This window comes from Collinsella sp. CLA-ER-H4, from assembly GCF_040092395.1.
Taxonomy (GTDB): Bacteria; Actinomycetota; Coriobacteriia; order Coriobacteriales; family Coriobacteriaceae; genus Collinsella.
The window spans coordinates 1-57,671 of sequence record NZ_JBBNLQ010000008.1 but is presented as its reverse complement, the minus strand read 5'-3'; the positions used below and the strand labels follow the sequence as shown (position 1 = coordinate 57,671).

Annotated in this window: 48 protein-coding genes and 2 tRNA genes (1 of these 50 running past the window's edge); 5 read left to right on the top strand and 45 right to left on the bottom strand. The window is 59.1% G+C overall.

From position 1 onward, the window contains the following. The 25 genes from smc to AAAX34_RS06540 all read right to left on the bottom strand — a co-directional run. Window positions 1-2,446: the 5' portion of a chromosome segregation protein SMC gene (gene smc / locus AAAX34_RS06660; protein ID WP_349110530.1), read on the bottom strand. 1,091 nt of this gene lie to the left of the window's left edge; 2,446 of the gene's 3,537 nt are visible here — the first part of the coding sequence; the start codon lies at window positions 2,444-2,446; the stop codon falls past the left edge of the window. Window positions 2,447-2,456: 10 nt separating this feature from the next. After that, window positions 2,457-3,182, bottom strand: a complete 726-nt coding sequence (gene rnc, locus AAAX34_RS06655; protein WP_349110528.1) for a ribonuclease III — start codon at window positions 3,180-3,182, stop codon at window positions 2,457-2,459. A gap of 3 nt (window positions 3,183-3,185) precedes the next feature. Further along, window positions 3,186-3,428, bottom strand: a complete 243-nt coding sequence (locus tag AAAX34_RS06650) for an acyl carrier protein (protein ID WP_055309519.1) — start codon at window positions 3,426-3,428, stop codon at window positions 3,186-3,188. A 114-nt stretch (window positions 3,429-3,542) separates the two neighbouring features. Continuing rightward, window positions 3,543-4,562: a phosphate acyltransferase PlsX gene (gene plsX, locus AAAX34_RS06645; RefSeq protein WP_055309520.1), complete on the bottom strand. Its 1,020-nt coding sequence runs from the start codon at window positions 4,560-4,562 to the stop codon at window positions 3,543-3,545. Window positions 4,563-4,649: 87 nt separating this feature from the next. Next, on the bottom strand, window positions 4,650-4,829 hold the full coding sequence (gene rpmF, locus AAAX34_RS06640; protein ID WP_022094017.1) for a 50S ribosomal protein L32: 180 nt from the start codon (window positions 4,827-4,829) through the stop codon (window positions 4,650-4,652). 64 nt (window positions 4,830-4,893) lie between these two features. Continuing rightward, entirely contained in the window at window positions 4,894-5,448 is a 555-nt protein-coding gene (locus AAAX34_RS06635) for a DUF177 domain-containing protein (RefSeq protein WP_349110526.1), read from the bottom strand. Next, window positions 5,448-5,945, bottom strand: a complete 498-nt coding sequence (locus AAAX34_RS06630) for an ATPase (protein WP_040358176.1) — start codon at window positions 5,943-5,945, stop codon at window positions 5,448-5,450. The genes AAAX34_RS06635 and AAAX34_RS06630 overlap by 1 nt, the downstream gene beginning before the upstream one ends. A gap of 68 nt (window positions 5,946-6,013) precedes the next feature. Next, window positions 6,014-6,511: a pantetheine-phosphate adenylyltransferase gene (gene coaD / locus AAAX34_RS06625; RefSeq protein ID WP_117820276.1), complete on the bottom strand. Its 498-nt coding sequence runs from the start codon at window positions 6,509-6,511 to the stop codon at window positions 6,014-6,016. Continuing rightward, window positions 6,504-7,148: a 16S rRNA (guanine(966)-N(2))-methyltransferase RsmD gene (rsmD, locus tag AAAX34_RS06620; RefSeq protein ID WP_349110524.1), complete on the bottom strand. Its 645-nt coding sequence runs from the start codon at window positions 7,146-7,148 to the stop codon at window positions 6,504-6,506. The genes coaD and rsmD overlap by 8 nt, the downstream gene beginning before the upstream one ends. Beyond that, window positions 7,145-9,322, bottom strand: a complete 2,178-nt coding sequence (gene recG / locus AAAX34_RS06615; protein WP_349110523.1) for an ATP-dependent DNA helicase RecG — start codon at window positions 9,320-9,322, stop codon at window positions 7,145-7,147. The genes rsmD and recG overlap by 4 nt, the downstream gene beginning before the upstream one ends. A gap of 9 nt (window positions 9,323-9,331) precedes the next feature. Continuing rightward, entirely contained in the window at window positions 9,332-10,993 is a 1,662-nt protein-coding gene (locus tag AAAX34_RS06610; protein ID WP_349110522.1) for a DAK2 domain-containing protein, read from the bottom strand. 27 nt (window positions 10,994-11,020) lie between these two features. After that, a complete protein-coding gene (locus AAAX34_RS06605) occupies window positions 11,021-11,410 on the bottom strand; it encodes an Asp23/Gls24 family envelope stress response protein (RefSeq protein ID WP_187361832.1) in 390 nt (129 codons plus the stop codon). A gap of 161 nt (window positions 11,411-11,571) precedes the next feature. Next, window positions 11,572-11,646: transfer RNA gene (locus AAAX34_RS06600), tRNA-Asn, on the bottom strand. A gap of 34 nt (window positions 11,647-11,680) precedes the next feature. Further along, window positions 11,681-11,755 (bottom strand) — tRNA-Asn (locus AAAX34_RS06595). Window positions 11,756-11,949: 194 nt separating this feature from the next. Continuing rightward, entirely contained in the window at window positions 11,950-13,299 is a 1,350-nt protein-coding gene (gene rpoD / locus AAAX34_RS06590; RefSeq protein WP_148345866.1) for an RNA polymerase sigma factor RpoD, read from the bottom strand. A gap of 110 nt (window positions 13,300-13,409) precedes the next feature. After that, a complete protein-coding gene (gene dnaG, locus AAAX34_RS06585; RefSeq protein ID WP_349110521.1) occupies window positions 13,410-15,518 on the bottom strand; it encodes a DNA primase in 2,109 nt (702 codons plus the stop codon). Continuing rightward, on the bottom strand, window positions 15,511-16,518 hold the full coding sequence (gene ribF, locus AAAX34_RS06580) for a riboflavin biosynthesis protein RibF (protein ID WP_349110519.1): 1,008 nt from the start codon (window positions 16,516-16,518) through the stop codon (window positions 15,511-15,513). Before ribF ends, dnaG begins: the two co-directional genes overlap by 8 nt. Then, a complete protein-coding gene (gene truB / locus AAAX34_RS06575; protein WP_349110518.1) occupies window positions 16,515-17,447 on the bottom strand; it encodes a tRNA pseudouridine(55) synthase TruB in 933 nt (310 codons plus the stop codon). The genes ribF and truB overlap by 4 nt, the downstream gene beginning before the upstream one ends. A 15-nt stretch (window positions 17,448-17,462) precedes the next feature. Then, window positions 17,463-18,506: a DHH family phosphoesterase gene (locus tag AAAX34_RS06570; protein ID WP_349110516.1), complete on the bottom strand. Its 1,044-nt coding sequence runs from the start codon at window positions 18,504-18,506 to the stop codon at window positions 17,463-17,465. Beyond that, complete coding sequence (gene rbfA, locus AAAX34_RS06565) at window positions 18,499-18,909, bottom strand: 30S ribosome-binding factor RbfA (RefSeq protein WP_349110514.1); 411 nt, start codon at window positions 18,907-18,909, stop codon at window positions 18,499-18,501. The genes AAAX34_RS06570 and rbfA overlap by 8 nt, the downstream gene beginning before the upstream one ends. A gap of 11 nt (window positions 18,910-18,920) precedes the next feature. Next, a complete protein-coding gene (gene infB / locus AAAX34_RS06560; protein ID WP_349110513.1) occupies window positions 18,921-21,635 on the bottom strand; it encodes a translation initiation factor IF-2 in 2,715 nt (904 codons plus the stop codon). A 91-nt stretch (window positions 21,636-21,726) separates the two neighbouring features. Then, a complete protein-coding gene (gene nusA / locus AAAX34_RS06555) occupies window positions 21,727-22,974 on the bottom strand; it encodes a transcription termination factor NusA (protein WP_349110511.1) in 1,248 nt (415 codons plus the stop codon). A 1-nt stretch (window position 22,975) separates the two neighbouring features. Next, window positions 22,976-23,470: a ribosome maturation factor RimP gene (gene rimP, locus AAAX34_RS06550; protein WP_349110509.1), complete on the bottom strand. Its 495-nt coding sequence runs from the start codon at window positions 23,468-23,470 to the stop codon at window positions 22,976-22,978. A 258-nt stretch (window positions 23,471-23,728) separates the two neighbouring features. Continuing rightward, the gene (gene leuS, locus AAAX34_RS06545) at window positions 23,729-26,305 is read right to left on the bottom strand and encodes a leucine--tRNA ligase (RefSeq protein ID WP_349110507.1); all 2,577 of its coding nucleotides are present in this window, start codon (window positions 26,303-26,305) and stop codon (window positions 23,729-23,731) included. 259 nt (window positions 26,306-26,564) lie between these two features. Then, a complete protein-coding gene (locus AAAX34_RS06540) occupies window positions 26,565-28,076 on the bottom strand; it encodes an IMP dehydrogenase (RefSeq protein ID WP_006234046.1) in 1,512 nt (503 codons plus the stop codon). Between the two features lie 193 nt (window positions 28,077-28,269). Here AAAX34_RS06540 and AAAX34_RS06535 point away from each other — a divergent pair, with 193 nt between their 5' ends. Further along, complete coding sequence (locus AAAX34_RS06535; RefSeq protein ID WP_349110505.1) at window positions 28,270-28,617, top strand: LysR family transcriptional regulator; 348 nt, start codon at window positions 28,270-28,272, stop codon at window positions 28,615-28,617. 224 nt (window positions 28,618-28,841) lie between these two features. Here AAAX34_RS06535 and AAAX34_RS06530 read toward each other — a convergent pair whose 3' ends face one another. From AAAX34_RS06530 to AAAX34_RS06445, 18 genes are all read right to left on the bottom strand, one after another. Beyond that, window positions 28,842-29,834: a PLP-dependent transferase gene (locus AAAX34_RS06530; RefSeq protein WP_349110504.1), complete on the bottom strand. Its 993-nt coding sequence runs from the start codon at window positions 29,832-29,834 to the stop codon at window positions 28,842-28,844. A 97-nt stretch (window positions 29,835-29,931) separates the two neighbouring features. Continuing rightward, a complete protein-coding gene (locus AAAX34_RS06525) occupies window positions 29,932-31,464 on the bottom strand; it encodes a glycoside hydrolase family 32 protein (protein ID WP_349110502.1) in 1,533 nt (510 codons plus the stop codon). Window positions 31,465-31,571: 107 nt separating this feature from the next. Beyond that, window positions 31,572-32,972 (bottom strand): PTS transporter subunit EIIC, encoded by a 1,401-nt coding sequence (locus AAAX34_RS06520; RefSeq protein WP_349110500.1) that lies wholly within the window; start codon window positions 32,970-32,972, stop codon window positions 31,572-31,574. A 183-nt stretch (window positions 32,973-33,155) separates the two neighbouring features. Further along, window positions 33,156-34,127 (bottom strand): LacI family DNA-binding transcriptional regulator, encoded by a 972-nt coding sequence (locus AAAX34_RS06515; protein ID WP_349110553.1) that lies wholly within the window; start codon window positions 34,125-34,127, stop codon window positions 33,156-33,158. Between the two features lie 247 nt (window positions 34,128-34,374). Beyond that, window positions 34,375-35,040, bottom strand: a complete 666-nt coding sequence (locus tag AAAX34_RS06510) for a DUF4956 domain-containing protein (protein ID WP_349110498.1) — start codon at window positions 35,038-35,040, stop codon at window positions 34,375-34,377. Between the two features lie 3 nt (window positions 35,041-35,043). Next, window positions 35,044-35,835: a polyphosphate polymerase domain-containing protein gene (locus tag AAAX34_RS06505; protein WP_271748281.1), complete on the bottom strand. Its 792-nt coding sequence runs from the start codon at window positions 35,833-35,835 to the stop codon at window positions 35,044-35,046. After that, window positions 35,822-37,591, bottom strand: a complete 1,770-nt coding sequence (locus AAAX34_RS06500) for a CotH kinase family protein (RefSeq protein ID WP_349110496.1) — start codon at window positions 37,589-37,591, stop codon at window positions 35,822-35,824. Before AAAX34_RS06500 ends, AAAX34_RS06505 begins: the two co-directional genes overlap by 14 nt. Then, window positions 37,581-39,125, bottom strand: a complete 1,545-nt coding sequence (gene pelG / locus AAAX34_RS06495; protein WP_349110495.1) for an exopolysaccharide Pel transporter PelG — start codon at window positions 39,123-39,125, stop codon at window positions 37,581-37,583. The genes AAAX34_RS06500 and pelG overlap by 11 nt, the downstream gene beginning before the upstream one ends. A 3-nt stretch (window positions 39,126-39,128) precedes the next feature. Then, complete coding sequence (gene pelF / locus AAAX34_RS06490) at window positions 39,129-40,556, bottom strand: GT4 family glycosyltransferase PelF (protein ID WP_349110494.1); 1,428 nt, start codon at window positions 40,554-40,556, stop codon at window positions 39,129-39,131. Beyond that, entirely contained in the window at window positions 40,553-42,433 is a 1,881-nt protein-coding gene (locus AAAX34_RS06485; protein ID WP_349110493.1) for a DUF2194 domain-containing protein, read from the bottom strand. The genes pelF and AAAX34_RS06485 overlap by 4 nt, the downstream gene beginning before the upstream one ends. Beyond that, on the bottom strand, window positions 42,430-43,335 hold the full coding sequence (locus AAAX34_RS06480) for a tetratricopeptide repeat protein (protein WP_349110491.1): 906 nt from the start codon (window positions 43,333-43,335) through the stop codon (window positions 42,430-42,432). The genes AAAX34_RS06485 and AAAX34_RS06480 overlap by 4 nt, the downstream gene beginning before the upstream one ends. Next, on the bottom strand, window positions 43,332-45,470 hold the full coding sequence (locus tag AAAX34_RS06475) for a DUF4118 domain-containing protein (protein ID WP_349110489.1): 2,139 nt from the start codon (window positions 45,468-45,470) through the stop codon (window positions 43,332-43,334). Before AAAX34_RS06475 ends, AAAX34_RS06480 begins: the two co-directional genes overlap by 4 nt. Before the next feature lie 128 nt (window positions 45,471-45,598). Next, on the bottom strand, window positions 45,599-46,024 hold the full coding sequence (locus AAAX34_RS06470) for a hypothetical protein (RefSeq protein ID WP_349110487.1): 426 nt from the start codon (window positions 46,022-46,024) through the stop codon (window positions 45,599-45,601). Continuing rightward, window positions 46,025-46,537, bottom strand: a complete 513-nt coding sequence (locus tag AAAX34_RS06465; RefSeq protein WP_158572191.1) for a type II TA system antitoxin MqsA family protein — start codon at window positions 46,535-46,537, stop codon at window positions 46,025-46,027. 10 nt (window positions 46,538-46,547) lie between these two features. Beyond that, complete coding sequence (locus AAAX34_RS06460) at window positions 46,548-46,895, bottom strand: type II toxin-antitoxin system MqsR family toxin (protein ID WP_118377552.1); 348 nt, start codon at window positions 46,893-46,895, stop codon at window positions 46,548-46,550. Between the two features lie 586 nt (window positions 46,896-47,481). Next, window positions 47,482-47,796, bottom strand: a complete 315-nt coding sequence (locus tag AAAX34_RS06455) for a hypothetical protein (protein WP_118377551.1) — start codon at window positions 47,794-47,796, stop codon at window positions 47,482-47,484. A gap of 126 nt (window positions 47,797-47,922) precedes the next feature. Then, window positions 47,923-48,507: a hypothetical protein gene (locus tag AAAX34_RS06450; RefSeq protein ID WP_147352079.1), complete on the bottom strand. Its 585-nt coding sequence runs from the start codon at window positions 48,505-48,507 to the stop codon at window positions 47,923-47,925. Window positions 48,508-48,840: 333 nt separating this feature from the next. Further along, window positions 48,841-48,969 (bottom strand): hypothetical protein, encoded by a 129-nt coding sequence (locus AAAX34_RS06445; RefSeq protein ID WP_255413762.1) that lies wholly within the window; start codon window positions 48,967-48,969, stop codon window positions 48,841-48,843. Window positions 48,970-49,102: 133 nt separating this feature from the next. On the opposite strand from AAAX34_RS06445, the gene AAAX34_RS06440 reads away from it, so the two are divergent. The 3 genes from AAAX34_RS06440 (at window position 49,103) to AAAX34_RS06430 (ending at window position 55,091) form a co-directional block, all read left to right on the top strand. After that, window positions 49,103-50,134, top strand: a complete 1,032-nt coding sequence (locus AAAX34_RS06440) for an ATP-binding protein (protein ID WP_349110485.1) — start codon at window positions 49,103-49,105, stop codon at window positions 50,132-50,134. A 3-nt stretch (window positions 50,135-50,137) separates the two neighbouring features. After that, window positions 50,138-52,378, top strand: a complete 2,241-nt coding sequence (locus tag AAAX34_RS06435; RefSeq protein ID WP_349110483.1) for a S8 family peptidase — start codon at window positions 50,138-50,140, stop codon at window positions 52,376-52,378. 172 nt (window positions 52,379-52,550) lie between these two features. Then, window positions 52,551-55,091: a DEAD/DEAH box helicase family protein gene (locus AAAX34_RS06430; RefSeq protein ID WP_349110482.1), complete on the top strand. Its 2,541-nt coding sequence runs from the start codon at window positions 52,551-52,553 to the stop codon at window positions 55,089-55,091. A 327-nt stretch (window positions 55,092-55,418) separates the two neighbouring features. Here AAAX34_RS06430 and AAAX34_RS06425 read toward each other — a convergent pair whose 3' ends face one another. Both AAAX34_RS06425 and AAAX34_RS06420 read right to left on the bottom strand, forming a co-directional pair. Then, complete coding sequence (locus tag AAAX34_RS06425; RefSeq protein WP_199585323.1) at window positions 55,419-55,574, bottom strand: ATP-binding protein; 156 nt, start codon at window positions 55,572-55,574, stop codon at window positions 55,419-55,421. A 47-nt stretch (window positions 55,575-55,621) separates the two neighbouring features. Continuing rightward, window positions 55,622-55,831 carry a hypothetical protein gene (locus tag AAAX34_RS06420; RefSeq protein WP_229026363.1) on the bottom strand — a complete coding sequence of 70 codons (210 nt, stop codon included), beginning with the start codon at window positions 55,829-55,831 and terminating at the stop codon, window positions 55,622-55,624. Window positions 55,832-56,053: 222 nt separating this feature from the next. Between AAAX34_RS06420 and AAAX34_RS06415 the strand changes: the two genes are divergently transcribed. Then, window positions 56,054-57,671, top strand: a 1,618-nt coding sequence (locus AAAX34_RS06415) for a transglutaminase domain-containing protein (protein ID WP_349110481.1), incomplete at its 3' end; no start/stop codon positions are given.

Sequence of the window (57,671 nt, the reverse complement as noted above, 5' to 3'; positions counted from 1 at the left end):
GTTCGCTCGTCTGGGCTAGGCGAACCTTGGCGTCGGCGAGCTTGCCGGCAGCCTCGGAATCGTCACGGCGAACGCGGTCGAGTTCGTCGTTAGCCTCGGCAATCTGCAAGCCCAGATCGCTTGCCTGCGCACGGGCCTCGTCACGCGAACGGGTGAGCTCGTCCACGCGCGGGCGCGCAGAGCGAACGGCCTCGGAGGCCTGCTCGCGGCGCTTGGAGATGCGCACGCGCTCGACCTCGGCATTGTTGGCGCTTTGCTCCAGACGGCCGATCTCGGAAAGCAGCGAGCGGCGCTCGCCCTCAAGGCGGGCAATCTCACCGGCGGCATCGCCCTCGGCGGCACGCGCTTCCTCAACGGCCGCATTGGCCTCAACGACCTGGCCTGACACATGTTCAAACACAGCGGCCAAATCGGGCTCAAGCCCCTCCAGCTCGCGGATACGGCGCTTGCGCTCCAAGGCACCCGACGCCTCGCCGGCATCGAGGCCCACGCGCACCAGGCCGCCACAGCTTACGCGAGCGCCATCGGGAGTCACGTAGGTCACACCGTCAACGACAGGCGCGGCCAGCGCGGTAGCCAAGTCATCGACCATGTAATAGCCGCCGAGCAGCGCCTCGACGACGGGACCGTAGCCTGCGCGCACGGAAAGGCGATCGACCAGACGGGTACCGGCAGCGCCCTCAGCGGCGGTAGAGCCGCTCACGCCGCGCGCCACCAGCAGCGCCTCGCCCGAGGCCTTCTTCTGGTCCAGAGCGGCACGACCGGCACGCTCAAGCGCGGACGTATCGTCGAACAGCAGGGCATCGATATCGCCGGCGAGCAATTGCTCAACCAGGCCCTCAAGCTCGCGCGGGGCCTCGAGCACGTCGCCCAGACGACCCGAGACATCGTCGCCCAGCGCACCCACCAGCCGGCTCACGAGCGGCGAGCTGTCGGCCATGCGGGCATCGAGTTTCTTATGACTGGCAAGCTCCGAGCGCACCTCGGATAACTTGTTGCGCGCCTCGCTCTCGCGGGCACGCAGGTCCTTCAGGGCCGCGCGTGCCGCCTCGGTGGCCTCACGCGCATCAACCTGAGCCTGGCGCGCTTCCTCAAGAGCGCCCTCAAGCTCCTCGGCGCGGTCGCGACGGCTCTCGAGCGAGGCCGTGACCTCCTCGAGCTGTTCATCGATCTGCTCCAGGCGCGAGGCATACATGTTGTCCTCGACCTCGGCATTGCTCAAGGAATCCTTCACCTTAGCGAGCTCGAGCGCGGCGTTATCGGCCACGCGCTGCACATCACGTTGTTCACGCGTAAGCTGCGAAATCTGATTGTCGAGCGCCACGCGCCGCTCGTGGAGCTCGGCGGCGGCAGGACCAGCGGCGTCAACGTCCTCCTGGGCCTGCATGTGCGCACCGGTCACTTCCTCAAGCTGCGCACGCGCGTCCTCGAGCTCCTCGACCACGCGACGTCGCTGATGCTCGGAGCTCGAAATCTGCCCGCGCATGTCAGACAGGCGCGACACCATGTTGTGGCCCTTTTCCTCGAGCAGGCGCATGTCGGAGTTAATGCGGCCGACCACATCTTGCATATGACGGCGCTGCTCGCCCAAATCGCCCACAAACAGGCCCTTTTCCTCGAGCATGACCTGGAGTTTCTCGAGCTCGCGTTCCTTTTCGCCCAAGCGGTACTGCGCAAGCTCAAGCTCGGCAGCGCCCTCCTTGGAGCGGCTCTCCAGGTCGTTCCACTGCGACTGCAGCGAACGCAGCTCATCGACGGCCAGCATCTGCGTAAGCTCGTTCGCGCGCGAGGACAGCTCTTTGTACTTGCGCGCGCGATCGACCTGACGCTCCAACGGTCGCAGCTGACGGGCGATTTCCTTATTGATGTCGCGGGCACGCGTCAGGTGCTCGTCCATCGACTTAATCTTTTTGAGCGCACGCTCCTTGCGGCGCTTGTGCTTGGAGATGCCGGCGGCCTCCTCGATAAGGGCGCGGCGCTCCTCGGGGCGGCTCTGCAAGATGGCGTCGAGTTTGCCCTGGCTGATAATGGAATGTGTATCCTTGCCCAGGCCCGAATCGTGCAGGATGTCTTGAATGTCCATCAGGCGGCACGGACTCGAGTTGATGAGGTACTCGCTTTCGCCCGAGCGATACATGCGACGGGTGATGGCGACCTCGTCAAAATCGACAGGCAGCATATGGTCCGAGTTATCGAGCACCAGCGTGACCTCGGCAACACCCACCGGCTTGCGCGCCGACGAGCCCGAGAAGATGACATCCTCCATGGCCTGGCCGCGCAGCTGCTTGGCGCTCTGCTCGCCCAGGACCCACAGAATCGAGTCGGAGATGTTCGATTTTCCCGAGCCGTTGGGACCGACGATGACGGTCAGGCCCGGCTCAAACGTCATATGGGCACGGTCGGCAAACGACTTGAACCCTTTGAGCGTGAGGGACTTGAGATACACGGTTCCTCGCTTAAACAGGCTTCTTGTTGAGAATCACGCCGTTGGTGGTGTAGCCCATGCGGTCAAGTGCCTCAAGAGCAGCGGCTCCCTCGGCTTCCTTCTTTGAGGAGCCGGAGCCGCGACCCTGACGAATACCATCGATCAACACCACGGCGGTAAAGGTGGGCGCATGTGCCGGGCCCTCGGAGCCAACGAGCTTGTACGCCGGGGGTTCGTGACCGTCGGCTTGCACGCACTCCTGCAAAAACGACTTGGGGTTCGCAGGATGCTCGGCACGCTCGGAAGCCAAATGCGGCTTAAGCGTACGGTGAATGAACTCTGCCGCGGCATCCCAGCCGGCATCCAGGTACAACGCGCCCACGAGCGACTCATAGACGTTCTCGAGGGCCGAATGCAGGCCGCGCGCACCGGTACCGGTCTCGGAGGCACCAAAGATGATGATGTCGTCGATGCCCAGCTCGTGAGAAACCTCGGACAGCGTAGCGCCCGAGACAAGCGACACCTTCAGGCGCGTGAGCTTGCCCTCGTCAAACTCCGGATAGGACTCAAACAGGGAGCGTGCGACCACAGCGCCCAAAATGGAATCGCCCAAGAACTCAAGGCGCTCATAGCTGGCAGAAACCGGCTGGCCCTCGACTGCCGAAGGATGCGTAAGGGCCGCGCGCAGCAGCACCTTATTATTGAACTCGTGGCCCAGAATTTCCTGGCCGCGCGTAAGTCGTTCAGACAAAGCCAAGACCTAGGCCTCCCTGGCGTTTTCGATAGCGTCGACGGCGTCGGCGACAGAGTTGAGCGAGAGCAGAGTCTCGTCATCGATCTCGAGGTTAAACTCGTCCTCGATAGCCGTAACCAGCTGCAGGCGCTCGAGCGAGTTGGCATCGAGGTCGTCAAAGGTGGTCTCATCGCTAATTTCGGCAACATCGACGCCCAGAACGTCAGCAGCGACCTCGGCGATCTTGTCGAAGATTTCGGAGCGGTCCATAGCGCTTCCTCTCATAGTGCATGAATACCAAAAGAATGGTACCGCCCGGGCGGTACCAAGACACGGTTCTGATTCTACCCCACGACGCACGCCCCGAGACGCATAACGCCGCTGTTATAAAACGATGCCGTCCATGGAGTTGGCGACATTCTCGACCAGCCCGGCGCGCACGGCTTCGGCCGCCGCGAGCGTACCGTTTTTAACAGCCTCGACCGATGTGGCGCCATGGCCGATCAGGACCACGCCGCGCAGGCCCAAAAGAATCGCGCCACCCTTGGCGTCGCCCGAAAGCTTGGCCTTTATCTCGCGCATCTGCTTTTTGATGAGTAGCGCGGCAATCTTGGTGCCAAGCGAAGACATAAAGGCACCCTTGAGTTCCTGCAGCAAAAACTTGGCAGCGCCCTCGGTGGCCTTGAGCGCAATATTGCCCGACATGCCATCGGCAACGACGACATCGAAGTTACCTGAGGTGATGTCCGTTCCCTCGCAGTTACCAACAAAGCCGGGAACGGCGGCTTTCATGGCCGGGAAGCAGGCCTTGGTAAAGTTGGAGCCCTTCTCGTCCTCGGTGCCGTTAGCAAGCAGGCCCACGCGGGGATGCTCGATGCCCAGGACGACGCGAGCATAGGCGCTACCCATCTGAGCAAAACGCACCATGTCATCGACCTCGACATCGGGGTTGGCGCCCATATCGCACAGCACCGTCAGACCGCCGGCACGATTGGGCAGCGCATTGGTCAGACAGGGGCGCACCGGCTGCTTCTTGCCTTCGGCCTGATACCTAAACGGCGTCACATAGGCGGTGGCAGCGGCGGTCATGGCACCGGTGGAACCGGCGGAGAAGAACGCATCCGCGTTGCCCTTCTTAATGGCGCGACACGACAGCACGATCGACGACTTGCGTTTAGTCATCACGGCGCGAATGGGATCGTCATCCATGGCGATAACGTCGGGTGCCTCCAGGGCCTCGACGCGCGCATGGGAGGCGGCAAAGGGGTTGACGATTTCGGCGGGGCCAGCTGCCAAGACCTCGATATCGGGATCGGCAGCAAGTGCAGCCTCGATACCATCGAGAACAACCTGAGGTTTCTCGTCTCCACCCACAACGTCTACACAAACGCGAACGTTACTCATATACATGCTCCTTATACAAAAATGGCCGACTCATTGAGCCGGCCATTGTGGTTCCATTTGGAACGGCATCGCATCCAGAGTATACCGTTACTCGGTAACGATAACCTCGCGGTCCTTGTAGAAACCGCAGCTGGGGCACACGTGGTGCGGAAGCTTGACAGCGCCGCAACGGGGGCACGTGGACTGAGCCGCAGCCGAGATCTTCATGTTGGCGGAACGACGGGTGTGAGTGCGGATACGACCCTGCTTTTGTTTAGGTACGGGCATAGTGACCTTCCTTATGAACTATCCAGTGTGGCGATTACGCGCAAGTAGCGATACTACCACAGTTTTACTCATCAAGCTTGAGATTCTTCAATGCTGCAAATGGATTTTCCGTGGCTTCGGCCCATTCGGCCTCGGCTTGGGCAGCACAATCACATTGCTCCACGTTGAGATTGCAACCGCAAGTGGGGCACAGACCGCGACAATCGGGCTTGCAGAGCACCACAAACGGCGTGTCCATAACGACCGCGTCATTGATGGGCTCGCCCAGATCGACGAGACGGTCCTCACCCAGGAGCTCGTAGCCGTCCTCGTAGGCCTCGGGATCCTCGGGCTCCTCAAAGAGATAGAACTCCTCGATCTCGCCGGCGATATCAAACGAGGCGGGCTCCAGGCAACGGTCGCACTCGCCGGTGGCGTGCGCGCGGACCATGCCCGTGAGCAAGACACCGGTACCGGCATTGGTAAAGACAACGTCGTAGTCGATGCCGTCCTGAAGCTTGTACTCCTTCTCGCCCACCGTGTAGGTGGCGACATCGACCTTACCGGTCAGCGGATACGAATCTCCAGGAAACTCGAGCTGCTCGGAAAGATCGACGATAACGCTCGGGAACTCAGCCATTACCACTGACCATTCTGTTGGGCAGCACCCTCGTTGAGCTGCTGACGGCAACGGGTAACGGTGCCGGTCAGGCTCTTGAGGTTCTCCTCCAGGTGCGTAAAGACCTGCTCTGCGTAGTCCTCGGCAGCATAACGCGTCTCGCGCTCGTACTGCTGGGCACGATCGCGGATGTCGTCGGCCTGCTGCTGCGCAAGGCGGACGATCTCCTGCTCACCGGCAATGGTGAGGGCCTGCTGCTGAGCGTCGGCGATAATGGAATCGGCCTGGGCGGCGGCGGAAGCCATAAGCTCCTCGCGCTCCTTAAGGATACGGCGGGACTTCTGCCACTCCTCGGGATAGCTCATGCGGATCTCGTCGAGGATGTTGAAGAACACGTCGGCGTCGATGACCTTGAACTGAGCGTTCTTGCCGAAAGGCGGCTTGGCTTCCTCGATCAGCCCTTCGAGCTCATCGACCAAGCTGACGATCCTATCGCCAGGAAAATTCTCGCCCGGCATCCGGTCTCCTTTCATAGGTAACATATCATCGTGCTAGTTTACCACATGCCACCAGGCAATAAGAAACGTCACGAAAAGCGATGTTTGAGCGCTTCGACCACGTTGGGCGGGACAAACGTCGATACGTCACTACCGAGCGAGGCGATCTGGCGAACGACCGAGCTTGAGATATAGCCGTACTGCGGCGCGCTCATGACAAAGATGGACTCCAGCTCGTTATCCAAGCGATAGTTGAGGTCGGCCTGCTGCAGCTCGTACTCAAAGTCGGTCATGGCGCGCAGGCCCTTGACCACGGCCCCCGCCCCCTGCTCACGAGCGAAGTCGACCAAGAGGCCGGTAAAGGGCAGGACCTCAACGCCGTCGATATCACCGAGCGCCTCGCGGGCCAGCGCCACGCGCTCATCGAGCGTAAACGTGGTGCCCACACCGTTTTTACCCTGCGACTCGGCAACAGCGACGATCACGCTGGGAAAGATGCGGCGGGCGCGGCGGATCACATCGATATGGCCAAACGTGATGGGATCGAAGGTGCCCGGGACGATCACGCGATTGATGGTGTCACTCATGGGCGTCCTCCGGGGATACTGCCTCGTCATTTTCGTTAGCATCAGTGCCGCCGTCCTTGCTATCGCCGGCCCAGCGCAGCAGGTCGACCGAGGTGATGCCGTAGCGCTTCTCGCGCACGGTCTCAAAGCCTGCCGGATGCGCGCCCGCATCGGCGGCGGCATGCTCAAACAAGGCGTAAGCGCCAGACGCAAGCAGACCTTGCTGAGCCAGGTTCTGCAGCAGCTCCTCGACCGGCTCGGCACCAAAAGCATAGGGCGGGTCGAGCAGGACCAGATCAAAGGGGCCGCCCGGTACACGACCGCGCGAGGCACTCGCCAGCATGTCGCCCGTGATCACGCGCCAACGCGCACGGTCACGGCAGAGCGACTCGATATTCTTGGTAATGAGCCGCGCGGCGTTGCGATCGATCTCAAACGTCGTGAGCGAGCGGGCCCCACGAGAGAGCATCTCTAACCCTAAGGCACCGGAGCCGCCAAAGGCGTCCAGCACGCGGACCTCGTCCAGATCGAAGTCGAATGCCGACATGATCATAGATGCGCACGACTCGCGCACGCGATCAGTCGTGGGGCGGGTGACATCGCGACCACGGGGCTCCTCGATCTTACGACCGCGCCATTCGCCGCCGATGATTCTCATCCTCCGCTGACCTCCTTAAAGATATGTCGATAACGCATGGCGACCGCGTCGCGCAAGGGACGCGTCGCCACAGAATCAAGGTTGCAAGCATACCGCAAGAGCTCGACCGCGTCCAAATGGGCCCATTCGATAAGGTCCTCATCGGCGTCCAGGTCCACAAAGCGCAGGGTCACACCGCCATGCTGGCGGTACCCCAGGATTTCGCCCTCGTGGCGCAAACGCAGGTCCATCTGGGCAAGCGTAAAACCATCCGAAGTTTTTTCGAGCGATTGCAGGCGATCTTGTGCTGCCGACGCGCCGCCGTTGCCCTTGGAGTGCGTCATGACCAGGCACGTGCCCGACACGCTGCCGCGGCCCACGCGACCGCGCAGCTGGTGCAGGGCAGCCAAACCAAAGCGCTCGCCGTTCTCGATGACCATGACGGTGGCGTTAGGCACGTCGACGCCCACCTCGACCACCGTAGTCGAGACGAGCACGTCGATCTCGCCACGCTTGAAGGCATCGATCACGCGGTCCTTCTCCCCCGCTGGCATGCGACCGTGAAGGCGCTCGACGGCAAGACCCGGCAACGCCAGACGCAAGCGATCGAGCTCGGTCGCCGTATCGTGCAGCGGCACGGGGACCGTCACGCGGCCCTCGTCGTCGCGGGCGATACCGGGCACGTCCTCCAGTTCATCGGCTGAATCACTCGGCTCCACAAGTGGGCAAATCACGTACGCCTGCTGGCCCTTTGCATGCGCCTCGCGGATGGCGCCATAGGCGAGGTCGCGGCTCGACTCGGTGAGCACGCGTGTCGTCACGCCAGCGCCAGGAACGGGCCGATGGCGGATGATGCTCGTGTCCAGATCGCCGTAGACCGAAAGCGCCAGCGTACGCGGGATCGGCGTCGCCGTCATAACGAGAAGATCGGCACCCGGGCCCTTGGCGCGCAGGGCGTTACGTTGGCCCACACCAAACCGGTGCTGTTCATCGATGACCACGAGCGACAGATGCTTGAACGCAACGTTATCTGAAAGCACCGCGTGGGTGCCAAAGAGCACGTCGAGCTCGCCCGATTCCAGCTGGGCATGAATGCGCTCGCGCTCTGCGGCCGGCGTGGCACCCGTCAGGAGCGCCCAGGACATGCCAGCCTGCGAGAGCAGAGGGCCGGTCTTATCGGCATATTGGCGCGCCAGCACGCCCGTGGGCGCCATAACGCAGGCCTGCGTGCCGCTATCGGTAGCCACAGCCAGCGCGCAGGCGGCAACGGCAGTCTTACCGGTACCGACATCGCCCAGCAGCAGGCGGTTCATCACGCGCCCGCCATCGCACATATCGCGCAGGATATCTTGGAACGCGGCCTCCTGCTCGTCGCTCAACGAAAACGGCAGGACCTGCTTGAGCGCGGCCAGGTGCTCGCCCGCGGTGTGGACATAGGGCACCACATCGACCAAGCCGCCGTCGTTGCGCAGACGCAGCGCCAGCTGCAGGTAGAGGCACTCCTCGTAGGCAAGCCGTGCGCGCGCGATATCGCGCTCTGCCATGCTCGAGGGAAAGTGGATCGATCGAAGCGCGCGGGCACTGCTCATCAGGCGGCGCTTGACGCGCAAGCTTGCGGGAATCGGGTCGAAGGGATTGCCGACGACCTCGAGCGCGCCGCTTACGATGCGGCGCATCCACGCCTGGCTCACGCCGTCACTCACATAATGGACCGGCAAAATGGTACCCGCAGCACGCCCTTCCTCGAGCTTTTCAAAGTGCGGAGAGGCCATCTGCTTAAAACCGTAGGCAAACTCAACCTTGCCCATCACGGCCAGGCGGTCGCCCTGCTTAAGCTGCTGGGCAATCCAGGGCTGGCGGAAAAAGGCGACCTGCAGCACGCCCGTCTCGTCAACGAGTGAGACCTCGGTCACCTGCATGCGCGGACGCGGCTGTTTTTGGACGATACGGTCGACCGTGGCGATGATGGTGCACACAGTACCGATGGGCGCCATCTCGATAGACCAAGAACGGGTAAAGTCCAGGTATCGATGAGGGATATGGAGAAGGAGGTCCCCCACCGTCCGAATTCCCAGACGGCGAAGGGCCTCCTCACGTTTACCCGAAACATATTTGAGTCGCGCGATATCCTCGTCGAGCGCATTGCTCTGGGCAAAGCGCTCCGAGACGCGCGGCACGGAGCACAGCTCGGACATAGGCAGAGCCTACTCGATCGAGAAGATCACGGGATAGAGCGGCTGCTCGCCACGATGGGCGTCGATCTCCAGATCGGGCTGAGCCTCCTCGATGGCGTCGACGATCTCCTGGAAGGCCTCGTCGAATAGCTCCTCGCCGGCCAGAATCGTCAGCGCGTCGCCTTCCTCTTCCTCCTGCATGCGGTTGATGCAGTCGAGCGTGACCTGCTTCACGTCGGAACCGACCACGTCGATGGAGCCGGCGATGATGCCCATGACGTCACCGGAGTGAATCGGAGAGCCGTCGGAGGCGCTGGAGTCGCGCACGGCGCGGGTGACCTCGCCATCGCGGACCTCGCTGATGGCGTCAACCATGGCGGCAACGGCGTCCTCGAGCTCAGAATCGGGCAGGACGGCGAACAGCGCGGAGAACGCCTGCGGGACGGTCTTGGTGGGAACGACGGCGACCTTCTTGTCGGTGCAGGCAGAGGCTGCGGCCTCGGCAGCCATGCGGATGTTGCCGTTATTGGGCAGGATGATGACCGAGGTCGCGTTGACCTGGTCGACGGCGCCCAACAGGTCGGCGGTCGAGGGGTTCATGGTCTGGCCACCCGAGACGATCACGTCAACGCCGAGGGACTTGAGGATGTCGGCCTCACCGGAACCGGCGGCAACGGCGACAAAGCCCAGGGCCTTCGCGGGCTCGGCGGCCTTCTCCTGATCCTCGTGGATCTTAGCGGTACGGTCGTGGGCCTCCATCTCCATGTTGTGGATAAAGACCTCATAGATCTGACCAAGCTGCAGCATGTGCTCGAGCACCAGGTTGGGGGTGTTGGAGTGCACGTGGATCTTGTAGTCGGGATAGGCACCCACGAGCAACTCGCAGTCGCCCATGGAGCCCAGGAACTTAAGGCACTCGTCCTCGTCAAACGGGGCATCGGCCTTAAAGAGGAACTCGTTGCAGTAGCGGAACTCCGAGCCCTCCCAGTCATCGTTGGCCTCGATCTCAACGCGACCGAGGGCCGCATCGCGGGCAGAGCCGGCAGAATCAAACGTGGCGGAGAAATCCTCGACAACGGTGCTACGGCCGAGCGCAGCGGCAACAAAGTTCTCCAGGAAGATGGCAAAGCCAAAGGCGCCGGAGTCGACCACGCCGTTCTCCTTCAGAACCGGCAGCAGGTCGGGCGTGCGGGCGACAGACTGGTAGGCCTCGACAACGATGGCATCGAGCGCGTCCTCGGCCGAGAACTTCTTCTTTTCGCACTCGTCGGCCTTGGTCGAGACATCGCGCAGTACAGTGAGGATCGTGCCCTCGATGGGCTTGCGGACGGCCTGGAAGGCGACCTTGACGGCACGACGGAACGCATAAGCGATGTTGGCGGAGGTGATGGGCTCATCGGCAGAGACGAGGCCCTCGGCCACGCCGCGCAGAATCTGCGACGTGATGACGCCGGAGTTACCGCGGGCGCCCATGAGGGAGCCGTGAGTGATGGCGCCGGCGATGGCCTCCATGTCGGCATCGGCGGGAAGGGCGGAGAGCTCCTTGGTCACCGAGGCGAGCGTGAGCGACATGTTGGTGCCGGTATCACCGTCGGGTACGGGGAAGACGTTGAGCTTGTTGATCTCCTCGGCCTTGTCGGAAACGGCAGCCGCAGCGATCGGAAAACAGGTGCGAATGGTCTTTGCAATCATGAGTGGTGAAATCTCCGTGTTCGGATGCTAGTTCAGACGGCTCTTGAGCGCGTCGATGTGAATGCCGATCTTAAGGCTGGCGGGATCGATCTGGGCGATCTCCTGCAGGGTGAAGGCAACGGAGCTCGAAAGATTGTGGCAGACAGACTTCATGTTGACGCCGTTCTCGAGCACGACGTGAAGATCGACCGTAAGGCCGTTCTCGTCGGCGGAGACAAGCACGCCCTTGCGGAGGCGCTGACCGGCAAGCAGGCGCACGCTCTCGGCGCCCTGGAGCTGCTCAGCCATACCGACGACGCCATAGCACGTCATCGCGGCATAACCGGCAATATCGGCAATAACGTCGTTCGAGACGCTCAGGCTGCCGTTAATGGTCTCAGACACAAGAATCTCCTTATCTGGTGCTCGCGGCACCATCTCGTGGGAGCAATCATTGCAATATTCTACAACGACCGCGCCATGTTGAGGTGGTGGGTCGCGGGATTACATCCTCGACACGAAATGTTGATATGGCAACGTTCGCGCCAGGCGATCGCGGCATGAAAAAACCCGCCGCATTAGCGACGGGTTTTACAACCTGGCTCCCCGGGTAGGACTCGAACCTACAACAGCGCGGTTAACAGCCGCGTGCTCTACCATTGAGCTACCGAGGAATTTAAAAGCCCAACGGAAAGGGCTGGAAAATTCTGGCTCCCCGGGTAGGACTCGAACCTACAACAGCGCGGTTAACAGCCGCGTGCTCTACCATTGAGCTACCGAGGAATAGGTGCGTGCTCTCAAGCAACGAAGTTTATTATACGGACGAATCAGCTCAGGGCAAGAACTTTTTTAAGAATTTTTCCGACCCAGTCATTGTCGTTGGGGACGTTCTTAAACGACTAGTCATTCAAGAACGTCCCCAATGACTACATGAAAGCGCCCCCAAGCGGATGTGCTTGAGGGCGCTTCTTGCTTGACTAGCTCTCGATATAGTCCTTCAGCTTGCTGCTACGGCTGGGATGGCGGAGCTTGGCCAGCGTCTTGGACTCGATCTGGCGGATGCGCTCGCGCGTGACGCCAAACTCACGACCGACTTCCTCGAGCGTACGGGGATGTCCGTCGACAAGGCCAAAGCGCAGCTCGATAACCTTGCGCTCACGATCGGCAAGCGAGTCGAGCACCTGGGTGAGCTGCTCCTGCAGCATGGAGAAGCTGGCGGCATCGGGCGGAACGATGGCCTGGGAGTCCTCGATGAAGTCGCCCAGCTGGGAATCCTCTTCCTCGCCGATGGGGGTCTCGAGCGACACGGGCTCCTGCGAGATCTTCTGGATCTCGCGGACGCGGTCGGCACTCATGTCCATCTCGGCACCGATCTCCTCGGGGGTCGGGTCGCGGCCCAAGTCCTGAAGGAGCTGACGCTGCACGCGGACGAGCTTGTTGATGGTCTCGACCATGTGCACGGGAATACGGATGGTACGGGCCTGGTCGGCGATAGCGCGCGTGATGGCCTGACGGATCCACCACGTGGCGTACGTGGAGAACTTAAAGCCCTTCTGATAGTCGAACTTCTCGACGGCGCGGATCAGACCGAGGTTGCCCTCCTGGATTAGGTCCAGGAACAGCATGCCGCGACCGACATAACGCTTGGCGATGGAGACGACCAGACGCAGGTTTGCACTGATGAGCGCCTGCTTGGCCTCAAGACCGACATTCTCAATACGGGTCAAACGACGCATCTCGGAACGCGTGAGCTCGAGCTCGCCCGCCTCGGCAGCCTCGAGCTTCTCGGTGGCCTCGAGACCGGCCTCGATCTTCATGGCCAGATCGACCTCTTCGGAGGCGGTCAGCAGGTCGACCTTGCCGATCTCCTTGAGGTACATACGAACCGGATCGCCGGTCAGCATCACCGTGGAGGCATCGATGCCACGCACACGGGAGCGTGAACGGGACGTGCGCACGGTGCGCTTCTTCTTGCTCTTGGAAGAACCCATCTCGGCGTCGGCCTGACGGGCCATCTTGAGCTCATGATCGTCGAGCGAGCCGGAATCGTGCTCGTCGTCATCATCGAAATCGTCGGTATCGGTATCGTTATCATCATCGTCGACGTCCATGGGGGCGTCGTCGTTACCGCTCGCGGAGATAATCTGGATGCCGCTGTTGCGCAGCGCGGAATACACCGCGGTGAGCTGCTCGTCAGAAACATCGATATCCTTCAGGGCGACCTGAATCTCGTCCTCGGTTACCGAAGTCCTGTTTGAGCCGTTGCCCATGAGCTTTGCAACGTAGGATTCCAGCCCAGTACCCGTGCTCTCAGTCTTTTTTGGCACAGATTCTCCCTTCATAGTCCACAGGACTCAATACTTTAGCACACACATTGACGTCTATACCCAAAAAGAGGACTGGATATAGGCGAGAATACGCTGGTTGACCACAACATCTAGGCTTGTTCGGTGCCTGCGGCCTCCAGGCCGATCAAACGGAACGGATCCGCCACGCCGCCGATCGACTTTTGCAGTTCGCGTTGACGCTGCGAATCCTGCGCGGCCTGCACGGTCAGCGCGCGACGGGCCTCATCATCGAGCGAACGGTCCTGGCGCAGCTTGGCCTGTGCGGCACGCATGCGGCGCTTGATGGTGTAGAGCTCGAGCGTATCGAGCATAAACACGATGTTCGTCTCGGTAGGGTGCTTGCTCGTCGCCGAGATGCGCCCGGCACTCACAAGCGTTGCCGCCTCGGGACACACCGAGCGTGCCGCATCCATGCAGGCTGCAGGATCGGTTCCCGGCGGCGTTGCCAGAACGGCCCATGCGATGGACTCGTGACGTGGGTCAACCCACTCAATGGAGCAGATGCGGTCGGCATACGTGCGGAACAAGTCGGGGTAGCTCGTGAGCATGGCCAGCAGCTCGCGCTCCCCTGCCAAGGACTTGCGCTCTAGATCGGTAAGAACCATCGGCGCCGCCGCAGCCGGTGCGCCCGAACCATCAGCCACAGGCACAGCGCCCATACCATCAGGCACATCGATTGGCGGCAGATCGTCGAAGACCTCCACGGGCGCGGCACCGTAGGCATCGAGCGGGGCGTAGTCGTACGGCTCTTCTTCGACAGGCGCGGACACCGGCGGCGTCGTGCCCGATGCCCAAGCACCGCGACCGGCATCGTGAGAACCCGACGCCTGACCGCCCGCGCTACCGGACCGCTCAGCCTGTGCCCGCCGGCGCTCATAGTTCTGCTCACGACGTCGTTCCGCATCCTCGCGCTTGGCGACATCGCGAAACACACGGCCCGAGCTCGCACGCACGGTCTCCAGATCCAAACCCAGCAGATCGGCAATCTGGATAAAGTACGTGTCGATCATATAGCTATCGCGCAGCGGATAGATGAGCGTGAGAGCGTCCTCCAGCGCCTTGGCGCGACCGCCCGGCGTGGTGATGTCGCTCGACTCCTGCAGCGAACGGTAGACAAAGTCCATAAGCGGCTCGGCAGCGTCGATGCGCGCCTGCAGCTCCTGTCCACCATGTGCCGTGATGAACTCCATAGGATCGTTGCCGTCGGGCAGCACCACGCAGCGCAGGTCCATCGAATCCTGTTCGATAAACTGAATCGCGCGACGAGCGGCCTTCTGGCCCGCGGCATCGCCGTCAAACATATACACGATGCGCTTGGCAAAGCGGGTGAGCGTCTTGACATGATGCTCCGTGAGCGCGGTGCCCAGCGTAGCGACAACGTTTTTGATCCCCGCCTCCCAGCAGGCGATACAGTCGGTATAACCCTCCACCACGATGGCGGTATCCTGCGCGACGATAAACTCCTTGGCCCAGTTAAAGCCGTAGAGGTTTCGCTTTTTATGGAACACGCTCGTCTCGGCGGTGTTGAGATACTTGGGTTGGCCGTCACCCATGATGCGACCGCCAAAGGCAATGTTGTGACCCTGCTCGTCAAAGATGGGAAACATCACGCGGTCGTAGAAGCGGTCGGCGAGCTGTCCGCGCCCACGGCTCACGGCCACGTTGGCATCGATCATCTCCTGCGGGGTAAAGCCCGCCTGAGACAGGTGCGACACCAGCATATTGCGGCCCGGCGCAAAACCCAGGCAGTAGCGGCGACAAACGTCGCCACCCATGCCGCGGCTGGCAAAGTACTCGCGCGGACGGCCGTCCTTGCCGCGCATAAGCATGGTGTGGTAGAACTGGGCCGTCTCGGCGCACAGATCGTAGATGCGGGCACGCTTGGTGCCGCGCTCGCGGCGATCTCCGGTATCATGCAGCTCAATACCCGCGCGATCGGCCAAATAACGGATTGACTCGGGAAAGCTCAGGTTCTCGCGCTTCATGATATAGGTGAAGACGTCGCCACCCTCGCCGCAACCAAAGCAGTGCCACACCTGCGTGGCGGGGATAATGTGGAAGGACGGAGTCTTTTCGCCATGAAAGGGGCAGCAGCCCCAAAACTCATGGCCGCGGGGCTTGAGCTCAACAGTTTCCTGCACGATGGCGACTAAATCGGACGCAGCACGTACCTGGTCTTTTTCCTCATCGCTAATCACGGATGCTCACCCCCTGCTCACCCAAGTTGTGACGAATATCTTCGATATTACCCTCGACGGTCGCGATCAACTCATCCAGCGAATCGAACACGCGCGACGGGCGCAGCCAGCGCGTAAACGCCAGCGAAACGGAAGCGCCGTACAGGTCGCCCGTATAACCAATTAAATTAGCCTCGAGATGCGCAGATGCCGCATCGTCAGCATACGTTGGCGGCAGGCCGACGTTCACGGCAGCGGGCCACACGGTGTCATCGACGAGTACCATGCCCTCATACACGCCATCGGCAGGCACCTGAATGCCATCGGGCACCTGAAGATTTGCCGTGGGAAAGCCCATGCCAGAACCCTCGTGACGGCCGCGAATAACACCGCCGCGCACCATATACGGGCGGCCGAGCAACTCAGCAGCCAGCTCCACATGGCCCTGTCCGAGCTCATGACGGATACGGGTGGCGCAAATGGCCTCACCGCCCTCGCAAAGCAGGTCGTGACCATACACGTCAACGCCGCGCTCGGAACCCCAGGCGCGCATCTCGGCAACACCAGATGCACCGCCACGGCCCAGCCTAAAGTCGCTGCCAACGCGAATCGAGCGAATGTCGACCAGACGCGACACCAGCGAGAGAAAATCAACATGGTCAAGCGCCGCAACCTCAGGCGTAAAGGGAACGGCCACCACCGCATCGACCCCGGTTTGAGCCAGGGCATGCAGACGGTCGGCCGTCGTCATCAATTTTTGAGCGGGCGAAGGGCTCACCACAACGTCCGGATCAGGATCGAAGGTAACCACGACCGCCTTGCAGCCATGGGCACGGGCATCACGGACAAGCGCTTCGATGAGTTCCTGGTGTCCACGGTGCACGCCATCGAACACGCCAATAGCGATCGAGGCAGCACCCAGGTGCTCACACTTATCAAACGCATCGGCAGTAACGATGCGAGCCTCGTCCGACTCGCCCGCGAAAAAGACACGCGCGAGCTCGCGAGCGGACAACATCATCGAACACCGCCGATTGCCTGCGGAAACACGTGCTCCATAACAAAGCGGCCACTCTCAATGCGGGCGAGCGCCTTGAGTCCCCCATCGAGCACCAACGCAAACGGCGCCTTCGAGGCATCGAAATCGGCAAGCGCACGCTCAACGGGAATGCGTCGGCCGCAAAGCAGGTCGTCGGCAAGATTGCCCGGCAAGTCAACTCGCGTGGCGCCCAGGGCCGCAATGGGATCCAGGGCAAAGCCAGCGGCGGACTCGGGAGAAAGCTCCTCCACCGCATGACAGGCGCCAATGGAAACAACACCGGAGGCCGTGCGGCGCAGCGCGGAAATGTGCGCGGCGCTCTCGCAGGCACGGCCCAAGTCGCGAGCGAGCGCACGAATGTAGGTGCCCTTGCTCACCGAGAACGCCACGGTCCACACACACGTATCACCCTCGCCGCCCACGGCGATCAGGTCGGCGGCATAGACCTGGACGGGGCGCGGAGGTAGGTCCACCGCATTGCCCTCGCGAGCAGACTTGTAGGCGCGAACGCCATTGACCGAGATAGCCGAAAACGCCGGCGGCACCTGCATCTGCGGACCCAACATAGCGGCCAAGTGCTCACGGGCATAGGCAGGGTCGCGGAGCTCGTTGGCAACAGCCACCGTGCGGACCGCCTCGCCCTCCGCATCATCGGTATTGGTCTCGGCACCAAACGAAATGTCGGCGACATAGCTTTTGGTATCGAGGGTTAGCATACCCAGCAGACGGGTGGCCTGGCCCACGCCCACCACCATGACACCCGATGCCATAGGGTCGAGCGTGCCGGCATGGCCGACGCGCCGCTCATGGAGAGCGCGCCGACATTGCGAGACCACATCGTGGGACGTGCAGCCCACCGGCTTATCGACGGCGAGCAGCATATTCAGTTGAGAAGGCGTACGACGAGCCATGTACCATCCAAAAAGTTAAAGCTCGACGGTCACCGAAGCGGGATCCTCCCCTACCAGCTCGGACAGCATGGGAAGTGCCACGGTGAGCGTCTCGAGAATCGTTCCGTTGTTGGAGAAACCGGCGGCAGCGGAATGTCCGCCTCCGCCAAAGGCAGCAGCGATCTCGGACACGTTGAGGTCGCCCTTGGAGCGCAGGTTGCCGCGCACCTTGGTATCGCCCTCAATGCCCTTCAGGAACAGGCAGACCTCCACGCCCATCACCGAGCGCACCACGTCAACCAGGCCGTCGCACTCATCCGAGGTGACACCACAAGCCTCAAGGTCACTCTGGTACGCGTAGCTATACGCCACGCGCCCGTGGGCCACCGTCTTAATACGGCCCATAACGATGGACTTGAGGTGCAAAAACTCAACGCGCATGCTCTGATATACCTCGAGTGCCACACGCGCCGGATCGGCACCGTGAGCAACCAGTCGCGAGGCCGCATGGAACGCAGCAGCATCGGCGTTTTGGTACTGGAAACGACCGGTGTCGGTCACCAAGCCGCACAGCAAACAAGTCGCGACGCCATCACGGGCGACAATGCCACAATTGTCCAAGAAACGGTCAATGATCATGGCGCAGGCTGCAGCTTCAACGCGCCTCAGACTGAGCTCGGCAAACTCCTCACGCGCCGGATGGTGATCAAAGCAAACCACATGCTTGGAGCGGCGAAGCACCTCGGCCGAGTTGTTGAGACGCTCGACGACCGGTACGTCCACCGAGATGAACAGGTCCGGATTGCCAGTGTACGCAGATGCCGGCACCAGGCGATCGGAGCCTTCCATAAAGCGGTAGATACGCGGAACCGGGTCATCGTCTGCCAGCAGCAGGGCAATGTCCTTGTTGGGGAAAAACTTCATGAGCGAGAGGCCCAGACCCAGCACGGAGCCCAAGGCATCGCCATCGGGAGAAGTATGTCCCGAAATCGCAATGGAGGACGCACCCTCGATGAGCTCGAGGATGCGTCGCTGAATATCTGCAGACTCGCACGAGGCGAGGTCGGCGGAATTAGTCATCTAAAGCTGCCTCCTGCGCGGCATCCGCTATCGGATAGCCGTCCTCGTCCTTTTCGATCGCAAGCGTGGCGGGAACGTTTTCCAGCGCACGCGTGATGCGCTCGACCTCATCGGTCGAGCGATCGATGCGAAAATCGAGCTCGGGCGTAACACGCCAATCGAGCGAGCGAGCCAACAGGCTGCGAATACGGCCCTTGGCGCTTGCGAGCGCCTCCATGACCTCATCGTAGCGGCTCGCATCGCACGACACGTACACACGCGCGAACGAACGGTCCACCGCGACCTCGACCGCGGTCAAAGTAACTAGGTCGAGACGCGGATCGGAAACCTCAAAGAGCAGGATATAACCAAGCTTCTCGCGAAGCTGCTCGCCCAGACGGCGGGTTGCCTGCGTTTGCTTCATAGCGCTACCCCCTACTCGGTACGGGCAACCTGGTCGATGCGGTAACCCTCGATCTGGTCGCCGGGCTTGATGTCCTGGAAGTTCTCCAGGCCAATGCCGCCCTCGGAACCGCTCTTGAGGCTCTTGGCCTCGTCCTTGTAGTGGCGCATCGAGGCGATCTTGCCGTTGAAGACCACGATACCGTCGCGCACCAGACGCACGGAATCGGTCGCGGCGATCTCGCCCTCTTCGACGCGGACACCGGCGGCGATACCGACTTTGGGCACCTTGAAGGTGTCCAGGACGGTCGCGGTACCCGTGGCGACCTCGACCTCGGTGGGCTTGAGCATGCCGATACGGGCGGCGTCGAGCTCCTCGAGGCACTTGTAGATGACGTCGTAGCAACGGATCTCGACGCCCTCGCGCTCGGCGGCGGAGCGGGCCTTACCGTCGGGACGGACGCCAAAGCCGATGATGATGGCGTTAGAGGCGTCGGCCAGGACGACGTCGGTCTCGTTGATGGCGCCAACGGCGGAGTGGATCGTGTTGATGCGAACCTCGGACTGATCCATCTTGTCGAGCGAGTCCTGAAGGGCCTCGATGGAACCCTGGACGTCGGCCTTGATGATCAGGTTGAGCTCCTTGACCTCGGCGTCGGCAATGGTCTCGAAGAGGTTCTCGAGCGTGACGTGCTTGACGCGGCTCTGCTCCTCGATACGGGCCTTGAGCGAACGCTCGTCGGCAAGGGCGCGAGCCTCGCGCTCGTCCTCGAACACGCGGAACTCGTCGCCGGCGTTGGGCACAGACTGCAGACCCAGGATCTCGACAGCGTCGGAGGGACCGGCCTCGGTGACGGCGCGACCCTTGGGGTCGAGCATGGCGCGGACGCGGCCGTAGGTAAGACCAGCGACCAGCGTATCGCCCACGTGCAGGGTACCGCGGGTCACAAGCACGGTAGCGACCGAGCCGCGGCCCTTGTCGAGCTTGGCCTCGAGGACGTTGCCGGAGGCAAAGGTGTCCGGATTGGCCTTGAGCTCGAGCACATCTGCCTGGAGCAGCACGGTCTCCAGAAGGTCGTCGATACCGATCTTCTGCTTAGCCGAGATGTTGACGAACATGTTCTGTCCGCCCCACTCCTCGGGGATGACGCCGTACTCGGTGAGTTCCTGGCGCACACGGTCGGGGTTAGCGCCGGGCTTATCGATCTTGTTGACGGCAACGACGATGGGTACGCCGGCGGCCTTGGCGTGGTTGATCGACTCGACCGTCTGGGGCATGACGCCGTCGTCGGCGGCGACGATCAGGATGACGATGTCGGTCACCTTGGCGCCACGGGCACGCATGGCCGTAAAGGTGGCGTGACCCGGGGTATCGATAAAGGTGATCTTGCGGTCGTTGATCATGACCTGCGAAGCGCCGATGGCCTGCGTAATGCCGCCCGCCTCGCCGGCAGCAACGCCGGTGTGACGGATGGCGTCGAGCAGCGACGTCTTGCCGTGGTCGACATGGCCCATGACGGTGACGACCGGGGCACGCGGCTTGAGGTCGGCGGGATCGTCGTAGAACGAGAAGGTGTTCTCCTCCTCGGGGGTGATGATCTTGATCTGGCGGCCCAGGTCGTCGGCGACGAGCTCGACGAGGTCGTCGGACATGGACTGCGTCATGGTGAGCGGCGTACCCAGCAGGAACAGGCGCTTGATGATGTCGTTGGCCGGAACGTCGAGCGCCTCGGCAAGCTCCTGGACGGTAACGCCCTGGGAGACCTTGATGGCGTCGAGGTCCTCGGGGTTCACGCCCTGGGCCAGCGCCTCCTCTATCTTGCGCTCCTCCTGAGCCTTGGCAGCCTCGCGTTCGCGCTGCTCCTTGCGCTTCTTGCGGCGACCGGTGGACTCGCGAGAGGCCTCCTCGACGGCAGCACGAGCCTCCTCGAGCACCTTCTCGCGGCTGTACTCCTCGGCCTCGCGAGCCATGCGGCTGTAGTGGTCCTCTTCGTTGTTGTGACCGCCCTTGCGCTTCTTGCCCTTGCCCTGCTTATCGGGGTTGGGGAAGTCCATACCGGCAGCGACGTTGTTGCTGGCGTTGGTGCGATGGCTGTGCGGACGGCTCTCAGAGGCGTTGCGCTCGGAGTTGTTGTCGGAAGCGTTGCGATCGTTACGACGGCCACCGCGGCGGTCGTTGTTGCCGCCACGACGGTTACCGCGCTCGGCGGCGCGCTCGGCCTTGGCCTTGTCCTCGGCGTCCTTCTTCTCCTTGAGCACGGTCTCCTGTGCGGCGATCTGGTCGAGCAGCGAACGGAAACGCGAACCGGAGTCGGAAGCGGGAACGGCGCGGCGCTGGGCCTCGCGGGCAGCCTCCTCCTTCTCGCGGGCAAGGCGCTCCTGCTCGGCCTTCTTCTTGGCCTCAGCCTCGGCACGGGCGGCCTCCTCGGCAGCCTGAGCTGCGGCAAACTGGCGGCGCTCCTCCTCGCGTGCCTTCTCGGCGGCGATGCGCTCGCGCTCGGCCTCGGCGGCGCGTGCGGCCTCCTCGGCGGCAGCTGCCTGCTCCTCGGCCTGCTTGGCAGCCTCGACTTCCTGGGCGCGGGCCTCGATCACCGAGGCGAGCTGCTTGCGGACCATGGCAACGTAGGCGTCCTCCAGGGTGGAGGAAGCGGACTTAGCGGGAATCTTCATATCGGCGAGATGACCCATCAGTTCCTTGGAGGTCATGCCGAACTCTTTGGCCAGGGTGGACACACGGACTTTTGCCATATGACTTCACCTACCCTTTCTGGCACCTTGGGTGCCTAGAGACTGAACGAGCGTGGGAGACGCGCCGGGACCCGCCCGGCGCGACCGCGCGCTAGATCAGGTCCTCCGCATTATCGAAGGCGTCGGTGTCGTGGACACCGCAGAAACGGGAGCCGGGACGAGCCTGGTTGCGGCACTGGATGCCGTCCTCGGACACGAACTCGCAGCGGCGGACGTTCTCGTCCTCCTCGTCACCGATCAGGTCGGCGGCGGGCTCCTCGTGAACAGGAACGTTCTTGAGGATGTCGGCGGCAAGCGTCTCGGACTTGATGTCGATGTGCCAGCCGGTCAGGCGCGCGGCGAGGCGGGCGTTCTGGCCCTCCTTGCCGATGGCGAGGGACAGTTGGTCGTCGGGCACGATGACGCCGGCGTAGGCCTTCTCCTCGTCGATGAGGACGCGGGTGACCTTGGCAGGCGACAGGGCGTTGGCGACGTAGACGGCAGGATCGGCATCCCACAGGATGACGTCGACGCGCTCGCCGCGGAGCTCGCCCACGACAGCGCGAACACGGCTGCCCTTGGGACCGACGCAGGCGCCCACGGGATCCAGACGGTCGTCGAGCGAGTGGACGGCGACCTTGGAGCGCTGGCCGGGCTCGCGGGCGATCGACTTAATCTGGACGGTGCCCTCATAGATCTCGGGCACCTCCTGCTCAAACAGACGACGCATAAGCTCGGGGTGAGTACGGGAGATAACAATCGGCGGACGGCTGTGCTCGCCGCGAACCGGCTGCAGGTTGGAGTTAGGGTCGCGAACGTCGATAATCACGGCCTTGATGTGCTGGTTGTGCAGGTAGCGCTCGCCCATCGGACGCTCGTTGCGCTCGTTCTCGTAACGGCGCTGATCGAAGTGCGGCAGCTCGGCCTCGACGCCCTCGCGAATCTTGACGATCGTGAAGTCGGGCGTGGACTGCAGCACGGTACCGCTGATGAGGTCACCGATGCGGCCGGAGAACTCCTCGTAGATCTGCTCGCGGGCGGAGTTGCGCACGATGGCATTGATCTCGGCCTTGGCGTGCTGGGCAGCGATGCGGCTCGTGTTCTTGGGGGTGACGTCGATCTCCTCGAACTCGGTGAAGTTGCCCTCCTCGTCCATGGAATCGTCGATCGGCTCCAGGCGGTAGACGTAGATCTTGCCGGTGGTGCGGTCGATGGTCACCTTGGCGCCCCACTCAAGATGCAGGATCTCGGCATAGCTCTTGGCGAGCGACTGCTCCAGGCGGTCGATCAGGTAGAGCTGGTCGATGTGCTTCTCCTGGCAAAGCTCCATCAGGGCGGACATCATGTCGGATGCTGCCATCTTACTTTCCTTCCTTCGCGGGCTTGAAGTCGTAGGTGGGCTTCAACTTGCACTTTTTAACATCAGAGAAATCGAGGGTAACGGACTCTCCGTCCTCGAGCTCGAGGGTCACGTTCATCTCGGTGGCGGCGGCAATCTTGCCGGCGTACTTGCGACGGCCCTCGGTGGCGGTGGAGGTGAGCTCGCAGTTCTCGCCCACAAAGCGTGCAAAGTCGCACGGACGGCGCAGCGGGCGCGCCATACCCGGGCTCGACACCTCGAGTGTATAGCTCGAAGAGATGGGATCGAGCTCCTCAATCACATCGCCGACCCACTTGGTGTTGGCCGTGACGTCGTTGAGCGACAGGCTCTGACCCTCGGCACCCTCGATACGTACGCGCACGCAGGGGGCCTTGGTGGCACCCACGAGCTCGACGTCGACGATGTCGATATCGTGCTGGGGAGCGACAGCCTCGAGCGCGTCGATGATCGCCTGCTCGGTCTTGGTCTTGACCATTGCGGCACCTCCATCCATACAAAAAAGAAGCGGGGCCGAAACCCCACTTCTTTCAATTACAACTTCATTTGCAAGCAAACTATACCAATAGCTGCGGAAACGTGCAAGCACAGTACGAATCTGCAGGTCAGCGTGCGCACAGCTTCTCCACAAGAATAGGACAATTGGCCGAAGGCACCTAGGCAGATACATGCAAAACGAGGGACGACCCAACCGGATCGCCCCTCGTCTTTTATGCGCCAGTTAAGCGCGCAGTGCTTACTTGACCACCAGGTTGACCAGCTTGCCGGGCACGCAGATGGCTTTGACGACCGTCTTGCCCTCGAGCCACTTGGCGACGGCGGCCTCGGCGGCAGCCTGCATATCCTCATTGGAGGCATCGCGGGCAACGTCGACGCGGCCGCGGACCTTGCCGAGCACCTGGACCACGATCTGCACCGTGTCCTCAACGGACTCGGCCAGGTCGAACTCGGGCCAGGCGGCGGTGTAGGCGTTGCCCTCGCAGCCGAGTGCCTCGTGCCACAGCTCGTCGGCCCAGAACGGACAGATGGGGGCAAGGACGCTCACGATGTCCTTGGCCACGCCGTAGCACAGCGCCTTGTCGCGGGCGGTATCCTCGGTGGCGTTGAGGTAGGCGCTCGCCGCGTTGACGAGCTCCATGACGGCCGAGATGGCGGTGTTGAACTGTCCGCGGTCAAAGTCCTCGGTGCACTTGGCGATGGTGCGGTGACGCTCGCGATAGAGCTTCATCGCAACCTCGTCGAGCGCAGACTTGTCGAAGGCCACGTTGGCGTCGCCGGACTGGACGAGCTGCCAAACGATACGCCAGGCGCGCTTGATGAAGCGGTTGGCGCCCTCAACGGCCTTGGGATCCCAGTCGAAGTCCTTCTCGGGCGGAGCGATAAACAGGATCGCCAGACGCATGGTGTCGGCACCGTAGGGCTCGATGACCGAGCTCGGGGGCACGACGTTGCCCTTGGACTTGGACATGGTGTCGCCGTTCTCGTCCTTGACCATGCCCTGGCACAGCAGGTTGGTGAAGGGCTCGTCCACGCTCAGCAGGCCAAGGTCGCGCAGGGCCTTGGTAAAGAAGCGGCTGTAGAGCAGGTGCAGAATGGCGTGCTCGATGCCGCCGATGTAGTTATCGACGGGCATCCAACGGTCGGCGGCCTCACGGGAGAAGGGCAGCTCGGTGTTGTGCGGATCGGTATAGCGCAGGTAATACCAGCTGGAGCAGGTGAAGGTGTCCATGGTATCGGTCTCGCGCTTGGCCGGGCGACCGCAGACCGGGCAGGTGGTCTCGTAGAACTCCTTGCACTCGGCGAGGGTCTCGCCGGCGCCCAGGTCCAGGTTCTCGGGCAGCGTCACCGGCAGCTGATCCTCGGGCACGGGCACGATGCCGCAGTGCTCGCAGTGGATGGCCGGGATGGGGTTGCCCCAATAGCGCTGGCGGCTGATGAGCCAGTCGCGCAGACGGAACTCGACCTTGCGACGACCGCAGCCCATGGCCTCGAGGTCGGCCACGATGGCAGCCTCACCCTCGGAGTGCTTGCCGCCGCGCATGCCAGTGTACTTGCCGGACTGGACGAGCGTGCCCTCGGCAGCGTGAGCGCAATCCCAGTCGACGGTCTCGGCATGGAAGGTATCGATGGTCTCGCCGCTGGCCTCGACGGCAGCGCGATCGTCATCGTCCAGGATGATCGGCACGATCGGCAGGTCGTACTTACGGGCAAACTCAAAGTCGCGCTGGTCGCCACAGGGAACGGCCATGACGGCACCGGTACCGTAGTCGGCAACGACATAATCGGCAACCCACACGGGGACCTTCTCGCCGTTGACGGGGTTTACCACATAGCGGCCCGTGAAGGCACCGTGCTTCTCGAGGGTGCCCTGGGCACGCTCGACGGCAGAGATATGCTTGGCGTCCTCGACGATCTTAGTGACGGCCTCCTCGTACTCCGTGCCCTCGACGAGCTCGTGCAGGCCGGCGTACTCGGGAGCCAGGACAAAGAAGGAAACGCCAAAGAGCGTATCGGCACGCGTGGTGAAGACGGTGATCTTACCCTCGTCGCCCTCAATGGGCTCGCCATCCTGGTCGCACAGGGTAAAGTCGACCTCGGCGCCCTCGGAGCGACCGATCCAGTTGGCCTGCATCTGCTTGACGCGCTCGGGCCAGCCGGGGAGCTTCTCCAGATCGTCGAGCAGCTCCTGGGAGTACTCGGTAATCTTGAAGTACCACTGCTCAAGGTCGCGCTTCTCGGGTTCGGTGCCGCAGCGCCAGCACTTACCCTCGGTGACCTGCTCGTTGGCCAGAACGGTCTTGCAGGTTGGGCACCAGTTGACCGGGTTCTTCTTACGATAGACCAGGCCCTTTTCCCACATCTTCTCAAAGATCCACTGGCCCCAGCGGTAGTAGTCGGGGCTGCAGGTCTTGACCATGCGATCCAGATCGTAGGAGAAGCCCATGCGCTTCATCGTGGCGAGCGCCTGGTCCATGTTCTTATACGTCCAGGCGGCAGCCTGCGTATTATGCTTGATGGCGGCGTTCTCGGCGGGCAGGCCAAAGGCGTCAAAGCCGATGGGATGCAGCACGTCGTAGCCGCGCATGCGGGCCTGACGGGCCATGGCATCGCCGATAGTATAGTTGCGCGCGTGGCCCATGTGCAGGTCGCCCGACGGATACGGGAACATCTCGAGCACGTACTTCTTGGGCTTGCTGTCGTCGGTGTCGACGGCAAAGAGGTTGGAGTCCTCCCAGGCCTTCATCCACCGGGACTCAATGGCCTGCGCGTCGTAGGCAGGGATCTCGTCCTTATGATCTGTGCAATCGCACATATCAGCTCCTTTAATCTTAGCTGGGGTCGGTCGGCTTAGCTTTATTCGCTACTGCGGACAGTCCTGCGCAAGACGAAGAGCACATTTAGTGCTCTTCTTTGCGTGCGGAACTTGTAGCGAACAAAGCTAAGCCGCCCGACCCTAAGGTTGACTCGACTGATAATAGCAAATACGACAAGCGAGATGCCTGCGACTTGCAGGCATCTCGCTTTATCTAAATAACGTGGTTGATACTCAACCTTTATGTGAGGCTCTAACCTTATCGATAAGAGACGGACTGTTGAGAGTCCTTCACGACTACGTCGTGGGCGCCGCCTTCGACGATGGAGGTAGAGCTGACCAGCGTCAGGCGAGCCTTTTCCTGGAGCTCGGGGATTGAGAGGGCGCCGCAGTTGCACATCGTTGACTTGACCTTGTAGAGCGTACCGCCCACGCCGTCCTTAAGGGAACCGGCGTAGGGAACGTAGGAGTCGACGCCCTCGACGAAGCTGAGCTTCGCGGCGCCGCCCAGGTCGTAGCGCTGCCAGTTGCGGGCACGCGCAGAACCCTCGCCCCAGTACTCCTTCATGTACTGGCCGTTGACGTTGACGCGCTCGGTCGGGCTCTCGTCAAAGCGGGCGAAATAGCGGCCCAGCATCATAAAGTCGGCACCCATGGCAAGGGCGAGCGTCATGTGGTAGTCGTAGACGATACCGCCGTCAGAGCACACGGGCACGTAGACACCGGTCTCCTCGTAGTACTCGTCACGGGCGCGGCAGACGTCGATCAGCGCGGTGGCCTGGCCGCGGCCGATACCCTTGGTCTCGCGGGTAATGCAGATGGAGCCGCCGCCGATACCGACCTTGATGAAGTCGGCGCCGCAATCGGCCAGGAAGCGGAAGCCCTCGGCGTCGACGACGTTACCGGCACCGACCTTGACGTCCTCGCCGTAGTTGGCGCGGATCCACTCGATAGTGCGCTTCTGCCACTCGCTGAAGCCCTCGGAGGAGTCGATGCACAGAACGTCGGCGCCAGCCTCGATGAGCAGCGGCACGCGCTCGGCATAATCGCGGGTGTTGATACCGGCGCCGACCATGTAGCGCTTGTCGTTATCGAGCAGCTCGTTGGGGTTAGTCTTGTGGCTGTCGTAGTCCTTGCGGAAGACGATGCCCATCAGGTGATCGTTGTCGTCGACAATGGGCAGGGCGTTGAGCTTGTTGTCCCAGATGACGTCGTTAGCGACCTTGAGGCTGATGTTCTTGTCGCCCACGATGAGCTGCTCACGCGGGGTCATAAACTCGGAGACCTTTGTCTGGTGATCATCGCGGCTGGGGCGATAGTCACGGCTGGTGACGATGCCCAGGAGCTTACCCTTGGGAGTGCCGTCGTCGGTGACCGGCATAGTGGAGTGACCGGTCTTCTCCTTGAGCTCGATGACCTGCTCCATGGTCATGTCGGGGGTCAGAGTGGAATCGGACTGAACGAAGCCGGCCTTGTGATCCTTGACGGCCTTGACCATAGCGGCCTCGGACTCGGCGCTCTGGGAACCGTAAATGAAGGACAGGCCACCCTCGGTAGCGAGCGCGACACCCATGTCGACGCCCGAGACGGACTGCATGATGGCGGAAACCATGGGGATGTTCAGGGTGATTGCCGGCTTCTCACCGCGCTTAAAGCGGGTTAGCGGCGTCTTAAGAGAGACGTTGTTGGGGATGCACTGCGAGGACGAGTAACCAGGGACCAGCAGATACTCCGAAAACGTGTGGGACTCACCGGGAAAGAACGTAGCCATGTTTCTCCTTTTTCCATGCGACCGGTCGGCTGCAGGCCTCGTAGGACCCAGCCCAACCTTGGGCGCCCAATACTGGGGAAGTATCTTAACGCACTTTGACTGCTACAATGCATGATTTAAGAAGAGCACACGAGGGTTTGACGCAGGCTTTGCGTTTGCCCAGCAAACACTTTAGCGGGAAGACGTGGAGCACATGGAGTACAAGACGACGGCAAAGTTGGTCATTCAAGCGTTCGACAAAGATCTGCCGGGCGTGTTTGGACACGGCTGTGTCTTGCTGCTGCAGGGTATCGCCCGCGAGCACTCGCTCAACCGCGCCGCCAAGAGCATGGGCATGGCGTATTCCAAGGCCTGGCGCATTGTAAACGAAGCCGAAGGCCAGCTGGGCTGCAAGCTCATCGAGCGCGACGGCGCCCGCGGATCCACCCTCACCCCCGCCGGCGAGCGAGCCATAGCGGTCTACGAGGAGCTGCAGGCCGACATCAACAACGTCATCGCCACCAAAGCAAACGACCTCATCGCCAGCATCAACGCAGAGTAGTCCTTTTGGGCTGAAATGTTGTCCACTGCGCCCTCGGATTGAGGCTCGCGCCACAAAACGGGCCCATCTACTACGTTTAGTTGAATACCCTCGACCATACCGGACATTATGAAATTAAAACCGCTGGTAGACAGCTTGGTAATTTTCAAAATAGGCGGGTATGGTCGACCCCTATGGCTTAAACGTAGTAAATAGGCCGTTTTCGTGGCACAGGCCCCGATTAGCTATTTGCGGAGGGCGTTGTCTAGGGTGGACGCTACGACCAGGGGGTTGTCGGTGCCGGCAAAGAGGCGGATGGTACTCCCCTGCTTGCCACGCGGAGCCGAAAGGCGCGTTGTTGCGCCGCCGGCGGGCGATGTGCGGAACTCCCCCGGCAAAGCATCGAACAGCTCGCCCGCGCTGCATTCGATAAGGTCAAATTCAACTGCCGGGCCAAAGCCGTGCTCGAGGATTCCCGTTGCAACCGCATGGTCGGGATGCGAGCTCAATCCGGGGTAGCGCACGTCGCGCACCATCTCGTTCGCAACCAAATATTCAGCCAGCGCACGGGCGCGATCGAAATGCGCCTGCATGCGGGTATCGAGCGAGTCCAGCCCACGCTCCAGCACACCGGCCTCCTCGGTAGAAAGGTCGAGTGCCAAAGCACCGCAGCCTGCAAACAATACGTGCGCGCACTCGGCAGCAGCATCTACACGATGGCGCTTGAGCTGCGAGCGCGCCACCGAAGCGGCGACCAACTTGCGCGGAGCCTTACCAGCGCACACACGGTCGAGCGCCTCAAGTGACAGCACGGCACCCAAGCGCAACGGATCGCACCCAAAGACACCAGCCACGGTGTTATCCACCACGAGCAGCGCATGAGCCTCACGCGCTGCGCGGCCTAACGCACGTAGATCGGGAACGCGCAGACCAAACCCGCCGATGGAGTTGACGAACCACCACAGGTGCGGCCCCTCGGCATCAAACGAAGCATCAAAGCCCTCGGACGCAGCAGCAAACGCCTCGGCGGACGGCGAGCCCACCAACGCGACATCGCAGCAATCAAACCCGCTCGCAAACGCATCGGCAAAGTCGTCCGCAAAGGCCACCAGGCGGTCACCGGGACGCACAATCCCCAGCTGCGACAGCGCTGCCGGCACATGCGGGGCCGCAAGCAACCGCGCCTCACGTGCGCCGGTCCTCAAAGCCCAGGCCTCTTCTAGCTGCTGTACGCCCATACGGCAACCTCCTTTCATTAACAAAAAACCCACAATGCGGGTGTTCCCCGCATCGTGGGCAACGGCTGCAGTATAGCGCCGATATGCGACGAATCGCCTAGATGTTGAGCGTGTGGTAGGTCACATTCGCGCCCAGAGCGTCAACGGTCACGCCATAGGACTCGGGATAGATGCGCGTCGAAAACACGAGAGAGCCATCGTTCACAAACACCTCGACCGACGAGACATCGCCAACAATGCGCACGTTACGAACCTCGTCGACGGGCTCCCAGCGCACGGTGCGACCACAGCCGGCAGAAGCGCGACCCTCATCGGTAAATCGCATCTCAAAGCGCGCGGGCAGCTCGCCATTGGCGGGCACAAACGCCAGCTTCAGCTCGCCATCAACGGTCGCGGTAAATGCGCCGTCGACACCGCCAACAACAACGTCAAAGCAGGTATCGCCGGCAACCTCCAACGAGCCCTCCCCCACACGCACCGAGGCATAATGGCGCTCGATCTCGCGCGCCGGCCGCTGCAGCACCACGCCGTCGGCACCGGCTGAAAGCTCACGCGGCACCGTCATGCAGTGCTGCCAGCCGCACACCACAGTGGGGTCGTTGCCATAGGTCGGCTCATCGGGCATGCCCATCCAGCCGATCAAAATGTGGCGACCATCCTCGGACGTAAACTCCTGCGGAGCATAGAAGTCAAAACCGGCGTCCCACAGACGGAACTCGCCCAGCTCATAGGCGCCGTCACCACCGGTAATGTCGCCCGTTACAGGCATGTAGCCAGCAGCGTATACGTTGCCGCGGTCCCAACGGCCGCCCTCAAGCCCCTGGGGAGAGAAGGACAGCCACTTCGCCGGCACACCACCATCCGCCTCAAGCTCCAGATACCCCGGGCACTCCCACATAAAGCCAAAGCGCTCGGACGTAGAAACACGGCTCTCAAGCTCCCAGCTCAGCATATCGGGCGAGCCATACACCAGGATCTCGCCCACATCGCGCCCGGCACCCTCGCCGTGCATGACGCAAAATCGACTATCTACATGCGGCCCATCCACGCGACGACGCGCGCCCAGCACCATGTGATAACGCCCGTCCGCGTCACGCCACACCTTGGGATCGCGCACATGGCAGGTCAAATCCTCGGGATAATCCTCGGAAGCCAGCACCACGCGCTTTTGGCTAAACGTCTGTCCATCGGCGCCCTCGACATAAACAGTATCGGCGCGGCGGCCGGTATTGATGTAGTCGTACGTGCCGTCCGCATCGGAAAGCTTAACGTTGCCCGTATAGAGCACGCGAATGCGACCGTCCTCGGCAAGCGCGGAGCCCGAATACACACCGTGGCAATCGAACGGCTCGTCGGGCAGCAGCGGAGCGCCAACATAGTCCCACGTCATAAGATCGCGGCTCGTCGCATGGCCCCAGGCCTTAACGCCGCCCTCGACATCAAACGGCGCATACTGAAAATAGGCATGGAACACGCCACCCGCCTGGCAGAGACCGTTGGGGTCGTTGAGCCAACCCGCCGGCGGCATAATATGGAAGTGCTGGCCATACACGCCATGACCGCACTCAGAGGCGGCGGCGTCAACAGCGGCAACCAACTTTGCAAGGTCGCGACCAAGTGCATTAGACATATCAAAGTCCTAACGGATCGAAAGTAACAAGGCACCAGAGATCGGCACCAGATACGGGAAACGCCCGCGAGCATACGACCCGCGGGCATCCCCTCAATCAAAAGCTCTTAGGCCTGCTCGGAAGCCTTGGGCTCGTCCTTGTACAGGACAAACGAGATAGCAAAGGAAACCAGCGCGGCGACCGCAAACATGATCGCGTACTGCACGGGCTGGGCCAGGCACAGCAGGATACCGAAGATACCGGTAACGCCCGTGCCGGAGGCAGCCAGCGAAGTGAGCGCGCAGACCAGGGCACCGCAACCGCCGCCGATGCAGCCGGCGATGAAGGGCTTAAAGAAGCGCAGGTTCACACCAAAGATGGCAGGCTCGGTAATGCCCATGAAGGCGGACAGGGCCGAAGGAAGCGCCAGACCCTTGATCTTGGCATCGCGGGTCTTAAAGGCAACGGCGAGCGCGGCACCGCCCTGGGCGATGTTGGCGGCACTGGCGATGGGCAGCCAATAGGTCACGCCATACTGAGCGAGCTGGCCCAGATCGATGGCGGTGTACATCTGGTGGATACCGGTAACGACCGTGGGGGCATAGAACAGGCCGACGATAAAGGAACCGATGCCGAAGGGCAGGGTCAGCAGGGCCTGAATCAGACCGAGGATGGCGTTCTCAGCCCACACAAAGATGGGGCCGACGGCAACGAGCGTCACGAGCACGGTCACGAACACGGAGACGAGAGGAGTCACAAAGAGGTCGAACATCTCGGGAACGATCTTGTGCAGGCGCTTCTCGAGGAAGGCCAGAATGGCACAGGCGATGACGATGGGGATCACATGGCCCTGATAGCCGACCCACTCAAAGCTGTACACGCCGGGGATGACGGTGACCATGGTCTGCACGCCCTCGGAGGCAACCGTGTAGGCGCTCTGCAGCGAGGAGTTGATGAACGCACCGCCGACGACGGCGCCCAGGTACGGGTTGGCGCCAAAGGCCTTAGCCGCGGAGTAACCGATCAGGATCTGCAGAATGCCAAATGACGTGCCCGAGACCAGGTCGGCAATCTTATAAATAAAGTTATTGGTGTCGAGCGCGATAAAGCCGTTGGAGGCCATAAAGTTGAGGGCGCTCATAATGCCCAGCAGCAGGCCCGAAGCCACGATGGCGGGGATGATGGGGACAAAGACGTCGCCGAGCACCTTAATGGCACGCATAAAGATGTTCTGCTGCTGCGCCGCGGCCTCCTTGACCTCGGCCTTGGTAGCAGCTTCGACGCCACTGAGCGCGATGAACTCCTCGTAGACCTTGTTGACGGTGCCGGTGCCAAAAATAATCTGGAGCTGGCCCTGGGCCTCAAAGACGCCCTTGGCGCCGTCGACGTTCTCGATGGCCTCCTTGTTGACCTTGGAATTATCGGCAATCACCAAGCGCAGACGCGTGGCGCAATGCGCGGCAGAGACGACGTTGTCGGCGCCACCGATATTGTCGAGCACCTCTTGGGCTGATTTGCGGTAGTCCATGACTTCCCTTTCCTCCAACGGGCGCATCAGCACCCGGCCATCTTTAACACTTACACTGTAATCGATTTCAGTTTCATATGTCTGTAATCGTTTTCATAGTAGGGTGAACGGTAGGAAATAGCCGGCGAATGGTAGTTTTGAGACAAACATAAGGGCTCAGAGGCAGGCAGACGTGCCCAAAATCTAGACATTCATAAGCTGATGGCCGAGTTTGAGCGTCTTGAGACCGCTCTCCCCCTCCACGCCATCGAGCGTGTTGAGCAACATATTGGTCGCCTCGACGCCACTGGTCAGGTAGCCATAATGCACGGTGGGAATGCCGCCCGTCAGCGCGCGCAAAAATGCGTTGTCGCCGAAGCCGCTCACGCGACGCACGCCCTCGCCCATGCCACGCACCTCGTCAAGAGCGCGCAGGGCGCCGGCAGCCATAGTGTCGGTCGCGCAGGCGATAAACGAAACATCGGGAGCGACGGAAAGCAGTTCACGCGCCGCACCATAGCCCGAGTCGAGCGTAAACGAGCCCAGGCGAATCAAGGCGGCATCGAGCGGGTTACCCGCGGCGCGCAAGCCGGCCTCAAAACCGCGACGGCGGTCATAACCGGCCGCGCGGTCCTCTTCGGTAACTCCAATGTAGGCGATCTTGCCGTCCACGCGGCCCGCAAGCGCATGGCCCAGCTCAAAGGCGGCCTCGTAATCGTCGTGATAGACACACGCCGCGCCCTCGACATGTTGGCCGATCAACACAATGGGCACGCGGCACGACTCAATCGCCCGGCGATGCTCGTCGGTGATCATGGTTGCCACCAGCACAATGCCATCGACCGGGTGGTTTTGGAATAAATCGAGGTATTCGAGCTCGCGATCAGCCGCGTTGTCGGTATTGGCAAGCAGCATCTGGTAGCCACGGCGACCGAGCACCTGGCCAATACCGGCGGTAATGCGGCTCACGGATTCGGAGTTGATCTTAGGTACGATGACGCCAATGAGCTTGGTGGAACCGGTGCGCAGCGCGCGAGCCTGGCTGGACCGCACGTATCCGGTCAGCTCGATTGCATGCTTAATGCGCTCGGCCTTGTCCGCCGAGATATATCCACCGTTGAGGTAGCGCGAGACGGCGGCGCTCGAAACGCCCGCAAGCTCGGCCACATCTTTCATCTTTACCACGAGCACCCCTGTCATTGAAATCGCTTTCACCATGATACCCGTGAAGACGGCATACGAACCAAATCGGCCCACCCAGGTCGAGCATACGCCAGCGAGCGGGCAGCTGCCGTGGCGAGGTGCCGCGAAAGAGGAGCGACGCGTACTTCATGTACGCGAGCGACGGTTTGAGCGGCAGATCGCCCGGCAGATGCGTGCGCAGCGTCGAGCGGTCCGGCGTTTGTTAAACGCCGGAACAAAGTTAGCCGTGGTACTCGCCGTTGTACTGGATGAGCGTCAGGTCCTCCACGCCATCGAGCGCGCGAATGGCGTCCGCATAGGGCATGTCAACGCCGTCCGAGAACACCTCCACGGCCATCTCAACCTTGCCACCGCGCATGGTCTTGGACTTCACCGTAAACTTGGTGCGCCCAAATGCACGCACGATATCGTCGCCGGCGGTCTGACCCGTGTAGTGGATGACCATCATGTACACGCGCGCCTTGTCCTGGTGGCTCGCAAAGCCGGCAATCATCACCACAATCACCACTGCCGTAAGCCCCACGAGCGCGTACATGCCGGCGCCTGCCGTAATGCCTGTGGTAATGGCCCAAAAAAGATACAGCAGGTCGAGCGGGTCCTTGACCGCCGTACGATAGCGGACGATTGACAGAGCACCGACCATACCGAGCGAGATGACCACGTTGGTCGAAATCGCGAGCGTGACCATGCAGGTAAGCACGCACATGCCAACGAGTGTCACGGCAAAGCTGCGCGAATATACCACGCCGGTAAAAAAGCGCTTGTAAACGTAATAGATCAGGATGCCCATGGCGAGCGCCACGAGCAGCGAAAGGCCAATCTTGGCAGGGTCGACCTGGCCAAACGCCTCCAAGACGGAGTTTTTAAAAAAGTCCCTGGTGCTCATGGTCTAAATATCCCCTCGGTTCTCAAAATCCGATTCCCAGTAATTAAATCCGCGCAGGTAGGCGGTCTTTTCGTAACACAGGCAGTACTTGGAGACCGCAGTAAGCTCGGCCGCTCCCGGCGGCACCATATCACGCACCAGCTGCGGGCAAAACTCCGTAAACTTGACCTCCATCACCAGCTTGCCGGGCTCCAGGACCGGCAGCGCGGGCAGCATCGCGTCAAAGATATCGAAGCTTCCCACCGCGGCACGCACGTTCATGTCAAACGTTATGCGCACAGTACCCTCATCCATCACCCACGGCTCGCGCTCGTAGTCCACGATGGTCCGCGGGCGCATCATGTTGCAGATGCACTCGATGTAGAACTCGCGGCAGAGCGGATAGGGGCTCCTCAGCAAAAAGCCGTAGTCGCCGGCCAGAATCTGCTCAAACTCGCCGCGCGTGAGCGGCGCGTCCTCCTTGTAGATCCAGCTGCCGTACTTCTTTTTGCGCTCGAGCTTAATCACCTTGTCGCTGCCGTTATAGATGCGCACGCGATACTTTTTGCGCATGAGAATGCCGGCGTCTTTTTCCTCGTAGGCCGAGTTGCAGTAGTCGTCAAAGTACAGGCTGCGAATGGTGTAACCGCCCGCCCGCGCATGCTTGTCCAGCTTAAACACCGGCGCCATGCGGCAGGCCAGCGCAGCGTGCTCGCCCTCGTTGATGAGGTACTTGAGCTCATGGCGATAACGCTCCTGCGTGGTGCGCACGGGAGGTGCCGCCAGGCGCTCGAGAAGCGCGCTAGCCCTCCTCATACGTGTCCTCCACGACCCTACCGCCGTCTTGCACATAAAAACACTTCATGCCGTACTGTTTGCCGCCGTCGGTCACATAGTAGTCAAACGCATCTTGCGTATAGCCGTCGGAGTTGGTGGCGCGCACGCGCACAAAATACTGGCCGGCATCGGGCGCATCGCACGTTACCTCCGGCAGCAGCACGTCCTCGGCCTTAAAGACCACGTCGCTTATGGCATAGTCGCGCGCAAGCTCCACGGTATAGCGAATATCGCGCGCCTTAAAGTCGTAGGACGCATCCCAGTTGATGCGCAGCTTACCGTTATCGATCTGTGGCACGCCAATGTAGAACGGCATGGGCTTTTTATAGCTCTCGCGAAAGCTCTTATAGTTCTCCTCGATCTCGGAAGGAATCGCCGCGGTGATCTGCTCGTATTGGTCCTTGGTGACGGGCAGATGGTCGATATCGGGCGAAGCAAAGACCAGCGATTCAGTAACCTCGCGGTAGTGCTTGATCATCTTGGTCAGGCGAGTCTCGGTCAAATACGAGCGCAAGTCCTTGACGGCACGGTCGAGTTCGCTGCGGAACGACTTGCTGCGCAACGCACGGTTAAACAGCACATTGCCCCAGTAGTTGCTCACGCCGCGCTCCCAGCTCGCGTAGTCCGAAAACCCGGTAAGAGAAAGCTCCAGCTTACGCAGCATGCCGTCGTTATCCCAATCCAAAAAGTACCAGGTATTTGAGTTGAGAGGGCTGTACAGATAGCAGTTACGGTTCTGCGTATCGCAGTCGCCCGTCAGGATCTGAAACGCCAGCCAATAGACCAGATTCTCGGTATCAAAGTAGGTATCGAGCACATCATCGATCTTTTGCGATTCATCGTTGAGCGCATCGAGCATCTCGATGAGCTTGGTGTGGTCCGAATCGCCCTTAATCTCGAGCATGCCCTCAAATTTAGCCTGGTTGTAGTCGGGATCGTCGGCGAGCTTAATGGTGTCCTCGTAGCGATGGAAATCGAAGCTGTTCACCTTATACAGATGCCCGTTCTTATCCAAGCCGTGCGCCTTAAGCGCCGTCTTGTTGAGCTGCTCCACCTGCGTAAACAGGCCGTAGTCCTCAAAGGTGTCGTTGGACTTTTCGGTCTGGTCGCACACCCACAGATGCACAAACTGTGTGCGCAGGCCCATCATCTGGGGAATGCCACGGATCAAATCGTAGGCCATCTTGTTACGAAAGCGCATGCCCTCGCCCATATGCTTGTTGAGCGCAATCGCACGCTGCTGGCGCCACGTGCCCTTGCCCTTTTTGAGCTCCACCTTGTAATTCTTTTGCGAGTTATTGCTCGATGTCTGGCCGCGCACCTGCACGGTGGCATTGGGCGCTTCCTCGCCATAGCCAATCTCGCCGGCCACCGGGCCGTCTTCGTCGCCCGTCTGCAGCAGGCCCATAACCTGATAGCGCGTCACGCCCATGTCGGCATAGTCATACACCGAGTACGTGTTGATCTCGGCCCAGCTGTGGTCGGTGTTCTCGGAGCTGTTACCGCGCGAGACCGTCAGGTACATGGTCACAATACCCGAGTCGTCGTAGACCTCGTAGAGCTCGTCCTTGTCGCGCAGGTGCTTGGACTGGTCGGAGGCCTCGGTCTTTTTAATCTTGTCCTGCTTTTTGACCTTTTTGGTCGAGGAGTCTTCCTGCACCGAGCAGCCCGAAAGCAACAGCGCACCGGCAGCCGCCTCAAACAGGCGACGGCGAGACATCATCCTATCTGTCATCAGAACCTCCCCAATGCTTGCGATACACGTGAACTACTGCGCGCTCAAACGCGCCATATGGCTCACCCTTATGGCGACCTTCCTCATAGCGCTGCTCGGCACGGTCGAGCAAGCGGCCCAGCTGTGTAAAGCGACCCGTTTTGTCGGTCGCCACAATGGGCTGCTGGCTCAGGATACGATACGGCAAGTTGGCGGTATAGGTATCGAGCCGCAGAAGCGCCACGATAAAAAACACCGCTGCACCCAACAAAAAGCCAAAGCCGTAAAACTGCTGCGGCAAAAGCAACGACACGGCAGTCGCCAGCCCGGCCACACCGGCAAACAGCCCCGATGCCATCACGGCCCCCTTGTAGTCGGTAAAGTACAGCAAGATGAGCATCACCGTATTGCCCACGGCATACAGGCCATAGCCCACGCACAGCGTGCGAAAATACCCGTGCATAAGGTTGTTAAAGCCCAACGGTAAGGCCGACAGCACCGTGGTCTCGAGCGAGATGACCGCCGCGGTCACAAACAACTGTTTGAGCGCGCAAAAGCGCAGTTCGCTGTTGAGCGTGGAGAGCATCCCCTCCTCTGCCACCACAATGTCGCCCACCACGCCGCCGTCGTTGAACAGACTGTAGTAGTCGCGGTAGCGTGGATAGAAGTTGACCTCGACCGAGACCACAAAGTTGACGGTCGTGACCAGGATCGTCAAAAACGCGATCAGCGCCGGCACATCGTAGTAGGGCGCACCATAAAACAAGCCCTTGACCTGAACGCCAATGGGACCAGCCCAAATAATCACCAGGTGCGCAAAGAGTCCCAGATTGGTTAACAGGCCCGTGAGCGCCAGCGGCATAAACTGATCGAGCCACTGCAAAAAGGGCCAGGGACTGCGGTCACTCTGCGGAAAATACCGGTACAGCAGTACCACGTCCCAGACGAGCATGACGCCGTAGCCCAGGGCAATTGACGCCAACAGCCCCTCGACCGGCGGCAGTCCCAGCGCCAGCGCGGCCAGGGCGCACAGGCACGTCACGCCAATGGCGGCCGCAAAGCTGCACAGGATGCCGCGGTAATCCTTGATGGCCGTGAGGTAACTCATGCCGTTCCAGTTGACGATCATAATGTTGAACAGCCACAGGCACAGCAGCCCCTGCAGCAGCGTAGCGCCCGAGAACAGCAAAAAGACGCCGTAGAGCACCGTGCCCGCAACGAGCATGATGGCGTTGGAGCCCCAAAACGAAGGCAGGATCTCATCCTCGCGCTCGGCAAACAACATATCAGCCAAAAAGCGCGTGACCGGCATGGAGAAAAAACTCGTGAGCAAAAGCGAGGCCAGCAGTGTGTAGGTCACCATGCACACCAGCAGATCCTGGTTGGCACGGCCCACACCCCACAGACCGCACAGCACCAAGATACCCACCTGGAGCAGCACGCCCAGCAGCATCGGGCCCGTGCACACAATGCCGGCGTAGCCGTAAGCGCGCATCGTGGCAAACAGGCCCTTGCGCCTAAACAGGCGCTTGAGCTCAAAACCAATTCCGGCCACCGGCTACTCCCCCTCTCTGGGCAGGTTAAACGCACACGCCGTCTCGTCATACAGTGCGCGATAGTTGGTGAGCATCTGCTCGTGCAAAAAGTACGTGGCAACGCGGCGCTGGCCGCGCTCCCCCATCTCGATACGGCGGGCGCGGCTTGTGCACATGCGTTCCATGGCATCGGCCAAGCCCTTGCGATACATAGGCGGCGTCACAAAACCCGCCACGCCAAAGTCGTCGCCCGGGGCGCCTTCGAGTAGCTCGCGGCAGCAGCCCACCTCGGTCGTCACGCAGGGACGGCGCGCTGCAAGCGACTCCAGCACGCTGAGCGGCTGGCCCTCGGAGATGCTCGTCAAAATGGTAAAGTCGAGCTTTTCCATGTACTCGACCACGTTGACGCGACCGGTAAAGATCAGGTCGCGCACGCCCAGGGTATCGACCAGCGCGTGGCACTCGGCGCCGTACTCTTCGTCGTCCACGCCGCCCATGATGTGCAGGCGCACCTTAGGCAGGCGCTCGTGCAGCTCAAAGAAGGCATAGATCATGGTCTTGACATCCTTGATGGGCGCAAGGCGCACCACCGCGCCAATATCCACCCAGCCGTCATCGGTCTTTATGGGAATTTCCTTAAAGCGATCGAACTGGATGCCGTTGGGGATGACCAGGCATTTGTCCGCATCGCAGCCCATATCGATCTGCGTCTTGCGGGCGTTATGGAACAAACTCGTCACGCGGAAGGCGCGGCGGTAGATCTCCTCCGAAAGCAGGTAGAAAAAGCGAATCCAGCGGTCCTTAAACGACGGCACCACCCAATCGGCGCGAATGATCTCTTCCTCGCGCTCGCGGGTATAGATGCCATGCTCGGTCAGCAGCACCGGCGCATGGGAAACGCTTGAGCCCAGGCAGGCGAGCAGGCCACCGTAGCCGGTCGAGATGGCATGGTACACATCGGCCACCGGCACCTCGCTGCCCAACAGGTAGAGCACGGGCAGCAACATGGAGCGCATGGTGTGGAATGCATCGGCAAAGGGCGTGTAGGGATACTCGGCCAGGCACACGTCGCGAAAGATATCCATAAACGTGCGGCTCTGCAAAAACGAGAGCGGATGCACGCGACGGCGGTGGAAGATATCGAATAACACGTCCCAGTCCGGATTGGAGAGCGACACCAGACGGCGTAGCGCCTCGCGCTCACGGTCGTTAAAACTGGCTTCATGTTGCTCGCCCGAAAGCCGCAGGGCATCGTCCAGGAACACCTCGTGCACCTCGACCACGTTGCCGGGCAGCTCGTAGACAAACTTGCCACGGTCGGCAGCATGCGCGCCGATCACCCACAGCACAAACTCGTGCTCGGGCATGGCCGTAATGTAGCCATGCATCCAGGTAGATACGCCGCCGTGCACATAGGGGTAGCAACCCTCGAGTACCAAGCAGATTCTCATTTATCGCCACCCTCCTTGCGCTCGATCGTCACGGTCTTATCATTTGCCTTGAGCAGATACAGATTGCCCGTAAGGTGCGTCAGTTCGCCACCCGTCGCCGCACCCGGCTCGCCATTATTGGTGCGGAACATGAGCCACGCCTCGTCGTGGAAATTGCCCAGGCTGAGCGTCCAGGCATCCGCGCTGGTATCCACGCTCACCGTCACGGACGAAAAACGCTGGATGGCACCGGAGCACTCCGACGCCGTCTGGTGCCGCAGGTCGGGCGCGGATTTGGTAAGCCACTCCAGGAAGTCGACCAGGCCGCCCTTGTAGACCTCCCAGCCCTCCTTGGCTCCGCGATCGGGGTCCAAAAGGTCGTCCGGGTGCATAAAGTGCGTGCTCACGTAGTGCATGTTGAGCTCGGACACGGCTGCCAGGCGCATATAGGAATCGTCGACCATGCCGCCCGAAACAATACGTGGCTGCTCCACAATGCCATCGCTCGCCACGCCAAACTCCTGCACGTACGGCAGGTCGGTGCCATCCTCAAAATACGTACTGGCAATGGTCTTAATTCGCGGAACATCGGTACCGATAAGCTTGCGCGCGCGGGCCGAAAGGATATTCGACGGCGGCACGTAAACCGAGCCATGAGCGTTGGGCAGGACCTCGTCCTGAAATGCGATAAGTTCGTTGAGCGAGGCGACGAGCGTCTCTTTGTTCTTCCAGGTCTTGTAGACGTACAGCGTGCCGTAGTCGGTGTCCCAGAGCGCCAGAGGCTGATGGTTGTAGCCGTGAAAGCCCAGCTCGCCGCCCATCTGCAGCAGCATGCCGCCAAAATATCGAAACTGCGTGGTATCGGCCTGTCGCGCGGGCTCGGTCTGGTTGACCGCGTCCTCGTAGTTTTCGATCATCACGCCGGTATAGCGAATGCCGTATTTTTGCGCGAGCTTTTGCAGATCGGGCCACCAGACCTTGGTGTAAAAATCGGCGATGGAAAGGCCGTAGTCACGCTTGATATAAGTACCATCGCCCGAGGGCACGGGGCTAGGAAAGTCGTCCAAATAGAACACGGCGCTGTTGATGACCGGATAGGCCGTGGCATCACCCAGCAGGCTGATCGCCGCGGCGTAAAAGCCACGCATGACCTTGTCGTAGATGCCAATGTTGCATACCACGGTGCGCCCGCTACCGCAGTCATTCGACCAAATGAGCGGGACACCCGCATCGCCGGTCTTAGCCCACACACGAGCCGTCTCGCGCAGCGAAACCGAAAGCGACGAATCAAAGGGGTCCGAGAGCTCGTAGCGCTCTCCCCCGCCCAGCATAAAGTCCTCGCTCGGCACGATGCTTTCGGCTGTCGCATAGTCATATCCGGCCGATTCGATCCCAAGCTTGGAGGCAATCACTTGCAGATAGCTCGAGTTATCCGGCGGCATCGCGAGCATAAGCGAACCGCCGGCACTCATCCAACTCATAATGTCGCTCAGGTGCGTACCGAGCCCATCGAGCGACGGCATGAGCAAAATCACGCGATCGAAGGACGTCAGCGAGGGAATGGCATCCGCGCCGTCCAGGGCAAGATCCACGTCGCGGTGCGCGATCTTCATGTCAAGCAGGATCTGGTCGAACTGCTCCTTTACGTCCTCGACGCCAGCTTGATCGGAATCGGAAATGACCAGGCACGTGGGCTTTTGACCAAACATCGCCGAGGAGGCCGGCACCGCATCGTTGGCGGCAAGCATCCCCAGCTTATGCTGGCCCGCACCGTACTGCACGCCGGCACGCTCCACCAGCAGCACGGCGGCCATGACAATAAAGACCGCCCACACCACGAGGAGTCCCATCCAACGAAAGCGCCCTGCACGGTCGCGGATATGTTGCGCCACGCTCATCTGGCCTCCTCCCCGTCGCGCCAAAACGCCAACTTTTCGCGGTTGTCGGCGCTCAAATATACATGTTGCTTGTCAATCGCATCGATCACACGGTGGGCCTCGTCACCATCGCGGCGCATCACGGCCAGGCGCAGGCAAAGCATCCAAACCTCCTGCTCCTCGGGCACGTCGAGCACCAGCTGGTCGATCACGGCCTGCGCCTCGTCAATCTGTCCGACATCGGCCAGCGCCGTCGCATATCGAATGCGCAGCTCAAAGGTGTCCTCGCGCTCACAGCGACGCGCAAGCAGGCGCGCGTACTGTTGGCGCTGAATCTGAGCCACGCGCCCCTCGGCCAAGCCCGAGCCCAAGTATTCACCAAGAAAATCGCAGTATTCGTTGAGGTTTTGCGCACTCGGGTCCGTCTTAAAGGCACGCTCCAGCTGCTGCAGTTTAAGGTCGGACTCCTTGGAGATCTGCGCCACCGCCGTCGCGGCATAGTGCGCCACCTCAACGTCGTCGTTAAGCTTAGCCGCCTGCAGCTGCGCCAGGTACGCGTCGGGCTCCTCGGTGAGCATAGAGAGCATTAGGCGGCGCCGGTATGCCGGGTCGTTGACGATGAGCGCCTCCTCGAGCGGGACCACGCCCGCATCGGCGTCACGGTCGTGCACCAAGATGCTGCGATGCAGGTCGTCGTTGAAGCGCAGCGACTCCAGCGCAGACTCTTTCAGCCCCTCGCAAAACACCGCGCTGCGGACAGATAGCAGAACCACCAGCAACGGGCCCCACAGCGGCACCAGCACTATCACAGCCAGCATATGCCCGCGCACCGGCAGCAGGCCCAGCTTCATGAGCGTCCACAGCATCAGGCAAACCAGCGCATGAATCAGCAGCAAGACGGCAGCAACGACAAGCGAGATCAAGCCGCACCCCCCTCACCGTCACCGGTGTAAGAGATGTGTTGCAACAGCGCCACGATGTCCTCGCCATCGACGGGCTCCACCGCAATCTGCTTTGCGCTCAGGCGCTCGCGGATAATGGGCAGATCGCACGCCTTTGCCTGGCGCATAAGCAGGTAGAGCACGTCGCCGTCGACCAAGCCCGCCGCGTCGCTCTCGCGGATTGCCGACCCGATTGCGCCCACCAGCTCGCCGACAGGCTCCATGCCCGGTACCACGCGCAGGAGCAAAAAACTCCCCATCTTGCTATCTGCGAGCGCCTGCTCCGCCGCGAGCTCTTGGCCAAAGGCAGCCTGCTTGAGCACGCAAGTGCCGTCAACGCAGCGTTTATCCTGCGCCACCGCCTCATAATCAAAGGCACGGCCCAACGCGCTTTCGACCAGGCCACACAAGATGCGGAACAAGTTTTGATAATAGAGGGTCATTTGGTTTTCGGCCGCACGGCGCACAAAGATCAACACAGCGGGTGCCCCGTCGCGCTCGATCGTGTATCCAAACATGGGAAGCCCCGGCGTCAGCTCGCGGTTCACCCACAGGTTCGAACGGCCCCCGTCGCCCAAAAGAGGTGCAAGCTGCTCAAGCGTGAGCGAACGTGCGGCATCTTCGGCAATCGCGGGACTTGCTGCCACCAGGCGAGCAAATGCCCCTCCCGAAACATGGTAAATCGCCACTGAATCGTTCTCGAGGATCTCGCCCAAAAGCTCGCAGCACTTGCGATAGATGTCGCGTGGGTTGAGCACGTCGAGCTCCTGCGTCACGGCAAAGATCTTGCCAAAGCTGTCGTGGCGACCTACAATCTGGCGCCTGTACGCGCGCTTGTCCTCGATCGCGTCGTGGTAGAGCTGCGTAAGGAACGTATTGCGGTTGCGCACGAGCTCGTTTTGATCGCGCTCTGCCCTAATGGCTTCGCTGTTGCGCAGCTGCACATAGCCGCACACGGCACCCACCACAAAGTACGCAATAAACGGCAGCCAGTTGGACGACTCGTAGAACAGGCCCTGGAAGGTATAGCCGTACTGAGTAAAGTAGCTCGCGGCCAAACCCACCGACGCCAGCAGCGCCGCAACCAGGCCAAAGTCCAAGCCATACAGCGTGCCGATCAGCACCACGTAGAGCAGGCGATAATCAAGCACGTTGAGCTGGGCCGATTGGGAGAACAGATGCTCCAGCACCTCGAACAGAACCCAGGCAACGCCCGTCTCCAAGCATTTGATGGGCAGCGAGCACATCTGGATGCGGTCGATGGCGGCACGCAGCGGGTTGATCTTTTTGATGCGTCCAGCGCCCCAGCGAGCTTGAATGGTCGAAAGATCGCGCAGCAAGTCGTAGCGCTGAAACCAGCCATAGCGCACGCGAGCGACGTCGCTGGCGGGCAGGGCATAGCCAGCAGAATCGCCATAGGCAACGGAAAGGCTGGGGAACAGCGCCTTGAGGGCGTCGCCCACCTCACCCGCCGTGTGATGGAAGGTATCAGCTACGTCGAGCGTCTCAAAGGAGGCGTCCCAGCTGTCGAAGATACGGCGTACTAGCACCGCGAGCTCCTCGGTGCACAGCAGGGGAAACGCCGCATCCCGCGCGCCCTGCAGAGCAACCGAGCCGGTCGAGCACGCATCGAACAGCGGCACCAAAAACGGGTCCTTCATCGCGGCAGACGCGGTATACAGGAACGGCACGCGCAGGATCTTGGCCTGAACGCCCTCGCGAGCAGCGTAGTAGCGGCACAGGTCGTTAGCTGCGTGCGCGATAATACCCTTGCCCGTTCGCCCCGCGGCATCGGCGGCACCCTCGGCACCTGCGGGCCCTGCTATATACAACAGCTGGATCCGGCGACCCATGCACGCGCGAATGACCGAACGCAGCAGCTCGATATCGCCCACGCTATCGACATGCGGGGTAAGGTAATTAGAAAGGTAGACCACGCGGTCGAACTCATAGGCCTGATCCAGGTGTTGCAGAAGCTCTTTCCACGAGGCATAGGGCGATGACTCGTCGCGGCGCGTGTCCTGCGCGGCTACGACCTGCACATGGTCCCCGGGGAACGCCTTGGCACAAAAGTCATCGTCAACATATGCGGTGTTGCCAACAACCAGCACCTCCATGGCGCACCCCTCCCCTAAAATCCACTCTGTTCATAGTCAAACATGCGTATTTTACGCTGTCAACGCGAGCTGGGGCGCCTTTAAGGCCGTTTTAAGAACTTTTTTAAAGGATGTGGGGACATCGAGAGCTAGATAGTGAATCCTATCTGTGGCAGATAAAGTGGCCCCCACACTCCACCAGCTGCGACATTTTCAATAATGCCTCTTGCATAGGAATACAGGTCCTGCATACCGGTGCTAAGTGCTTCTCTGTCAAAAGCATCGTCATCTAAATCCGCAGGAGCGCGATATATGCCGGAGACGGATATTTCGGAACGATAGTAATGACCTTCATTGCTGGGTAGAAGCTCTATAACTAAATTGAGCTGGCGAAACCTGGTTCCGTTTTCGTCCGAAAATGCGCTGGTGATAGCATTTCTGACGTTGCATTCGACGCCAGACTTATTGACGCCCTCTTTCGGAGTCATTCCGCCATCAAATGAAAAACTATCCACTTTTCTAGTCACGCATGTAATCAGCGGAGATTCAATGCGTTGCTTCTGTAGCGTTTCCATTTACATCTCCAATCGAAAGGCATTCTCTTCTGCCAAAGGAGTCGAGTCCCTATAAGCCGGGGCTTCTCCTCCCTGTATCACCGAAAATTGTGATGTATTAAGTCCCGAGGTCGTCTCATCAGAAGAAAGACCCAGATATTTGCGAACCTCGGGGACGTCTCGAATGAGCTTCATAAGATTATTTGCGGTAATAGACTGTTGTGACGCCCCGTTCTCCCAACGAGATGCCGTTGGTTTTGAAACCCCTAAAAGCGACTCAAATTCATGCTGAGTTAAACCGAGATCAGAGCGCAAATCTTTAATATCGGAGGGAGAAAGAAGTTCATGTGTCTTGGCATATTGCGAAGCCAGCGCATGGGCGAGCTTAGTCGCCTCTGCAGCGGTCATTTCATCGTTGCCGCACTCACAAATATAATGCTCAATTCCTTTTACCGTTATTTGCTCGCCACGGTATGATTCAGACATTGGCGCCGTGGTAAATTGCATTTCTTTGCCACATTCCATGCAACGCATGGCTCCTCCTTTAATGAATATATCCATCGATGTTCGCAGACAAAACGTTCAAATGTGCATTGCCTTCAGAATCGATTAAAAACTTGACGTACCAATCCTCGCATTCAAAACCTCGGCACTCATAGACATCTGCGTAAACACCATGCAAAGGGCCATCCATGTCGAGCGCAATGGATTTTCTAAAGTCGCCAGGCTCCAGATAATCAAAAAGGTCAGCAAGGAAATGGTCGATGTCCAGATAGCCAAACTGGTTCATCAGGTGCCTGCGCACCCTACCGTTTACCATCATCTTTCCCAAACGAGCTAAAGACTTCGCTTCGTCAAGTGAATATGTCGGTCGGAGCTTGGTTCGATTCATAACCACCCCTTAGTTAGCATGATGCTAACTATATTCGTCTTGTAGCCAATTGGCAACCTATTATGGCTTTCAAGGCCAAGCACGTTGAAGCCATATTTAGCATGCATTCGGAAGTGCGGTGAAAACCCGAGACCTGCCGGCCAGATCCCAGATTTGAGACCTTGCGACCTGCGGTTTAATTGGCAAAAATCGGGGTGCGTTCAGCAAGTTTCGATTTTCCCCGCACTTCCGAAATACGCAGTAAAAAAACCCACTGCCCAGAAGCAAATTCGGACAAGTGTCCTTCGGAAACAGCCCCCTAAACGCGAAAACCGCCTTTCGGCGGTTCCCACGGACCAAGCCGAACGTATCGTCGCAAGGCCTCATCACGCCTATTACTTTAAGGGAGAACTTGCAAGGCCGTCAATCCAATACCGCCAAGCTCTCGAGTCATATTTTGAGCCCCATCATGGATCAGCCATTCATCAAGGCAATCGTATCGGAGCGGTGGTCGCCGGCAAGTTCCATACCGACACGCTCCTCTGTCAACAGGCAATCTGTCCCGATCGTCAATAGACATGAAAGGCTTCACCGTCATTGCGGCACCTTAACAAAAGAAAGGCGGCCATCCCAAGAAGGATAGCCACCTTTCCGCAGGACGCGGGGCCCGTAGGCTACCCGCGTCAATACCGCTTTTAGATAGGCTACTAATTATTGATTCATAAATCAACGCTATTAATTTGAATCGAACGGTAACCCTATAGCCCAGGCCCGCCGTCCCCTCGTGGTGCCCAGCCCCGACGAGCTCGGACGACCCCTCGTCGAGCAGCCCGTTGAGCGTCTCATTAACGGGCTTCCTCACCAGATTCATTATGTCCTTGCGCAGCGACTCCTCGTCGACCGTTACGAGGTTCGCAGACACGGCCCGTGTCCCCTTCGTCTATGATTTGTTGTTTAACCGCTAGAAATCATATGACGGGACGAGGGCCGTGTTCTGTCATGCAGTCGTCGATCTGCGGGGGAAATTATTCGTCACCAGCGTACAACCTTACTCTTCGTCACAATTCCCCAATGAACAAATCGCGTTTTCTATTCCGCGAAGGCGCTTACCAAACTGCCTGATTTCGCGATAGGCAGCCCTTTGGTCCTTTTCAAAAGTAGTCTCACAAGAAATAGAGATCGTGCTCTCAAATGAGCCAATCTCAACCGGGCAGATAGTCGAGAAACGTCTACGCCCGTATTTCTTTGAAAAGGAGACATTCACTTCAACAATGAAGCTCCCCCACAATCCTTCGAGATCCTCAAACCTTCCCAAGAGAATGTCCCTCTCATGTTTAGGAGGCAAAATTGCGTAGCCCCTATCAAACACTACGGAAGCATGTTTATATTCGAAAGAATCCTTTAGAAACAAGTCAGGAGAAAGTCGAAACGAAACATTGTATGCAGGCGCCTCTCCAATATTTCTGATAACAAGCCGCGCTAGTGAGGGCGAGACATCATCTGGCCGAATGAACATAATAATATTCGGAGAAGTTTGAATCACCAGGGCTCTAAGGCCCGCCCACGATGCAACGACAGTTGCTATGGCCACCATCGAACTAATCCAAATGGATACTATATCTAATTCACTCATTAATTGTCCAAACTAATAGCGCCGCCACATGTCGTATAAGAAGAGGCTGCGGCGCATATGCCGATAAAACAAAAAATAACGCGGGTCCCCGACGCTTGAATCTCGCCGGAGACCCCCATAAAATGTTTGATGTTGGCCCGCTATGTCAACATCGCGCTAGGCTTTAGTTGCCGCTAAAGCCTAGCGAATCTTTACTTTTACGGCCTTCGCGGTCGTTCCGATCTTCCCGACCGAACCCGTTGCGCCAATTCGGCACTTCGGAATCTTTACGCGAATCGTCTTCAAAGCCATATATATCACCTCTCAACTGTTACAAAATGCTTTGCTCGCAAACTAGCGATGCTTGGCAATCTGATGCTTGACCAGCGTCTTCGCAGCCGCAGTCTTCGCGGCTTTACTCGTCGAGGAGCTCGCGAGCGTCTTGGCAGCAGCGCCAACCTTACCTCCATGGTGGGTAGTCATAATCTCACCTCCAATCTAGAACAGTTTGAATCTAGACAACTCAATCCTAGCATACTTCATTGCATCTATGTTCAATCAATTCTTGCTTTGTCTCAGTCTGTCTCATACAATATAACTAAGGAGAGGAGCACACATGAAGAGATCGGACATCATCGACTTAATCCGAGCGCATTCGGAACACGACGACATCGCCTTCAACAACGCAGCCACTATTATTGCGAAAGATTTTGAATCGTCCGGGCAACCCGAGCTTGCAAGCTACATCATGGCCCTCATTGCTAGGACACGTACGTTTGTGCCACAAGAAGTCACAGAGCAGGAATATGACTTCTTAGAAAAGGTAATCAGCAACAACACCTCGCTGCCCCTTCCCCAGGCCATCGCTAACGATATCCAAGGGCTGCTCAATGCTCTATCTAAAGATGTGGACATCAACACTGTCCTCTTTTACGGCGCATCGGGAACCGGCAAAACCGAAGCTACAAAACAGATAGCCAGAATACTTGGCTACCAGTTATATGCCGTTGATTTCAATCAAATCATCGATAGCAAACTCGGAGAGACGGCCAAGAATATCGCGAAGGTCTTCCAAGAAATCCACGATATCGGCGACGGCGCCATTGTCCTGTTCGATGAAATCGATGCTATAGCCTTAGATAGAATTAACCAAAACGACGTCCGTGAGATGGGGCGAGCCACAAGTGCACTCCTAAAAGAGTTCGACAAGCTGAACACGCGATCCGCTATAATCGCAACAACGAACCTTTACGACAAACTAGACCCGGCACTCGCCAGGCGCTTCGATGTACAAATTGACTTTAATAGATACACCCATGACGATCTCGTTGATATCGGCGAATCAATCGCAAAGAATCTGACCAAAAACAATCAGGCAATCAAAAACGACTCTCGGACCCTAAAAAAGGTGCTGCAGAGTTGCCCGGATCTGCCCTGGCCCGGCACACTCAAAAACCTCATCAAGACCTCCGTCGCGTTTAGTGATCCTCTTAATCCAAACGACTATCTCCGCAAGCTATATCAGCGTCTACATGGATATGAGCCTGATTCAATCGAGCTGCTTAAAACTCAAGGTTTCACTTTAAGAGAAATGGAAGTTTTGACAGGCATTTCACGAAGCACCATTGCGCGAACCCTAAAGGAGTAGCTCATGAACAGCTTAATCAGGCTCACTGGCGATTTTCAAACCGCAAGAGGCTCGCGACCGGGTCCCGCAACGCTCCCCGCTAAAGGCACGGTCACTGCAGAGAGGATTTCGCACATTCGCAAGAGCCTCGAAACCGTTCTGAGCAAATGGCCCAAAGATGCCATAATCGAAGACATCTTGGTATCCGTTGAATACCGTCAGATTGTCGCCAAGAGTAATCGAATAAAAGAGATGCTGAACGGCGGAAAAGACAGTGAACCAGAATTGTCTATCCGCGGCGCCCGTTATCTCGATTTTAATGGGAACCACCCAAGGCACCTGATGACTCATTACGTGCCCAAGACGACCATCCTGTCCACCATTAACAATCTGCGTGAGTGCGAGCGAATCGTAGTCGATCATTTTGATGGACTGATGAACGCAGACAAGATGGTCGATCTGGTTAAAAATGACAAGCTCAAGCAAAAATGGAATCCTGCTATTTCACACACGCTCACCCGATCGGGTTTTGCGCAACTCATACGCGATTCCTATTACGTCAATGAATTTAGAATAGAAAAGCCGCCGGCGGCTACCAACGAGAACGCAATCGTTACCCTATTTGAAACTGAGAGGGACCCGCAGGATATATTTGAGGAGCTTCACATTGACGTACCCCCTGCAAACCTCTTAGAGAACAGTGTCCTGTTAACCGAGACAGAATATCGCACGCTACTCGAGCGCGCTCCCTACCTTGTAGCCATGTCGGTTATCGACCTGTCTTCCTACGCTCCCATGAATGATGAAGGCTCGACCTCCCCCGCCATCAGCAGCCTCCCCGAATATCCCACCGACGAACCCATCATCGGCGTAATCGACACTCCATTTGAAGAGAAATATCCCCCGTACTTCAGCAATTGGGTCGAATACATAAGCTGCTTACCCAAAGACATACATCCTACTTCGAGCGACTATCGACATGGCACATGCGTCAGCTCATTGATTGTTGACGTTCAAGCCCAAAATCCATCGCTGGATGACCATTGTGGCCACTTTAGGGTTCGACATTTTGGAGTTGCAACCGCAGGCAAGTTCAGTTCGTTTGCGGTGATGAAGCACATTGAGCGCATCGTTGCCGAGAACCAAGATATCAAAGTTTGGAACATCTCCTTGGGGTCAATGGAGGAGGTGTCTCGAAACTCCATATCGCCCGAAGCGGCCCTGCTAGACAAACTGCAACAGAAATACGACGTCCTCTTCGTTGTTGCTGGCACAAACCAGGAAAATGGTAAGCCCACGTATCTTGGCTCCCCAGCGGACTCCATTAATGCCCTCGTTGTCAACGCCGTCAATAGAGACAACGAGCCGGCGTCCTACACAAGAAGAGGACCGGTCTTGAGTTTTCACCACAAACCGGATCTTGCCTACTACGGAGGGGAAAGCAACGACCCTATCACCGCCTGCTGCGGAACCGGGGCCTATCCGGCTGTCGGCACCTCTTTTGCAGCTCCGCTAATTGCAAGGAAAGCTGCCTACCTCATTTATAAAATGCACCTAAGCTGTGAACTTGCCAAGGCTCTGCTAATCGATGCAGCATGTGCGTGGACAAACCCTGAAGATATGAATCGACTCGGCTACGGCATCGTTCCTGTCCAAATTGAAAAAATACTCGAAACCAGTAACGATGAAATTAGATTCATGCTCAGCGGCGTGGCGACTGAACGCGAGAATTACAACTTCAACTTTCCTGTCCCCGTTTCAGGCACAACCTACCCATCTGTGGCGAGGGCGACTCTGTGTTATTTCCCTAAATGCAACAGAAATCAAGGCGTCGACTACACGGACACCGAGCTCGACTTGCATTTTGGACGTATCGGAAACGACGGGCGAATCAAGTCGCTGCTGCCCAACAACCAAGGCGAGGAAGACTGTACAACCGATGAAGAAAAGGCTCGAAAAAAGCTGCGCAAGTGGGACAACGTCAAGCACATAGCGGAACCGCTAACCAGCCGCAGTAAGCCCAAAAAAGTGTATGCCAACCCAATGTGGGGCATGATGATTCGCAAGTCGTCGAGATATCAAAAGGGTTCGCATGATCCGCAGCGTTTTGGCGTAGTGGTCACAATCCATAATCTAAAAGGTGAGAACCGGATTGATACATTCATACGACAGTGCTCCGCCATTGGCTGGATGGTAGAACGGGTCGAAATTGATAACGAACTCAAGATTTACGAGCACAGTCAAGTTGAGGTGGAGTTTGAGTAACCACTGACTACAGCAACACTATGCATCAAGAGGGCATCGGGGGTTGTCGCCCCAGTGCCCTCTTACGAGCATCCTTACCATTGGTAACGTGCGGCGTCCTAAGAGGACGGCAATGGTAAAAGCAGGTAACATCTGATTTGCAACGTCGAACAGCATAGCTAAGGACTATTAGATGGTTGATTTTAAAAAGATGGCAGCATCGCAGAACCCTACGCTGCGAATCAAGCCTGATGAGATTTTCGACAGGTTGCCGAAACCCCAATCCTTTGATGATTTACATAGCAGCCAGGCCGAGGTACTTGATGCATGGTTTAGTAACAGAAATAAGAAAGACACTGTTATCAAGCTAAACACGGGAGGTGGCAAAACCCTTATAGGACTGCTGATTGCCCTCTCCAGTGCACGAGAGCTAAAACGTGGGGCATTGTATCTTGTTGACAACAAACAGCTTGTTCATCAAGTGTGCGAACAAGCGAGGACACTTGGAATACCTGCTTCCGAATATAATGGAAGAAAATCTCTTACTGCAGATTTCAGAAATGGCTCAACGATTCTCGTTGCCCATTATCAAGCCCTCTTTAACGGCAAGTCTTCCTTTGGCTTGGAGGGAGAACCCGAAACGGAGGAAGTTTCAGTAATCGTCATAGATGATGCGCACTCATCTTTTGACTCGGTTCGAAGCGCATTCACGGTGGAGATAAATGCATCGGATTCGCCTAGCTTATATCAAGAAGTTACGACGCTCTTTCGTTCAAGCTTTGATGATATCGATAGGGTGTCAACTTTCGACGATTTCGTTTCTGGGACTCGCACGGCTGGCGAAGAGGTGCTAGAAGTCCCATTCTGGGCGTGGGATAAGCATCGACAGAAGGTCGCCCGAATCATCTCTGATTTCGCAGCGTCAAATGAAGAAGACACGCCTACGGGAAACTCTATAAACTTCGGCTGGGACCTCATCAAAGACGATCTCAAGTACTGTCTTGCAACGCTGAGTCGCGTCAGATTCTCAATTACCCCAATTCTTCCCCTTGTAGAGAAGTTTCCGACATTCGAAGAATCGCCTAGAAGGGTGTACATGTCTGCGACATTCGCTGATGAGAGTGCGATCGTGAGATCTTTCGGGTGCAAGAAAGATGAGATTAATATTATTTCTCCCAAAACCCTTGCCGGAGTAGGGCGCAGGATGATTCTAGAAGTTGGGACAAAGGAGCAGCTACGAGTCGCGCTCGTCGAAAAAATGATCGCTCTCGCTAAAGACAAAAAAGGTGTTGTGGTCCTCGAACCGAGTTTTGCAGGCGCGAAGCAATGGGAGCAATTGGGAATCGTAAGTGTAAAAGGAAGCGATGTTGCTCAGGCGGTAAGCGATCTAAGGGAAAACAAGCTTGACGTGCCAATTGTATTTGCAAATCGATATAACGGCATCGATCTGCCGGGCGATGCATGCCGCCTACTTGTCGTTTCGGGCATCCCCAAAGGGATGTCTGATCATCATAAACTGATGTCGAAAATCCTAGCTCATAGCAAAGTCTATGCCCGCTCAATTGCTCAAAACATTGAACAGGCAATAGGTAGAGGCACGAGGGGCTCAGGTGACTACTGCGTCGTCGCATTAACAGGATCCGATCTATGCGAGTGGATTAAAGACAACCGCCATGCTGTATTTTTGACCCCAACAACAAGGGCCCAAATCGAATGCGGTCAAGGCATCATGAATGAAATATGTTCAGTAAATGACTTCAAGGAGGTCGTCGACCAGGGAGTCAATGACGACCCCAATTTTGCATCCTATTTGTCCGCCTATGTAGCAGACAAGGTCAACGATTTTGATTCTATTGATGACAGCATGCTCGAAAATTTTGCTCTATGTGAAAGAAAAGCGCTAAACGAATGGCGCAAAGGTATGAGTGGACGAGCTGTCGAACTCCTAAAACAATTTGCAAATGGTGAAAATATAGACAATTCAGTAAAGGGGCTTGTTCTCCGCCTTGCAGCTCAAATCGCCTATTCGGATGACGATGTAGAGACTTCCAGAAAGCTACAAACTCGCGCAAACGGGCTCAACCGTTCACTAGCTAAGCCCATATTCTCCAGCTCAGACTCTGACGCTAGCTTGCAAGCAAAAAAGATTGCTGAATTTATTTCGTACCAAACCCGAAAGAGTAGCGATGTGTCGACGAAATTCGACACAGACCTGAAATCCTTATCGGAGCAATGCCATTCAAAAGAATTCGAATCAAAACTTGAGTTGCTGGGGAAATACCTCGGTGCCAGCTCGAAACGTTACGACAATAACGGTGACGGGCCCGATGTTGTCTGGGTTTTTGAAGAAGCGCGTATTGCTTTTGCCTTTGAAGCAAAAAACGAAAAACATCCGGATAATCCGCTCACGAAACAAGAGCATGGACAGCTTCAGGTCGCAAAAGAGTGGTTACGGGCTCGATATCCAAAAATGGAATGCTTTGCAATATCTGTTCATCCAAATAATTTGGCATACAAGAATGCAAGTGCAGAATCAGCATTAGTGCTTACACTTAATAAGCTTAACGAGCTTGTAAAATCAATCGGTCAATTGATTGCGATTCTAAGCTGCGGAACGCTTAATGAGAGAAGTCGATTGGCGCAATGTGAGACGCTAATCAACCAGCACAACCTTCGCCCCGAGCAGATTCTAGGTACCAGAGTTGAAACATTCATAGCTAAGGAACAAGGGTAGACTCGTGGTGGATTCCTCGCCAAAATCGAGCACGTTAAAGCGCCCGAGGCATTTTTCAATCTTGGTCACTACAACATCTGACCTTAGTTTTCAGAAGAGACAGTTGCTGAATGACGGATGCCCGGAAGTTTTATCGGCATCATCCATGCCAACATCCCGGAGTTCATGAAGAAGGCAGAAGGGAGGGATAGAGGGGGAGCTTCTAAGGGTGAGTATTTGCTCCTCTGAGCACCAGTGATTATTGCGAATCAGCGCCGCTTATATTGCCGACCGGCACCGCCCCCGGTAAGTCGGCCTACGAGGCAGTCCTTCCTCCTAGCTTTTCCCTCATGTTGAAGTCGCCCTTGCGACCCATACGGTATTGTGGACTATCCTGTCCATGATGGCGTCGGCGCGCACGTCAGCGCCGAGCCTGGCGAGCCAGTCCTTCTTGCGGTATTGCGTGCAGAAGATCGTGGAGCCGATGCCGTACCGTACCTCCATAGCTCCGGTATCATGCTGTAGAACCCCGCATCGGGCTCATCCAGCAGTCACTCGTCCAGCACCAGCACGGTCAAGGCGCCCAGCTTCTGCACGAGCTTTAGCTCGGCGCCCGCCCCCTCGATTCCGAGCACCCTGGCGCCCGCGACGACGTCGCCGACGCTGTGTCTGGACATCCCCTGGAGCCTCGCGATCTCGTTTTGGGACATCCCCGCTTCGCGAAGCCGAGGGACCAGCTTCACCCTTATCTTTATCACCATGTATCACCTCCTTCTTCTCGGTCGCCGACTAACCGTATTAGTCGCCGGCGCCGTCTCCTATGGCGCCAGCCCACCAGTCCACCACCCCCTCCCCAACCTTCCCCAGATAGTTCCCTGATGTTGACTGGGGTTCCCGTAAAATAAACCCCAACAAAATATGTGCGGAGTGCTGGCCGGGAGCTGCCTTCGGACCCTATTGGCTGCTCACCGAGAGGCTCCGCTATGAAACGACCCCTTTACTACCTGCTCTGCGCGATCGCGTGCACGTCCATGGTCAGCTCGACGATGCCCATGGCAGCCATCGCGGAAGCCATCCAGCCTCAAGCAACAGCCGAGCAGCAGGCGCAAGCCGACGCCACGAACAGCGACACAGGCAAGGCCGAAGACGGCACCAACGCAAACGCGGCAGCAGATACCGTAGAGGACGGCACCGCAACATCCACCGGCACCAGCGACGTCAACACGGAAAGCGACGACGGCACCACCGCCGCAACCACCACCTCCGCCCCATCCCTCCACGCCCAGACCAACCCCACACCCGAGGCGATCTCCGCCGCGTCACAAACCGGCTACGCCCACTCCGCCACGGCAACCCAAAACGGCGTCACCTTCACCGTCTCGTGGAACGACGCCTCCGCGGGCACCGCGACGACCTTCCACGTAAACCAAACCAACGGCTCGTCCCAGGCCAAGGCGCGCATGGACGTGCCCACCTATTGGGACGGCGGCAGCCAGGAAAGCGTCTGCGACCCGTCGCGCCCGGCATGGGCCAGCTACCACAGCCTGGGCACCACGGGCCAGGACTTTACCTTTGACTTCACGGCATCGGGCACGTACCGCATCTACTTCTACTTTATGGACAACGACAGAAACGACCCCCAAAACGACAAGGGGATCTACTACATGCGCACCACGGCGGAGGTGACCGTAAACGACGCCGCCCGCCCAAGCGTCACGCAGATCGTCAACAACGCCGTGGACCTGTGCAGGCAAGAGACAGACGGCTCGGAATACGACATGGCGCTTTGGCTCCACGACTGGACACTCGACCAGCTGGAGTACGACCACAACCTCAACTGGTGCTCGGCCGAAAGCGGCCTCACGCGCCACCAGGGCACCTGCGAGAGCTACCAGCGCATCTACTCCAAGCTCCTTGACGCCGCGGGTATCGCCAACGGCCGCATCACCGGCAACGGCCACACCTGGAACGCCGTAAAGATCGACGGCAAATGGTGCCAGATGGACCTAACCTGGGACGACACCAGCAACAACTGGTACGGGGACCTGGACCAGCGCCATCTGTACTTTGGCCTGACCGACGATCTCATGGCAATCGCCCACTCCGACCACGCGGCAAACTATCAGAAGGACAACTACGCCTACCGCTCGACAGACCTATCCAACAATTACTTTGTGAGAAATGGCAAAGCCGATGAATGGGCCGAGAAGTATGCCGATCGCATTCAGCAGCACCTGGATGCCAAAGAAGAGAGCTTTTCCATCGATGCCGACAACCAGTCCTTCCCGCCGAGCATCTCGGGGATTCAGAACGGGACTGTTGCGTACGCGATGAACCAGAGGGAATGGAAAGTTCAAGGCGCCAAGGCTGAGCTTACTGCGGCATCAAACGTCTCCAAGGAATCGAACAGCAAATGGAGCGCCAGGTACGACCTGGCAGCAAAATACCGAATCGCAACATTAGAGAAAGTTATAGACGACGGCTCCTACCGCCTCGCGGCCGCCCTCGACGCCCGGATGGCCGTGTCGGCCTCCGCATCGGGCTGCTCGCTGTCCTCGGGCGCGGGCGCCCTCTCCCTCGAGCGCGACGGGGCGACGGGCC

What these genes read in the sequence shown, in the direction of transcription:
- AAAX34_RS06460 (WP_118377552.1), bottom strand. Translation starts at nt 46,895, where the DNA reads ATGAATCGAACCAAGCTCCGACCGACATATTCACTTGACGAAGCGAAG.
- AAAX34_RS06570 (WP_349110516.1), bottom strand. Translation starts at nt 18,506, where the DNA reads ATGACTAATTCCGCCGACCTCGCCTCGTGCGAGTCTGCAGATATTCAG.
- AAAX34_RS06630 (WP_040358176.1), bottom strand. Translation starts at nt 5,945, where the DNA reads ATGCCGGGCGAGAATTTTCCTGGCGATAGGATCGTCAGCTTGGTCGAT.
- recG (WP_349110523.1), bottom strand. Translation starts at nt 9,322, where the DNA reads ATGTCCGAGCTGTGCTCCGTGCCGCGCGTCTCGGAGCGCTTTGCCCAG.
- AAAX34_RS06515 (WP_349110553.1), bottom strand. Translation starts at nt 34,127, where the DNA reads ATGAAAGATGTGGCCGAGCTTGCGGGCGTTTCGAGCGCCGCCGTCTCG.
- AAAX34_RS06445 (WP_255413762.1), bottom strand. Translation starts at nt 48,969, where the DNA reads ATGACTACCCACCATGGAGGTAAGGTTGGCGCTGCTGCCAAGACGCTC.
- AAAX34_RS06450 (WP_147352079.1), bottom strand. Translation starts at nt 48,507, where the DNA reads ATGAGTGAATTAGATATAGTATCCATTTGGATTAGTTCGATGGTGGCC.
- AAAX34_RS06635 (WP_349110526.1), bottom strand. Translation starts at nt 5,448, where the DNA reads ATGGCTGAGTTCCCGAGCGTTATCGTCGATCTTTCCGAGCAGCTCGAG.
- AAAX34_RS06485 (WP_349110493.1), bottom strand. Translation starts at nt 42,433, where the DNA reads ATGAGCGTGGCGCAACATATCCGCGACCGTGCAGGGCGCTTTCGTTGG.
- leuS (WP_349110507.1), bottom strand. Translation starts at nt 26,305, where the DNA reads ATGTGCGATTGCACAGATCATAAGGACGAGATCCCTGCCTACGACGCG.
- AAAX34_RS06530 (WP_349110504.1), bottom strand. Translation starts at nt 29,834, where the DNA reads ATGGGCGTACAGCAGCTAGAAGAGGCCTGGGCTTTGAGGACCGGCGCA.
- rpmF (WP_022094017.1), bottom strand. Translation starts at nt 4,829, where the DNA reads ATGCCCGTACCTAAACAAAAGCAGGGTCGTATCCGCACTCACACCCGT.
- AAAX34_RS06505 (WP_271748281.1), bottom strand. Translation starts at nt 35,835, where the DNA reads ATGAGGAGGGCTAGCGCGCTTCTCGAGCGCCTGGCGGCACCTCCCGTG.
- ribF (WP_349110519.1), bottom strand. Translation starts at nt 16,518, where the DNA reads ATGATGTTGTCCGCTCGCGAGCTCGCGCGTGTCTTTTTCGCGGGCGAG.
- coaD (WP_117820276.1), bottom strand. Translation starts at nt 6,511, where the DNA reads ATGAGTGACACCATCAATCGCGTGATCGTCCCGGGCACCTTCGATCCC.
- plsX (WP_055309520.1), bottom strand. Translation starts at nt 4,562, where the DNA reads ATGAGTAACGTTCGCGTTTGTGTAGACGTTGTGGGTGGAGACGAGAAA.
- AAAX34_RS06420 (WP_229026363.1), bottom strand. Translation starts at nt 55,831, where the DNA reads ATGGTGATAAAGATAAGGGTGAAGCTGGTCCCTCGGCTTCGCGAAGCG.
- AAAX34_RS06430 (WP_349110482.1), top strand. Translation starts at nt 52,551, where the DNA reads ATGGTTGATTTTAAAAAGATGGCAGCATCGCAGAACCCTACGCTGCGA.
- AAAX34_RS06510 (WP_349110498.1), bottom strand. Translation starts at nt 35,040, where the DNA reads ATGAGCACCAGGGACTTTTTTAAAAACTCCGTCTTGGAGGCGTTTGGC.
- AAAX34_RS06500 (WP_349110496.1), bottom strand. Translation starts at nt 37,591, where the DNA reads ATGACAGATAGGATGATGTCTCGCCGTCGCCTGTTTGAGGCGGCTGCC.
- truB (WP_349110518.1), bottom strand. Translation starts at nt 17,447, where the DNA reads ATGGCTCGTCGTACGCCTTCTCAACTGAATATGCTGCTCGCCGTCGAT.
- AAAX34_RS06435 (WP_349110483.1), top strand. Translation starts at nt 50,138, where the DNA reads ATGAACAGCTTAATCAGGCTCACTGGCGATTTTCAAACCGCAAGAGGC.
- pelF (WP_349110494.1), bottom strand. Translation starts at nt 40,556, where the DNA reads ATGAGAATCTGCTTGGTACTCGAGGGTTGCTACCCCTATGTGCACGGC.
- AAAX34_RS06475 (WP_349110489.1), bottom strand. Translation starts at nt 45,470, where the DNA reads ATGGAGGTGCTGGTTGTTGGCAACACCGCATATGTTGACGATGACTTT.
- nusA (WP_349110511.1), bottom strand. Translation starts at nt 22,974, where the DNA reads ATGGCAGCATCCGACATGATGTCCGCCCTGATGGAGCTTTGCCAGGAG.
- AAAX34_RS06470 (WP_349110487.1), bottom strand. Translation starts at nt 46,024, where the DNA reads ATGGAAACGCTACAGAAGCAACGCATTGAATCTCCGCTGATTACATGC.
- infB (WP_349110513.1), bottom strand. Translation starts at nt 21,635, where the DNA reads ATGGCAAAAGTCCGTGTGTCCACCCTGGCCAAAGAGTTCGGCATGACC.
- AAAX34_RS06605 (WP_187361832.1), bottom strand. Translation starts at nt 11,410, where the DNA reads ATGGTGCCGCGAGCACCAGATAAGGAGATTCTTGTGTCTGAGACCATT.
- AAAX34_RS06535 (WP_349110505.1), top strand. Translation starts at nt 28,270, where the DNA reads ATGGAGTACAAGACGACGGCAAAGTTGGTCATTCAAGCGTTCGACAAA.
- AAAX34_RS06540 (WP_006234046.1), bottom strand. Translation starts at nt 28,076, where the DNA reads ATGGCTACGTTCTTTCCCGGTGAGTCCCACACGTTTTCGGAGTATCTG.
- AAAX34_RS06610 (WP_349110522.1), bottom strand. Translation starts at nt 10,993, where the DNA reads ATGATTGCAAAGACCATTCGCACCTGTTTTCCGATCGCTGCGGCTGCC.
- AAAX34_RS06465 (WP_158572191.1), bottom strand. Translation starts at nt 46,537, where the DNA reads ATGCGTTGCATGGAATGTGGCAAAGAAATGCAATTTACCACGGCGCCA.
- AAAX34_RS06425 (WP_199585323.1), bottom strand. Translation starts at nt 55,574, where the DNA reads ATGGAGGTACGGTACGGCATCGGCTCCACGATCTTCTGCACGCAATAC.
- rimP (WP_349110509.1), bottom strand. Translation starts at nt 23,470, where the DNA reads ATGGTCAAGACCAAGACCGAGCAGGCGATCATCGACGCGCTCGAGGCT.
- rsmD (WP_349110524.1), bottom strand. Translation starts at nt 7,148, where the DNA reads ATGAGAATCATCGGCGGCGAATGGCGCGGTCGTAAGATCGAGGAGCCC.
- rbfA (WP_349110514.1), bottom strand. Translation starts at nt 18,909, where the DNA reads ATGAAGCAAACGCAGGCAACCCGCCGTCTGGGCGAGCAGCTTCGCGAG.
- AAAX34_RS06440 (WP_349110485.1), top strand. Translation starts at nt 49,103, where the DNA reads ATGAAGAGATCGGACATCATCGACTTAATCCGAGCGCATTCGGAACAC.
- AAAX34_RS06525 (WP_349110502.1), bottom strand. Translation starts at nt 31,464, where the DNA reads ATGTCTAATGCACTTGGTCGCGACCTTGCAAAGTTGGTTGCCGCTGTT.
- AAAX34_RS06650 (WP_055309519.1), bottom strand. Translation starts at nt 3,428, where the DNA reads ATGGACCGCTCCGAAATCTTCGACAAGATCGCCGAGGTCGCTGCTGAC.
- AAAX34_RS06520 (WP_349110500.1), bottom strand. Translation starts at nt 32,972, where the DNA reads ATGGACTACCGCAAATCAGCCCAAGAGGTGCTCGACAATATCGGTGGC.